Genomic DNA, 57671 nt, shown 5'->3' with positions numbered 1-57671 from the left:
ACTAATTGTTTTTCCGTCTGGGGCTGGGGTTTTTTGTGAGCTGGGTAGCTGGGCTATTTTAGAGGTAATTTGTGAGAAGATGCTTGTTATTATAGATAAAAAGCATGAAAAAGATAAAAGTTATATGAATCATGGAATTGTTAAAGCTGTTAAAGCATATAATTCATCTGTTTTATATATTGATTACAATGATTATGATAAAATAAAAAAAAGTTGTGATGAATTCTTGTCTGATAAAATTGATTTATTGGAAATGAAAAAGGCACTAAAGGATGGATGAAGAATTTATAATAAAATATCTTGCTTGTTTAAAAATTATACAGCCAGCAAGAGTGCAGGATGTGTCAAGATATTATAAAGAATTTTGGGGGAGCGATAATTTAAATGTTGAAACTTATGACTTCAAAAAAACTCATAATTATTTAAAAAATAATGGAATGTTGGTTAAGGTAAGAGTGGGAACTTATATATTATCTATGGCCGCTGTTATTTTGGTTAGCAATTTTATGGGTAATAAAGAGCTAGATAATAGAAGATTGTTCTTGCTAAAAAAACAGAGAAAATTATATTGTAAGTGACGAGGCGGTAATTTGGAGGCTGTAGCAGTCTTCCGGGTGTTTAGGCTCAATTTTGTAAGAGATCGTGATTAGTAAGAGAAGAAGGGCATCGCCTGACTCTCAGACAATCCCCTTCTTCTCTTACTAATCACGCTCTTAAAGCAATCTATGATTGGTGAAATATGCCGCCTCGTTCTTATTATCATTCCCCGCGACATAGTGATTATCTAGCTTACTTCACTGCTTATTTCCCAAATGAGTTACAAGTATGTAGAGCCTTTTTGGAGGCAACAAATTATCCATACATAGGGAATATTCATCATCTTGCAGCTTATATTGGCGTGTCATCCGCACTTTTAAAAAAAATTATAAGTAATGTTAACTATCATTATAGTGACTTTACAATCCCAAAAGGAGGTGGGAAGGAACGTGTTATATATTCTCCTAAAACATATTTAAAAGTAATCCAATGGTGGATTTGTGATAATATTTTTTCTAATTTGAAATTTAATGAGAGTGTATATGGCTTTGTTAAGGGCAGAAACTATATAGACAATGCTAAGAAACATTTTGGTAGAAAGTATATTTTAAATGTGGATGTTAAGAATTTTTTTGATAGTATATCGACTGAAGATGTAAAAAAAATTTTCTTAAAGCTTGGATATCCTATTAGTTCAAGTGAAATTTTATCTAAATTATGCACATTAGATAATAGATTACCAACTGGTGCACCGACTAGTCCAGTTATTGCTAATCTATATTTTAAAGATATTGATAATATTCTTGAATTAGAGTCTATTAAAAATGGATGGATTTATACAAGATATGCAGATGATTTAACCTTTTCAGCAAACACAAAGATTAATTTTGATTTTTTGGAAACATTAAAGAATGTGCTTGATGAATATCATCTGAAGCTGAATGATAAAAAAACTAAATTTATGGGGCCAGGAAGCAGACAAGAGATAACTGGAATTGTGGTTAATTCAGTTATTGGTATGCCAAAATATTGGAGAAATAAAACTAGAGGATTTTTACATAATGTAAGAAAAGATCCTTCTAATAATTTGGATAAAATACAAGAAGTTAAGGGGTTATATGGAGTTTTAATTTATTTGGACCCTGAAAAAAATAGATCTATTACCAAACAGGCTTATGAGGTTCTAGGAATTTTAAAAAGTCATAAAAAACCGCTCCATGAAACAAAACATAAGTGAACGGTTTCAAATTAAGACAAATAATTACTTATTTGGTATGAAATTTTGTGTATTAGAGATAATAATGAAACAGAATTGTATATTCTGTTTCAGGTGTTTTGAAGTGAATTTCTTCCTTTGAACCTATAAAAAGGATAGTTTTTAGCATCCATATTTGGGTAGGCTTCTAACAATGTTGTATGTCTTGGACTTGATTGCTGCTCTCTGGCATATTTGGATGCATAGGTTAACATGGGTTCAATCCCTCTGCTGTCATCCTGAAATTGCTTGATATCAATTTTAGAAATATTTTTATCCCTGAATTGCTGGGCTTTGGGGGAGAGAAGATGAGCTTCAAAGCTATCCTGATTTTTTGGATGGACTAATAGACAAGCATGTATATGTGGTGTTTGAAAAACTGATGCAGGTACACCATGAGCAGTACCTTCAACATCCAGAGAGGCAACAGCAAAGGGCTGATATTTGATCTGTTTGTTGGCTTTTGGCCCCATAACAGTTTTTATTGTATCTAAATACCAGAATTTGAAAGATTCAAACATCGGTCTTGAGTTGTATAATGAATAAGAATTTTTGGCTGCAAAGAGACCTGTCTTGAAATGTATGGTTACAAAATACAGGTTCTTTTCAAAATGAGACGGGCTGTATTTTAAATTTAAGTCATTGTGATCAAACCTAAATTTATCCATAAATAAGTCATGAAGCCATTGGTCATGACTAGAGTTAATAATTGATCTGCCTGTCGGCAGATATCCATGAATGGATGGGTTTAAGATGTTCATATTAATGGTACTTTCAAATTTTAAATAAGTTTATCAATTGCCCTGGGAATGGCTACCCAGGACTTAAGTTCCGATCGGCTTTATTTTATAATTCACAATCTAGGGCAAAATCACCCAAACACTATTTAGACCGCGGCTGTCTGCAGCCGCGATCAACAAAATAATTTATATTAATTTATTTACAGGAAAGCAGTCCTAATCAACCCCATTGAGGAGTCGATCGATTTTTTAAAGTTTTGATAAGAGCATCATAATGATTAAACAGGGGAATGAGTTCATTATACTCTAATTTAATTATAATTGCACCAATTTTTTTTAGTAAATTACCATAATATTCAAGTTCAGATTCAGTAAAGTCCATTCAGTTCAAACAACTTGCCAAAGGTTCCTTTAGGTTGGGCAGTTGCTGAATTCCTACATTATTTATTTCCCCCAATATACTATGATTTGCATGAAAAAGCCTATCAAATGCATTTTGGCTATTGACCAGATGCAAATGATAGGCTCAGTTTTAATTAAGTTATTGGAAAAGCTTATTATTTCCAGTCGATTTCTAAAAGCTTCATATAGTCTTGGCTGTCATTTAATGAGTATCCACTCCCATAATATGCCCCCATTGACCCATCTTTGTGCCCCATCAGGTAGTTTTGCAGCTCGGGTGGAAGCCTGTGTTTTCTCATTCTGTCTTTGAAAGTGTGTCTCAGGCTGTAGATGCCATGAGCTTCTGTTTCACTCAGGCCATGCAGCTTGAGGTATTTGTTCACATTGGCTGAAAAATTGTCTGCACCTGTTGGGTGAGTGTGAGAAGGGAAGCCTTGTGGATATTTTTTGAAGGCAATCAGGCTTTGGCCTACCAAGGGGATTTCTCGACCTCTGTGGCCCGTTTTAAGCTTCCGGAACTTGTTGGGCCTGATCTTTATATGAGGAACCTCATGGTCCAGATGGATATCTTCAGGGGCCAGCCCACAAATTTCCTTTAGGCCGCCTCCTGTATCCATAATGACATAGAGAATATGCAAAGATTCATCATTGAGGGATGAGAAGGGAGAACCTTTGAGCCATTTTTCTTTGAGAAACTCAATGGAGTAGGCTGGACGGGCTGTCTTTTCCTCAGTCAGGTGTATTTTGTGGAAAGGGTTGTCCTGCTTAAGGCCATTTTGGTCTTGATAGAAAGTGATGATCTTTCTCACATGTGTAAGCTGCTTGTTGGCTGTACCAGCCTTCATCTCCTCAGCTTCAACCCAATCGACAAGATGTGACCTATAGGCTAGGGCAAGCTGTTTTGTAATCTGTGTGTATGGTATACCTTTGCCAAAGAAGTTATTGGCTCTATTGACTGCCAGTTGCACAGGAGACTTTTTCTTTGAAATCTCTCTGGGGTTTAAGCCAATCAGTTTATCTCTGGTGTGCTCATTATAGAAGTCCAGAACATCATCCAGAGAAGGCTGGTCAGGTGCTATTCCAAATAAGGCTTGGATGGAAATCGGATCTGGATTTTGCTGCTTGCAATGATCAGTCTTTGGGCAAAGGTAGCCAAATCATTCTCTTGGATCAATTGCTCCTTGGACCTGTATTGAACACCCAGATTTGCACTGATTGATTTGAGGTTTTTCAAAGACTCGATTTCAGTGCTGTTGATGCTTTTGCCTGTCTTTAGATGCTCCATCAATCTTTCATAGTGAGCATGAAGCTGGCCATATTTTTCTATGACCTGATTGTGGTTCTTGCACTTCAATGAGGTCTTGAACTCAGAATGGCCATCCGCCAGCTCTTGATATTGAGCAGGGATTCGCCTTCTGTAGAGGTAATTGCCATCACCTCTTTCAAACAGGTACTTAGCTTCAAATCCTGGAATCACAGCTTTTTTCATAAGCACATGCGTACCGAATTGTGTACCAAAAGTACATGCTAAGTGGTTGATTTCAATGAAAACAAGGGCTTAAAAAGCAAATCTGGCGGAGAGAGCGGGATTCGAACCCGCGATACGGTTCCCCGTATACACACTTTCCAGGCGTGCGCCTTCAACCACTCGGCCACCTCTCCACTCAAGACTGATATTTATAAATGATATCAATCACAACGGCGTATCTTCAAACAGTGGTCAGCTGTTAAACGACCGTTTCGGCGCGGAATATAGCTATAAAAGACGGATGTTCAACCATTATTTCGTGTTTCACTGAATTCATTTAATTTTACAGGCAAAAAACGGTGAAATTATATAAATAATCAGATGGTTTATTTGTTTAACTTATTGAATTTATTGATTTTAATATTTTTGAGGCTCTGTGGAAAATATCATCGAATTTCGCGCCGCCAGAGCATGATTTTACCCGTTTTTGACTGATCTTGCTGAAACTCGTGACGAAACTGGTCGAATCTTATGTCCAAAAGGACAAATGTTTTTGTTCAACGGAGGGGGGGACTTACGGTCTTTTCCGTGAATTATAATTTTATATTAGAAAAATTTAATAGCCTGTCTGTCAGAAAGAGCCCTTGTGATAGAATGATATTCAGAGTTGTTTTTTGAGTTCTGAATTTCAGAAGACGGATATGGGTTATTATGCGTGTATTTTTTAATTTTCTGGCGCTCTGGTCGTTGGGTGTCAGCTTGTTATTTGCTGTTTTTGATATTGCGCGATCAATTGCGCAGCTTCGTTTGGTTGTGACGCCGTTTCTGCAGAGTTTGCAGGATTATCTGCCTGAATATTTAGCTGCTTTTGCCGGTTTTATACGGCAGGTCTTCTGGAACGGCTTTTGGAACAACTGGATGGTTCCGGTGTTGAATATGCCCGGATGGTTCTTATTTTTAGTGCTGAGTATAGTGTGTTTTGCTGCCGGAACGATCGGGCGTAAATCTTATGCACGTTAAGAGTACAGATATGTGTAAGCCCGTTCCGGTTGCTTGCCGTTAAAACTAACAAGTATACAGTATTTCCGTTGTTGCTGTTTAAACCGGAAATGCATCAGACAGGGACTATGATGATGTTCAGACAATATCCCGAACACAAGTTGCGTATGCCGACCAGTAATGAGGCGCTTGCCGGTCGTACTGAGGCGATTGCGACTTCCGAAGACCATTTTGTTTCCGGACTTCCTCTGCACGGGCCATGGCCGCATAATATGAAGAAAATTCTGTTCGGTATGGGCTGTTTTTGGGGTGTGGAGCGTTTGTTCTGGCAGGTGCCCGGTGTTTATGTCACCGCTGCCGGTTATAGCGGCGGTCTGACACCGAACCCGACCTATGAGGAAACCTGTACAGGCCTGACAGGGCATAATGAAGTAGTGCAGGTGGTCTATGATCCGGCCGAGGTGACGCTGGCGCAGCTTCTGCAGATTTTCTGGGAAGAACATGACCCGACGCAGGGTATGCGGCAGGGCAATGATATAGGCACAACATATCGCTCAGGGATTTATGTTTATTCGGATGAAGATCTGAAGACTGCTGAAGCGAGTAAAGCAGCTTACCAGCAGGCGCTGACCGCCCGTGGTCTTGGCGCAATTACGACGGAAATTCTGCCTGCTTCTGATTTTTATTATGCTGAAGGCTATCATCAGCAGTATCTGGCGAAAAACCCTCAGGGTTATTGCGGCTTGCGCGGTACAGGCGTTTCCTGCGTGATTTAAGGGCGGCGCGGTGTGTTCTAGCAATGAAATATGTGTAAGCGCATAAATTTAAGATGAAAAAAGTTCCGGACCGTGCCAGATTGCCGATTATTAAAATCTGAGCGGGCGGTAAAAAACAGAATAATTTACCGAACACGGGTGGGTATTTTCTCGCGCAGAATTACTGCGCTATCGGAGGTGAGTGGTAATGAAGCGTATCGTTATGGGCCTGTTGGCCGCGACCCTGAGTGTTTCAGCAGCCTATTCGGCAGAACTGAAGCCGGCTGTTGTTTATGACTTTGGCGGAAAATTTGACAAGTCTTTCAATGAAGCCGCTTATAATGGCGCAGCCAAATATAAGGCAGATCACGGCACCAATTATCGTGAATTTGAAATTCAGAACGATGCGCAGCGTGAGCAGGCTCTGCGTAAATTTGCGCAGGACGGTAACTCACCGGTTGTGATTGCCGGTTTCTCGGCTGTTTCCGCAATTGAGAAAGTTGCCAAGGAATTTCCGGACACAAAATTCGTAATCATTGATGCCGTTGTGGAAGCACCGAATGTGCGCTCCGTTGTCTTTAAAGAAGAAGAAGGCGGCTATCTGGTTGGTATGCTGGCAGCGATGGCTTCTAAAACCGGCACTGTAAGCTTTGTCGGTGGTATGGATGTGCCGCTGATCCGTCGTTTCTATTGCGGTTATGCCGGTGGCGCAAAAGCCGGTAAAGAAGGCACAAAAGTTCTGAATAACTGGACCGGCGATACACCTGCCGCCTGGAATGATCCGGCTAAAGGCAGCGAAATCACTAAAGCCCAGATCGATCAGGGTTCTGACGTGATTTATCATGCTGCCGGTGGTACCGGTATTGGCGTGTTGCAGGCTGCGGCTGATGCGGGCAAGCTCGGCATCGGTGTTGACTCCAACCAGAACGGCCTGCATCCGGGTCATGTTCTGACCTCGATGGTTAAGGGTGTTGATACTGCCGTTTATAAGGCTTTTGAAGATGTTGCTGCTGATAAATTCACAGCCGGTATCGTTCAGATGGGTCTGAAAGATGATGGTGTGAGCTATGCGATGGATGAAAACAACGCCAAGCTGATTACACCTGAAATGAAGGCCGCGGTTGAAGCTGCAAAGGCCGACATCATTTCCGGTAAAATCAAGGTGCATGACTACACCACAGACAATAAGTGCCCTTACTAATCCGGTAGGGCTATTCATAGAAAAGGGCAGTGGTGACACTGCCCTTTTCCATTTGAAATTTCTTTGTGTCTTACCAGTGGGGCGGTTTGGTCACGGAGACTTCCGGCGCTGTTTGCTCTTCCAGCTCAAGAAAGCGATCAGTCAGCGCGCTGAGCTTTTTGTTCAGCGCGGTAATCAGCTTCCATTGCTCGGCAATCTCACCGGACAGGTCTTCAATTGTCTTTTCCTGTTCCGCATTGCGAATTTCCAGCTCTGTAAGCCGGTCGGACAGATTTTCAGACATGGGTGGTTTCCTGACAGATCAGAGGGTGTTTTGTATTCATATAGTGCACGGAAGTGATATTTCACGCTATTATGAGGGGTGAAATGCGGCTTTGTGGTGGTTTACACACAGCTTTATGCAATAGCATATATTGTTAACTGCGTGGCGGAATCAGTTAAAGCAGAACATGTCAGATGTTTTCATTTGATGTTCGCGATATGTTATTTGATAAAAATGCTCCGGCAATGCGATGTCGATGATTAACGGATGGGATAATGGCGCAGCCTGCACTTGAACTGACAGGAATTGATAAGCGTTTCGGCGCTGTGCACGCAAACCGTGCTATTGATCTGCGGATCAAAAAGGGAACCATCCACGGGATTATCGGCGAAAACGGCGCCGGAAAATCGACTTTGATGTCGATTATCTACGGTTTCTATCAGCCGGATAAAGGCACGATCAAAGTCAATGACCGGCAGGTGCATATATCCAATCCGGATGCGGCAATCGCTGCGGGCATCGGTATGGTGCATCAGCACTTTATGCTGGTTGATAATTTTACAGTGCTTGAAAATGTGATGCTGGGTGCGGAAGGTGCGCCTTTATTATCAGCCGGCATTGCAAAAGCACGCGAGCAGCTGAAAGCGCTCGAAAAAGAATATGCGCTGGATGTTGACCCTGATGCGGTGGTCGAAGATCTGCCGGTTGGTCTGCAGCAGCGCGTGGAAATTCTGAAAGCGCTGTATCGCGGCGCGGAAATTTTGATCCTTGATGAGCCGACCGGTGTGCTGACACCATCAGAGGCTGACCATCTGTTCCGCATTTTGCGGCAGCTGAAAGATCAGGGCAAAACCATTGTTCTGATTACCCATAAGCTGCGCGAGATCATGGCAGTGACAGATAATGTCTCGGTGATGCGTCAGGGCACGATGGTTGCCACCCGCAAAACCGCTGAAGCAAGCGTGGAAGAACTGGCTGAACTGATGGTTGGCCGCCGTGTTTTGCTGCGCGTGAACAAGCAGGTTGCGACACCCGGTGAGCCTGTTTTGCAAGTGAAGAACCTTGTCGTGCGCAATGCGCAGAAAACCACAGTTGTGGATACGGTGTCCTTTGATGTGCGTGCCGGTGAGATTGTCGGCATTGCCGGTGTTGCCGGTAACGGTCAGTCAGAACTGATTGAAGTCATCGCCGGTATTCGCCGTGCCGAGAGCGGTGTGGTGATGCTGAATAGCCTGCCGGTCAATGTGACCGGTAATGCGCATCCGGCGGAATTGCGCCGTCGTGGTCTCGCCCATGTACCGGAAGACCGCCATCATATGGGGCTGGTGCTGGCCTATGAGGAATATGAAAATTCCATTCTCGGCTATCACGATGATCCGCGTTATCTCAAAGGACCGTTCCTGAATATTGAAGCGATCATGCAGGATGCTAAGGGCAAGATTGCGCAATATGATATCCGTCCTGCCGATCCGCGTTTGAAAACTGCGAATTTCTCCGGTGGTAACCAGCAGAAGATCGTGCTGGCACGTGAGATGGAACGCAATCCGGATGTGCTGATTGTAGCGCAGCCGACGCGCGGCGTGGATGTCGGTGCGATCGAATTTATTCATAAACGTATTATTGAAATGCGCGATGCCGGTAAGGCCGTGCTGTTGATTTCTGTTGAGCTGGACGAAATCCGTTCGCTGTCCGACCGTATTCTGGTGATGTTTGCCGGACGTGTTGTCGGTGAGTGCGGACCGGAAGCCGGTGAGGGGGAAATCGGCCTGCTGATGGCGGGCATTCAGGATGAAGATAATAAGAAAACCGAAAAGGGCCTGCATTGATGATTAGCTCAACACCGGCATTGCTCATCATTGATATGCAAAAGGCTATTGATGATCCGAAATGGGGTCGCCGCGGACAACCGCAGACAGAAGCGAATTTACAGCGCCTGCTGGAAGCATGGCGCGAGCGTCGTCTGCCGGTGGTGCATGTGCGCCATGATTCAACCGATCCGCAGTCGCCTTATCGCTCTGGTACGGCAGGTAATGACTTCAAAGCAGAAGTCGAGCCTCAGATCGGTGAACCGGTCGTGGATAAACGTACCAACAGCGCTTTTATCGGCACAGATCTGATGGATGTGCTGGATGAGTTGCAAATCCGCACGCTGGTTATTGGCGGTGTGCTGCTGGAAAATTCCGTTGATGCAACAGTGCGTATGGCCGCTAATCTCGGTTTTGAGGTGATTGTGCCGGAAGATGCGGTTGCCAGTACAGACCGCACAGACCTGCAGGGGCGTCTCTGGAGTGCGGAAGATGTGCATGCGCTGACACTGGCCGTGTTGCAGGGCGAATATGCGCAGGTAAAAACCACTGACGCCGTGATCGGAATGTTGCCATGAGCCAGCCTTTTGCAAAATTACCGCGCTGGGTGGATTATGGTCTGATCCCGACACTGAACCTGCTGGTTGCGTTTCTGGTTGCAGGACTTGTGGTGCTGCTGGTCGGAGAAAATCCACTGGATGCGGCACTGCTGATGGTCAAAGGCGCCTTTGGCTCCGGTGAAGGCATTGGCTATACGCTGTTTTATGCCACGAATTTTATCTTTGCCGGTCTGGCTGTGGCTGTCGCTTTTCATTGCGGGCTGTTCAATATCGGCGGTGAGGGGCAGGCTTATATCGGTGGTCTTGGCGTGGCGCTGATCTGTCTCTGGCTGGATGCATCCATGCCGTGGTGGATTACCATGATTGCGGCATTGCTTGGCGGTGCTATTTTCGGCGCGCTGTGGGCGCTGATACCGGCATGGCTTCTGGCAAAACGCGGTTCGCATATCGTGATTACCACGATTATGTTCAACTTCATTGCCGCCAGTCTGATGGTCTATCTGATTATCAATTTCATCAAACCGATTGGCGTGATGGCACCGGAAAGCCGTGGCTTTGCAGAAGGTGGGCAACTGCCGAAACTCGACTGGCTGATGAACCTGTTCGGTATGGAAATCCGTTCGGCACCGCTGAATATCAGCTTTTTGCTGGCGCTGCTGGCTTGCTATCTGGTGTGGCTGCTGATCTGGCGGACAAAAATCGGCTATGAAATCCGCACCATGGGGCACAGCCCGCGCGCCGCTGAATATGCCGGTATCAATCCGTCGAGAACGATTATTATCACCATGCTGATTTCCGGTGCGCTGGCCGGTATGATGGCACTGAATCCGGTAATGGGCGCGCAATATCGCCTGCAGCTGGACTTTGTGGCCGGTGCCGGTTTTGTGGGCATTGCTGTGGCACTGATGGGGCGCTCGCATCCGGTGGGGATCATTCCGGCGGCGATCCTGTTTGGTATGCTTTATCAGGGCGGTGCGGAAATCGCTTTTGATATGCCGAATATTTCCCGCGACATGATTGTGATTATTCAGGGTCTGGTGATCCTGTTTGCCGGTGCGATGGAGCATATGTTCCGTCCTGCTTTCCAGCGGTTTTTCATGCGTTTTGCATCGCGAAATGCTGCCGGTGCAGCCACGAAGGCAGGGGAGTAAGCGCCATGGACAGCTATGTAACTCTTATTCAGCTGCTTGATTCAACCTTGCGCCTGTCTGCGCCGTTGCTGTTTGCCTGTCTTGCGGGGCTCTATTCAGAGCGCGCAGGGATTGTTGATATCGGTCTTGAAGGTAAAATGCTGGCCGGTGCTTTTGCGGCCGGTACTGTTGCTGCCATCAGCGGGTCTGCCCTTGCCGGTCTTGGTGCGGCTTTGCTGGTTTCGATGCTGTTGTCGCTGGTGCACGGTTTTGCCTCGATCACCCATCGCGGCAATCAGATCGTTTCCGGTCTGGCAATCAACTTTATTGCTGCGGGTACAACAATTATTCTCGGTCAGGCATGGTTCGGGCAGGGTGGCCGTACACCGTCTTTGCCAAACAGCGCCCGTTTTACATCTATTAATTTTCCGGGTGCGGAAGCCGTTAAAGATGTGCCGGTTGTCGGCTATCTTTATGCGGAGCTGATTTCCGGTCATTCTATTTTGGTTTATCTGGCGTTTCTGATGGTGCCACTGACATGGTGGGTTCTGTATCGCACCCGCTTTGGTCTGCGTCTGCGTGCGGTGGGTGAAAATCCTGCGGCGGTTGATACAGCCGGTATTTCAGTGACATGGCTTCGCTACCGTGCAGTGATTATCTGCGGTCTGCTCTGCGGTATGGCCGGTGCCTATCTGGCGACAGCACAGGGCGCAGGCTTTGTGAAGGATATGACTGCCGGTAAAGGCTATATTGCTCTGGCCGCACTGATCTTCGCCAAATGGCGTCCGGTGCAGGCGATGTATGCTTGTTTGCTGTTCGGCTTTCTCGATGCGCTGGGCATTCGTCTGCAGGGTCAGTCACTGCCGCTGATCGGTGATGTACCGGTGCAGTTCATGCAGGCTCTGCCATATATTCTGACCGTTATTCTGCTGGCAGGCTTTATCGGCAAGGCCATTCCGCCGAAAGCGGGTGGGATACCATACGTGAAAGAGCGTTAAGATTAAAAATGAGGAGGGGCTGATATGGCTCAGGATCTATTTGATGCAGCTTATGCTGCAATGCAGAAATGCCATGCCCCTTACTCGAAGTTTCCTGTTGGTGCTGCTTTACGTACCAAAGACGGGCGGATTTATTCCGGCTGCAATATTGAAGTGATTTCTTTCCCTGAAGGCTGGTGCGCTGAAACCACCATGCTGTCGCATTATGTGATGGACGGTGGTGGCGAGATTGCTGAAATTCTGGTGATGGCTGAAAAACTGGAAAAATGCTCTCCTTGCGGCGGTTGCCGTCAGCGTCTGGCAGAATTTGCCGGTGCTGATGTGCCGCTGCATTTGTGTGACAGTTCCGGTGTTGTGCAGACCGTGACGATGCGCGAATTGCTGCCATTCAGCTTTCAGACTGATGTGATTGGTTAAGGCCATGACCGAAGCAGCTTTGATTTTACGCGCCCGTTTGAATGAAGCTTTTGCCGGTGAAACGCTGAAAGTTGCTATTGTGCTGGGTTCCGGCCTTGGCGGACTGGTCAGCGAACTCGATGATCCGGTGCATATCCGTTATTCCGATCTGCCGCGCTTTCCGAAAAGCGGCGTCAGCGGTCATGCGGGCGAGGTGGTTGTCGGTCGGCTAATGGGCAGGCTGGTAATGGTGCTGGCAGGGCGTGCGCATTATTACGAGCAGGGTGACGCAGCGGCGATGCGCCCTGTGCTGGAGACACTGAAAGCACTTGGCATTGAAACCCTGATCCTGACCAATGCCGCCGGTTCTGTGGTGCAGGAGATGGCACCCGGCAGCGTGATGCTGATCGACGATCATATTAATTATTCCGGTATGAACCCGCTGATCGGCGAACATACAGATGCGCGTTTTACCGGCATGACAGCGGCCTATGATGCAGACCTCAAGCAGGCTTTCCGCGATGCGGCGCGCGCTGCTGATGAGAAGCTGTATGAGGGTGTCTATATGTGGTTCTCCGGCCCGTCTTTTGAGACACCGGCAGAAATCCGCATGGCGCGGGTGCTGGGTGCTGATGCTGTGGGCATGTCCACAGTGCCGGAAGTCATTCTGGCGCGCTTTCTGGGGCTGCGGGCTGCCGCCTGTTCGGTCATCACCAATTATGGTGCAGGCATGAGCGGTGATGAATTATCGCACCATGAAACCAAGACTATGGCGCCTTTGGGCGGCCAGAAACTGCAAAAAATTATCAAGATACTGGTTGGCGAAATCGGCTGATCGTTAAAAAGGTGCCGCTATGCTGCCACAGGAAATCATTCGGGCAAAACGCGATAGACAGGTTTTGAGCGCGGAGCAAATCAAGGCATTTGTGCGCGGTATTACCGATGGCAGTGTGAGCGAAGGGCAGATTGCCGCTTTTGGCATGGCGGTCTATTTCAACGGTATGAACCGTGATGAGGCTGTGGCGCTGACAACGGCGATGCAATATTCCGGCGATGTGCTGGAATGGCGCGATCTTGACGGACCTGTGGTGGATAAACATTCGACAGGCGGTGTCGGTGATAATGTGTCTTTGATGCTGGCACCCATTGTTGCTGCCTGCGGTGCCTATGTGCCGATGATTTCCGGTCGTGGCCTTGGTCATACGGGCGGCACATTGGATAAGATGGATGCCATTCCCGGTTATCAGAGCTATCCTGATAAGGCTTTGTTCGACAAGGTGGTGCGCGGTTGCGGTTGCGCGATTATCGGTCCGACAGGTGACCTCGCTCCGGCGGATAAGCGTTTCTATGCTGTGCGTGATGTGACGGCGACGGTGGAATCCATTCCGCTGATTACCGCTTCTATTCTCTCGAAAAAACTGGCTTCCGGTATTGGCGGGCTTGTGCTGGATGTGAAAACCGGTAGCGGTGCTTTTATGCCGACATTTGAAGCATCGCAGGCTTTGGCGCAAAGTCTGGTGCAGGTGGCCAATGGTGCGGGGTTACCGACCAGTGCGCTGATTACTGATATGAATGAGCCATTAGCCGATTGCGCCGGTAATGCGGTGGAAGTGCGCAATGCTGTTGATTTCCTGACCGGTGCCAAGCGTCAGGCACGTCTCGCGGAAGTGGTGCTGAATTTTGCCGCCCATATGCTGGTCACAGCAGGGCTGGCTCAAACTGTTACTGATGGTTTGGTAAAAGCGCAAGCGGCTCTGGATAATGGCAGTGCCGCAGAAAAATTCGACCGTATGGTTGCAGGGCTTGGCGGGCCTGCGGATTTTGTTGAAAGAGCTGCGCATTATCTGCCGGTTGCGCCTCTTCAGGTGCAGGTGCGTGCTGAGCGTGATGGTTATATCAGCGCCATTGATACACGCGCAGTCGGTATGAGTGTTGTAGCATTGGGCGGCGGGCGTATGCGCCCGCAGGATCAGATTGATCCTTCTGTCGGTGTGACCAATATTCTGCCGCTGGGCAGTGCAGTCAAAGCCGGTGATGTGCTGGCATTGGTTCACGCGCAGACGCAAGACAAGGCCGAGCAGGCTGTGCAGATGGTGCAGCAGGCCATGATGCTGAGTGAACACAAACCGGCACTCAATCCGGTGATTTATGAAACGGTAACCGCATAAAAAAAACGGCGCTCAGAGCGCCGTTTTTATTTCATTTTTGGTGCCGACCATACGGTCGCTTTTTAGTTATTTGGTGCCGTACATACGGTCGCAATCTTATTATTTGGTGCCGTACATACGGTCTCCGGCATCACCAAGACCCGGAACAATATAGCCGTCTTCATTCAGCTTCTCATCAATGGCCGCTGTGTAGATCGGCACATCCGGATGCACTTCCGCAAAATGCTTGATACCTTCCGGCGCTGCCAGCAGGCAGAGGAAGCGGATATTGCTTGCGCCGCGCTCTTTCAGCTTGGTGATCGCTTCAACGGCGGAATTGCCGGTTGCCAGCATCGGATCAACCACAATAATCAGACGGTTGACGATATCTTCCGGTGCTTTGAAGTAATATTCCACCGGCTGCAAAGTCTTGTGGTCGCGATAGAGACCGATATGGGCAACGCGTGCCGCAGGCACCAGATCTAGCATGCCTTCCAGCAGACCATTACCTGCACGCAGGATGGATGCGAAAACCAGCTTCTTACCGTCCAGGATCGGCGATTCCATCGGCTGCATCGGTGTTTCGATCATGGTGGTTGTCAGATCGAGATCGCGGGTCACTTCATAGCAAAGCAGAAGGGAAATTTCTTTCAGCAACCGCCGGAAGCTGGCGGTTGAAGTTTCTTTCATGCGCATAATGGTGAGCTTGTGCTGAACAAGCGGATGACTAACTACCGTAACGCTCATAATATCCCGCTGCTTTCAAAATTTATTTTTTGCATTATTAGCCGAAGCCGATGAATTTTCCAGACCGCAATAAGCGAAAATACGGGTATGGAAAAGCAGCAGGGCTTAAATTTATCCCGTTTTATACAATTCTCTCAAAGAGAATGCAGGCTTTATGGATGAATGCGCAGAGCTACACGAAACTGTGACGGGTTTTATGCGCCAAAAGAATCATTATTACCGGCGCTTTGCGACGCAAATTTTGTTAAGTCATATCAAACTTTGCCGTATTTGCTTGTAACATCGCGCCCAGCCTTTATATGCTACTGGGCAGATGTTTCATCAGGCATAGCTTGAAATTTGCAGTTTCGGGTCTCTATGCAGTGTTTTGGTTCCGACGGGTAAGTTGGGCGGGCAGGACAGGATAAATAAATGAGCCAGCAACACGAAAATTCTACCGTGGATCAGGGTGCAGATGAGAGCCGTGTCGGTGCCCATGGTGGTATGGAGAATTCTTTCGGCTTTCAGAAAGTCGATGAAGAGTCCAAGCAGGGGCTGGTGAATGAAGTTTTTCACAGTGTAGCCAAGCGCTATGATGTGATGAATGATCTGATGTCCGCCGGTCTGCACCGTGCATGGAAAGATGCGATGGTTGCCTGGCTGGCACCGCCGAAAATCCCGTCGCATATTCAGAACTGGCGCTCGCTCGATGTGGCCGGTGGTACCGGTGATATTGCCTTCCGTATTGTTGAAGCATCAGACCGTCAGGCGCATACAACTGTGCTTGATATTAACGGCTCAATGCTGGCTGTCGGGCAGGAGCGTGCGGCCAAAAAAGGTCTGCTGAATAATGTGGATTTTGTCGAGGCCAATGCCGAGAAACTGCCTTTCGACGATAATTCCTTTGATGCCTATACGATTGCTTTTGGTATCCGCAATGTGCCGCATATTGACTGGGCGCTGGAAGAAGCGTTCCGTGTGCTGAAACCGGGCGGCCGTTTCCTCTGCCTCGAATTCTCCGAAGTGGAAATGCCGCTGCTGGATAAGATTTATGACCAGTGGTCGTTCCATGCCATTCCTGCCATTGGCAAAATGGTGACCGGTGATGCGGAATCCTATAAATATCTGGTTGAATCCATTCGCAAATTCCCGAAACAGCAGGATTTTGCCAATATGATCACAGCGGCCGGTTTCTCCCGCGTGACATGGCGCAATTTCACCGGCGGTATTGCCAGCCTGCATTCTGGCTGGAAAATCTGATTATTATTTCCCGCGCATTTTAATTCCGGAAATTACTACAGGATTTCCGGAATGCGCTCTGTAAAGTGAGTGAGTTATGGGCCGCATTGCTGCTAGTTTCCGACTGATCCATGCCGGTTGGGTGATGACCCGTGAAGGTGTAATCAGCGCATTGCCGGCAGAAGGCCTGAGCGGTTTACCTGCTTTTGCTCATCGTGTTGCAGGGGCTCTGGCGCGTAAACGCTCGCGCGATACGGCGCGTTCGGAACGCATGTCGCGGGCGATGAACCGGCTGGGGCCGTCTTATGTCAAGCTCGGTCAGTTTCTGGCGACGCGACCGGATTTCGTCGGCAAGGAAGTTGCGGATGATTTGCAGCTTTTGCAGGACCGGATGGATTTCTTCCCCGAAGAGGCTGCAAAGCGCACGGTTGAGGGTTCCCTCGGACGCACGATTGATGATCTCTATACGGAATTTGATGCGCCGATTGCTGCTGCATCTATGGCGCAGGTGCATCCGGCATTTGTTGGCGGTACGCGCAAAGTTGCCGTTAAAGTCATTCGTCCGGGTGTGCGCCAGCGTTTTGCGCAGGATCTTGAAGGTTTCTTCATGGTTGCGCGTTTGCAGGAGCGCTTTGTGCCGGTAACGCGCCGTTTGCGTCCGGTCATGGTGGCTGAAACGCTTGCGCAAACCACGCGCATCGAGATGGATTTGCGGCTGGAGGCGGCCGCACTGTCCGAAATTGCCGAAAATATCAAGGGTGACGAAGGTTTCCGTGTGCCTGCCGTGGATTGGGAGCGCACCGGTCGCGATGTGCTGACCATGGAATGGATCGACGGCATTAAAATGTCGGATGTCGAGGGCTTACGTGCTGCCGGTTTTGATCTGCAGAAACTGGCGCGTACACTGATCCAGTCCTTCCTGCGCCATACGCTGCGTGATGGTTTTTTCCATGCGGATATGCATCCGGGCAACCTGTTTGTAGATGCCAAAGGCACGATTGTTGCTGTGGATTTCGGTATCACCGGTCGTCTCAATAAGCAGCAGCGCCGTTTTCTGGCAGAAATTCTCTATGGTTTTATCACGCGCGATTATCGCCGTGTGGCCGAGGTGCATTTTGAGGCCGGCTATGTGCCGCATCATCATGATGTAGCGAGCTTCGCACAGGCCATTCGCGCGATTGGTGAGCCTATTCATGGTCAGCCTGCTGAAACCATTTCCATGGCGAAGCTGCTGACCCTGCTGTTTGAGGTAACTGAGCTGTTTGACATGGAAACCCGTGCTGAACTGATTATGCTGCAGAAGACAATGGTTGTGGTTGAAGGTGTGTCGCGCACGCTTGATCCGAATTTCAATATGTGGAAGTCGGCAGAGCCGGTTGTCGGTGGCTGGATCCGTAAAAATCTGGGGCCTGTCGGTATTGCGGCTGATGTGAAAGAAAGCGGCATGGCATTGCTGCATTTCATGCGACAGACACCGGAGCTGACCAAGCGGCTGGAGCGGCTTTCCGGAGAGCTGGACAATATGGCTGCCAATGGTCTGCGTTTTGATGATGCGACCGCTGCGGCTATCGGCAAAGCAGAAGCACGGCATACGCGCTCAGGCCGGATTGCCCAGATTGTGATAGCGGTCTGCGTGGTGATCCTGACGGTAAAATTGCTTTTTTGATTGCATTGATTGCATAAATGATTGCAAATCTGAGTTTAAAAGCGATATTCTGAAAGGAGTATCGCTTTTTTGTTGGGGTTTTAATGATGGCCAGCATCACAATCCGTAATCTTGATGAAGATGTAAAAGAGGCACTACGCCGTCAGGCGGCAGCCAATGGCCGCTCGATGGAAGAAGAAGTGCGGGTTCTTTTATCGGGCGAAACACAAGTGCCTGCTCCTTTGGCTCCGGCATCTGATCCTGTAGCGCAGAGCTTGAGCGGCAAGCGGATATTGCTGATTATCGGCGGTGGCATTGCTGCCTATAAGGTGCTTGATCTGATCCGCCGTTTGAAAGAGCGTGGTGCGCAGGTGCGGCCGGTGATGACGCAAGCAGCGCAGGCTTTTATCACGCCGCTGTCTGTCGGTGCTTTGGCTGCCGACCATGTTTATACGGATTTGTTTTCCCGTGAGGATGAGCAGGATGTCGGCCATATCAGGCTGGCGCGTGATGCCGACTTGATTGTGGTTGCACCAGCGACCGCTGATCGTATGGCGCAGATGGTGGCAGGGCTGGGCGGTGATCTGGCAGCGGCTATTCTGCTGGCGCGCAAAGTGCCGGTATTGATAGCGCCTGCAATGAATCCGGCCATGTGGAATAATCCGGCAACACAGCGCAATGTGAAGGTTCTGCATCAGGATGGTGTGCATTTTATCGGCCCTGAGCGTGGTGAAATGGCTGAGAAAGGCGAGGCAGGCACAGGGCGCATGAGTGAACCTTTGCAGATCGTGGCGAAGATCGAACAATTGCTGTTACCTGTGCAGTCTCTGTCGCTGGCAGGTAAGAAAATCATCATTACATCGGGTCCGACCCATGAGCCCATTGATCCGGTGCGTTATATCGCCAATCGCTCGTCGGGTAAGCAGGGACATGCGATTGCTGCGGCTCTGGCGCGGCTTGGTGCGGATGTGCGGCTGGTGGCGGGACCAGTGACAATTCCTGATCCGCAAGGTGTTAAAACCATCCATGTGGAGACCGCACGGCAAATGCGTGATGCTGTTGAGGCGCAATTGCCTGCTGATGCGGCGGTGATGGTTGCAGCTGTTGCAGACTGGCGCACGGCCAATGCGGCGGATCAGAAGATTAAAAAACAGGCGGGCGAGGCGGCGCCGTCTTTGCAGATGGTGGAAAACCCCGACATTCTGGCGACGATCGGCCATCACGCACAGCGTCCGCGTCTCGTTGTCGGCTTCGCTGCCGAGACGCAAAATGTAGTCGAAAATGCCCGCAAAAAGCTCGATAAAAAAGGTGCAAACTGGATTGTTGCCAACAATGTGAGCTTTGCCGAGGATGGTTCCAGCGTGATGGGCGGCGATCATAATCAGGTGTTGCTGGTCAGCCGTGATGGCGTGGACGAATGGCCGCTGCTGGATAAGGATGAAGTGGCATTGCGGCTGGCTGAAAAGATTGCTGCTGCTTTAAGCTGAATAGTTATTTTTAAACTGATTGCCTAAAAATAAGGCTTGCATATATGTGCTGCTTTATTTTTAGGCAAATCTGTTTTTAACGAGTGTCTGCTCTTTGTGCTCAACGAATATCAATAGTACTTGTCGTTAAAGAATCCATTTTTTAAGTGGAAATATTTTTAACATAAAATCAGCAGCTTATTATTTTGACTCTGTTCCTGATTAATGATTTTTCACAGTTTGGCATGAAAATTGCTCTGTCTCTGTTGAGCCACAGAAGCCTGCCTGTTGCGGGACTTCCGGCAGATACGGGAGATTTTGATGCTTATTTTGAGAGGGCCCAGATTATCAGCACGCAGTTTATTCAAAGCTGCATTCGGTGCTTTGGCTGTATTGATAGTTTTTCCATATGCGCAGGCATTTGCGCAGGATGCGACAGCTGTGGCAGACACCGGTGATACCGCGTGGATGCTGACCTCCACAGTGCTGGTTTTGCTGATGACCATACCGGGTGTGGCGCTGTTTTATGGCGGCATGGTGCGCGGTAAAAATGTGCTGGCAACCACTATGCAAAGTTTTGCAATTGCCTGTGTGGCTTCCGTTTTGTGGATGGTGGCCGGTTACTCGCTGGCTTTCAGTGACGGCGGCAGTGCCAATGCTTTTATTGGCGGATTGTCGAAAGCATTTTTTGTCGGTGTAACACCTGCCTCGCTCACCGGCACAATTCCTGAATATGTGTTTATCACTTTTCAGATGACATTTGCGATCATCACGCCCGCACTGATTGTCGGTGCATTTGCCGAGCGGATGAAATTCTCCGCGCTGCTGATCTTCACTATTCTATGGCTGCTCATTGTCTATGTGCCGGTGGCGCATTGGGTGTGGGGCGGCGGTTTTCTTGGTGGTGACGGCGTACTGGATTTTGCGGGTGGTACGGTCGTGCATATCAATTCCGGTATTGCCGGTCTGGTTGTGGCGCTGATGCTGGGCAAGCGTGACGGCTACGGACAGGTGAATATGGCGCCGCATAATCTGGTCTATTCGCTGATTGGTGCATCGCTGCTCTGGGTCGGCTGGTTTGGTTTCAATGCAGGTTCTGCCGGTGGTGCCAATGGTATTGCTGCCGTGGCCATGGTGAATACGCAGGTTGCCGCTGCTGCGGCTGCGCTGAGCTGGATGGTTGTGGAATGGCTGGTGACAAAACGACCGAGTGTGCTGGGTATTATCTCCGGCGCGGTGGCTGGTCTTGTGGGAATTACACCGGCCGCAGGCTTTGTTAATCCGGCAGGGGCGCTGATGATCGGCGTGGCTTCAGGTGCGGGCTGTTATTTCGCGGCAGTCAAGCTCAAGCACTGGCTTGGCTATGATGACAGTTTGGATGCCTTTGGTGTGCATGGTGTCGGCGGTATTATCGGCGCGCTTCTCACCGGCCTGTTTGCAGATGCGGCGATCAATCCGCTCTCAGAGGGTGCGACGGTTCTCAAGCAGCTCTATGGTGTGGTGGTGACCATGCTTTACACGGCGCTGATGACTGCCCTGATTGTTTTTGTCATCAGAATATTCATGGGGCTGCGAGTGTCCAAAGCCACGGAAATCGAAGGCCTCGATATCAATCTCCACGGCGAGACTGTGCATTCATAAAAAACAAGTTCAGCCGCAGAGGGGCTGCCGCGTAACCGGCTCTGTCAGATCATCCGCAGAAGATGACAGCAGAAACCGGTTACGTGGATTTTTTGGGTTACTTCTTAATGTCGCGAACCTGATAATCTTTGATCGCGGCAAATTTGATCGCTTTCCAGCGTTCTGCTTCATAATTCAGCGAGAATGCATTCGGCGTCAGATAGACCGGATCATTATCCAGATCATGGGCTATATCGGCGCGATGGGTGGCGATGAAACGGTTCAGCTCTGCCGGATCATCGGAAGAAATCCAGCGGCACAGGCTGAAGCGCGACATTTCAAAACCGACCGGCAGCGAGTATTCGATTTTGAGACGCTCGGTCAGCACGTCGATCTGCAGGGCGCCGACCACGCCGACAATCGCCGGAGAACCGTCATCTGGCAGGAACAGCTGTACCACGCCTTCTTCAGCCATCTGCTGGAGAGCTTCGCGCAGTTTCTTGGCCTTCATCGCATCATCAAGACGCACACGACGCAGAATTTCCGGCGCGAAGTTTGGCACACCACGGAACAGCAGGTCTTCACCCTCGGTCAGCGTGTCACCGATGCGGAGCGTTCCGTGGTTCGGAATGCCAACCACGTCACCGGCAAACGCCTCATCGGCAATCTGACGCGAGCGGGCGAAGAAGAACTGCGGAGCGGAAAGACTCATCGGCTTGCCGGTGCGCACCAGCTTGGCTTTCATGCCACGGGACAGTTTGCCGGAGCAGACGCGCAGGAAGGCAATACGGTCGCGGTGGTTCGGATCCATATTCGCCTGAATTTTAAACACAAAGCCGGTCATTTTTTCTTCGTCAGCTTCAACGCGGCGGGTATCGGCATCCTGCGCGCGCGGGCTCGGGCCGTAATCGCAGAAAGCTTCGATCAGATCGCGCACACCGAATTTCTTCAGCGCGGAGCCGAAATAGACCGGTGTCAGATGACCTTCACGGAACGATTGCAGATCAAATTCACGGCAGACGCCGCGTGCCATTTCCACGCTTTCAATGAAGTTTTCACGTTCATTTTCCGGCAGCAGACCGGCGGCCAGTGCATCGTCAGGGCCGCTGACCGGAGTCGGCTGCTCTTCGGTATCCTGACGGCGGATCGTGTTGTTATGCAGGTCATAAGTACCGGCAAAGCTTTTGCCGGAACCGATCGGCCATGTGATCGGCGCAGTATCCAGCGCCAGTTTCTCTTCGATCTCGTCGAGAATTTCAAACGGATCGCGGGCTTCGCGGTCCATCTTGTTGATGAAGGTGACAATCGGAATGTCACGCATACGACAGACTTCAAACAGTTTCAGCGTACGCGGTTCGATACCTTTTGCGGCATCGATCACCATGACGGCACTGTCAACAGCTGTAAGCGTACGATAGGTATCATCGGCAAAGTCTTCGTGACCCGGTGTATCGAGCAGGTTGAAGATGCAGTCTTTATATTCAAAGGTCATCACCGAGGTGACAACGGAAATGCCGCGGTCGCGCTCAATATTCATCCAGTCGGAACGGGTCTGGATGCGGTCTTTCTTTGCCTTAACTTCACCGGCAAGCTGAATAGCGCCACCGAATAGCAGCAGTTTTTCAGTCAGCGTGGTTTTACCGGCATCCGGATGCGCAATAATCGCGAATGTGCGACGATGCGAGGCGGGAGTAGTTTGTTCAGGCATAAAGAGCTCGGATAATACAAAATTGGACAGGTGTGCCTTCTAGCAGCATCGTGGCAGTTCGTCGACCTGAAATGCAAAAGGGCATTTTCTGCCGTTGAAAGCAGAAAACGCCCTTCTCATAAAGCGGTTTTATCAGCCGCGCATGGTCTTGAGGCCAAAGCCCAGTGCGATCATCGCCCAGCCCTGAAAGACCAGATCAATGGCAAGGAACATGCCGAGAATCCAGAGGCTGTTGACCGGCCAGCCGATTGCAATAACGATGCCGGCGAGGGCAGTGATGAGACCACCGGCGAGCATCCAGCCCCAGCCTTTAACGCTGCGGCTCTGGAATGCGACCCACATACGGAACACGCCCGAACCCAGCAGTGCTGCGGCGATGAAGATTGTGAAAATGCTGGATGCGAGCAGCGGGTTGAGGAAGGTCAGAACACCGGCTGCCGCATAAAGCGCACCGCTGATCATCCAGAAGAAGAAGCTCTTCCATGTCTGAACACTGAATGCATGGATGATTTCAACAATACCAGCAATCAGAATAGTGATACCTACGTAATAGACCGATGCCACGGTCGCAAAAACGAGATTACCGAAAGCAATACCACCGAGCATCAGCATGACAATGCCCAGAACGATAAACCAGCCCCATTTATGAGTGAGGGAGCTGATGGCCTGCGCCGGAGTTTTAATATCTGATGATAAAGACATGAGTGTCATCCTGTTGATGAAGTAACGCAACTCTTATTAAAAGATGATCATATTAAATTTATTGCAAAATTCAAATGATTATAATGTGATCCTGCTTCACTATATTAAAATCAGGATCTTTAATGCGGCTGAAAAACGGGTTGGAAACTGCAAGTTTTGCTCTGTGTTTTTAAAGCGCATCTGAATTTTTATCCGGCAAGTTGTGTATTATAAAACAGGCGCGAAATTCTTTTGCCAAAGCTCGGTGATTGCTGATAATTTGCCTGCATGTTTGACGCGTTGATTTCATATTGGCCGGTTTACTGGCCGCATATTGTGCTTGGTTTTTCGCTGATTATCGGTGCGATTGCTGCCATTCATGCGACGATGACCAAAGAGGAAGTCCGCTCCGCTCTCGGGTGGGTCGGCGTTATCATGCTGTCGCCGATTATCGGTGCCGTGGTCTATGCCATTGCCGGTGTAAATCGTATCAGACGCACCTCGCTGAGTATGCAGCGTGCGGGTATGACCGATATCGAGCTTTATCACTTGTCGCATTATGATGCCTCGCCGGATGAAGTGCGTGATGCCAGCGGCAATAATTTTATTGCGATGAAACGGCTGGGCGATGTTGTCAGTCGCTGTAATCTGACGTCGGGCAATAATATTGAAGTTTTGCAAAGCGGTGACATCGCTTATGCAGCCATGCTGGAAGCGATTAGCAGAGCAAAACGCAGCATTCTGCTGGAAACCTATATTTTTGATAATGATGAAATCGGCAAGCAATTTGCCGAGGCGCTTGGCAAGGCCGTTATCCGCGGTGTGGAAGTCCGCGTGCTGGTGGATGCTGTCGGCGCCCGTTATTCCACGCCGAGTATCGTTGGTTTGCTGCGCTCCAAGACCGTGCAGGCAGAGGTGTTTAACGGCAAGCTGATTATGGGGTTGCGTCTGCCTTATGCCAATCTGCGTACGCACCGTAAAATTCTGATTATTGACGGGGAAATTGCTTTTACCGGCGGTATGAATATCCGTGCGGGCTTCACCACGGAGTTTGCCCGCGATCACGCGGCGCAGGATACGCATTTTCGCCTGACAGGGCCGGTCGTGACAGATTTGTTCAATACGGCATCCGAGGACTGGCGCTTTACTACCGATGAGCATCTGAGTGGTGCTGCATGGTCTGTGACGCCACCGGCTTTTTCACCCGGTGAGGGGTTGCTGGTACGGGCTGTGCCTTCAGGGCCGGATAAGAGTCTTGAAACCAATCATAAAATCATGATGGGCGCTTTTTCCGTCGCTGAAAAACATATCCGTATCATGACACCTTATTTGCTGCCGGATCGTGAATTGGTCAGTGCGCTGGTAACGGCTGCGCGGCGTGGCGTTACTGTTGATATTGTTGTGCCTGCGCAGAATAATCTGGTGCTCGTAGATATGGCGATGACGGCGCAGTTCGATCAGTTGCTGAAAGATGGTTGCCGGATCTGGCGAGCTAAAGGTGCGTTCAATCACTCGAAGCTGATGAGCGTCGATGATGTCTGGGCTTATGTCGGCTCGAGCAATCTTGACCCGCGTTCTCTGCGTCTGAATTTTGAGATCGATCTTGAAGTCTATGATGCCGGAACGGCAAAATCCATTTCCAGACGCATTGATCAGCATGTCGCGCTGGGTACAGGTGTCAAGCTGGCCGATCTGAAGGCGCGGCCGTTCTCCCGCCGTTTGCTGGAGCGTATTGTCTGGCTGGGTTCGCCGTATCTTTAAGCAGAAAAGCGCGCCTGTATCGGATTAGGTAAATCCAGCGCTCTGAGGTCGAGATGGGCTTTGATCGGTAGATGATCCGATGCGATACGGGCAAGCGGCGTGTTATGCACTTCTACCGAGGTGACAAGTTTCTGCGGGCTGCTGAGGATACGATCCAGCGCCAATACCGGAAATCTTGAAGGAAAGCTCGGAACGGCACCCGCTGTGAGGTTGAACACCGGTTGCAAAGTTGCCAGCGAGGAGCCTTTGCCGACGCGCCATTCATTGAGATCGCCGATCAGAATAGTCGGACGCTCATTATCCTCACGGATCATCGAGAGCAGGGTTTCTGCCTGACGGGAACGGGAATGTTTCAGCAGGCCGAAATGCGCGGCAATAATCCGCAGCGGGCCTTCTTCCAGATCAATATCTGCAACCACGGCACCGCGCGGCTCCACACCCGGTAATTTCAGCTGGTGAATATCTCTGATAAGCCCCTGCCGGAACAGCAGCAGATTGCCATGCCAGCCATGGCCGTTGGGCGACATAGTCTGGATCGGCACCGGCACTAAGCCGCTGTCTCTCTCCAGATGTTGCAGATTGAGCAGGCCGTGGCGTTCACCAAAACGCTTATCGGCTTCCTGAATAGCGATGATATCGGCATTCAGTTCGGAGATGACCTGAGCCGTGCGTTCGGGGTCGAATTTTTTGTCAATGCCGATACATTTATGGACATTGTAAGAGGCGACGATTGTATCGCCGCTCGGATTATTATCTGCCAGCGGCCGGTAGCCGCGCCGGTTGCGTATTGCTCTCAGAACCGTCTGGGGTAATTTCCTGTCATGCAATTTCTTACGCAAGCGCAGTTTCCTCATTGCAGATCACTAGAGTCTATCCGGATGTTGTTATGGCGCCGGAATAGTGCAGTCAGAGATCGTGTATATAGGGTGCTGAGCACCCCCGAGCAATATCATGCGTGATTTTTGCCAAACCCGCAGATGATACTTTCGTATATTTATAGACCAGGAATACGGTTTAAACAGGTCTAAAGCATCGACTTGTCAAAACGGACAGCGCAATTGCGGCCACGGGCTTTGGCTGTGTAAAGTGCTTTATCCGCATGGCGGGACATTTGCTCGCTGGTGCGGCCGTCCTCGGGTACCAGCAATGTGCCGATACTGACGGCTGAATGAATATCATGCCCGTTGATTTTGAATGGGATGCGGAATGCATCAACCAGACAGTCGGCAATCGTTTTCAGCGTATCATCGCTTTGTGTTTCCGGCAGAATGATACAAAATTCATCGCCGCCGATACGGACGGGAATATCATCAGACCCCAGAACGGAACGGATTCTTTCTGCCGCCTGCCGCAACAATCTGTCACCGGCCGGATGTCCGTGCGTGTCATTGATGGTTTTGAAATTATCCATATCCAGCAGCAGGATGCCGGCAGAGCGTTTTTCATCAAAATGCTGACGGAGAAACGGCGAGACATATTCCTTCAATGCGCGGCGGTTGTAGAGCTGCGTCAGCGGATCAGTCAGAGAGTTTTTCCATAAATTGGTTTTGTCATTTTGCAAAACAACATTCTTGCGCTGCAGCCGGAGCAGGGCGCTGGCGAGAAGGGCAAAGCGGCGCATCTCCTCGCAATCATCATCACTCAGTGTACGTGGCTTTGTATCAATGATGCACAAGGCACCCAATGTCAGCCCTGCATCAATCTCCAGCGGAAACCCTGCATAAAAGCGGAAGGACGGATCACCGGTAACATAGTTTTTGCTGTTGAAAGCGGGATCGCGCGTCATATCCTGCACAATAAACTGTCGGCCGGATTGAACGACATAGGTACATGCAGATTGCTCGCGCGGACAATCTTCCGCCTTGATACCTGCCGTTGAGGCGATGCGTTGCCAGTCTTCATCAATAATCGTCACGGCGCAGGATGCCGCGTGGAAAATATTTTTGACAAGCGTTGTGAGAATGTTCAGCTCATCTGTAATTGTGAACTGAGAAGGAAGCAGGCTGCGAACAGATACAAGACGTTCAGCTTCATTCGCAGGGATTTCAAATGGCCGGGTAGCATTCTGACTGATCAAGATATGTTCCAGATTTCTGTTTTATAAGAAAGGTGGCATGCGAAGACGGGTAGTATAAACGACAGTGCTGCTGGTCGTGTTTGGTGTTTTTTCGTTTCGCCAGCAGATGTTACCTCAATATTAGTGCGCTCTTACAAAAAAGGAAACGGGATAATCTGATAAAAAATATCCGAATTATTCCTGAACCATTAATCCGTCGAAAACATCAATCAAGGCATCGGAAATTGCTGAGCCGAGGTCGGCTGCAGTTCTGGCCAGTTCTTCTTCATTCATATCGCGTGCTGCCATCGCCAGTGCGGCGCCTTGCTGCGTAACGATTTCCTGCGCACGCTGAATAGCCCAGAGAGCAAATTCGCTGCGATTGTCAATTGCGACAGTTTCCATAGTGTTTCCTGCTGAGGAGAGGGGGAGCTATATCGTTCGATGAAATACAGATACAAAAAAACCCGCTTGCGCGGGTGTTTTTGTTAAAGACCTTGGTAGTAGTCTTTATATGGTGCCCAGAAGAGGACTCGAACCTCCACGCCCTTGCGAGCGCCAGCACCTGAAGCTGGTGCGTCTACCAATTCCGCCATCTGGGCGTTGAGTGACCGTTTAAAGGCCAGAGTGATTCATGTCAACGGCATTTCATCGAAAATTGCAGAAAATTTGTATTTTTTTGAAGTTTTTTTGTTTTTTCGTCTCAGGATGGAAAATAAAATCATTTCAACACCTTAGACGTGTGTTGTTTTCCACATTATGCAAAGAAAAAAGCCGGACACATGGATGTATCCGGCTTTGAATCACTCTGGGCGAATGGCTCTGATTATGCGCTCAGCACTTTCTTGGAAGCGATTGTGCTGTCTGCATTCAGTTCATAAATGATCGGTACGCCGGTATTCAACTCCTGCGCAATGATCTCATCGCTGGTCAGGCCTTCCAGAGCCATAATCAGAGCGCGCAGGGAATTGCCGTGAGCGGCAACCAGTACTTTTTCACCGCGCAATACATGCGGCTGAATTGTGTGGAGATAATAAGGCCAGACACGTGCGCCGGTATCGCGCAGGCTTTCACCGCCCGGAGGCGGCACATCATAGGAACGGCGCCAGACGTGAACCTGTTCTTCGCCCCATTTGGCGCGGGCATCATCCTTGTTGAGGCCGGAAAGATCGCCATAGTCGCGCTCATTCAGCGCAACATTGCGGATGGTCTGCAGATCAGACTGACCAAGCTGGTCAAGAATATGCTGGCAGGTGATCTGTGCACGGGACAGATCGGATGTGTACGCAATATCAAATTTCAGACCGGCATCTTTCAGGCGCTGGCCTGCGGCTTTGGCCTCTGCATGGCCCTGTTCGGTCAGGGACGGATCACGCCAGCCGGTAAACAGGTTTTTCAGATTCCATTCGCTTTGGCCGTGGCGGACAAGAACAAGGGTGCGGGACATAAGTTTATCTCCGATTGAATAGACGAATAAAAACGGGGTCAGAGGCCGAGAACGTCACGCATTGAATAAAGACCCGGTTTTTTGCCGTGTCCCCATAATGCCGCTGCTACCGCGCCTTGTGCGAAAACGGAGCGATCCTGTGCCTGATGGGATAGAGTGATGCGCTCTGAAAGACCGGCAAAAATCACAGAATGATCCCCGACAACAGAACCGCCGCGCAAAGAAGCGAAACCGATTGTGCCGTCCTCGCGTGCGCCGGTATGGCCGTCACGCACACGGACACTGTGATCTTTCAGTGTAATGCCGCGGCCATCTGCTGCTGCTTCTCCAAGGAGCAGGGCAGTGCCGGAAGGGGCATCGACTTTATGCTTGTGATGCATTTCGAAGATTTCAATATCGAAAGCGGAAGGGCTGAGCGCACGTGCCGCCTGTTCCACCAAAGCAGACAGGAGATTGACGCCGAGGCTCATATTGCCGGACTTGATAATTGTCGCATGACGGGCGGCGGCGCGGATCTTTTCCTCATCATCTTCCGAGCAGCCTGTAGTGCCGATCACATGGACAATGCGTGCCTGCGCGGCAAGCGCTGCATAGGTCAGCGTCGAAGCGGGTGTGGTGAAATCCAGCACACCTTGAGCCTCGGCAAAAACCGGCAGCGGATCGGCAGAGATGGGGACACCGTTTTTACCGCAGCCTGCTATTTCACCGGCATCCTGTCCGATCAGCGGTGAACCTTCACGCACAATCGCGCCGGAAAGAACTGTCTCCGGATTTTCCGCAATGGCACGAATGAGTGCTTTTCCCATACGTCCGCCTGCGCCGGTGACAACAAGGCGCATCGGGGACGAAGAAGTCTGCATGGCTGAAACAGTTGAGGTCATGACTTATCCGATCAGGGTTTCATTCTCAGGTGCTGATTGCAGCTGGTAGAAGCGGGCGTAAATCCCGTTCTCAATGGAGATGAGATCGGCATGGCGGCCTTCTTCAACAATATTACCCGCTTCCATAACGATGATTTTATCCGCATTGACCACAGTGGAAAGCCGATGGGCAATCACAATCGTGGTGCGGTCCTTCATGATGGTTTCCAGAGCCTGCTGCACCCGTTTTTCAGAATCATTATCGAGTGCGGATGTGGCTTCATCGAGCAGCAGGATCGGCGCATTGCGCACGATTGCACGGGCAATGGAAAGGCGCTGGCGCTGACCGCCGGAAAGTGTCACACCGTTCTCGCCGACAGGACTGTCATAGCCCTGCGGCTGACGGATAATGAATTCATGAGCATTGGCGAGTTTCGCGGCCTCAATGATTTCTTCTTCTGTCGCATCGGGGCGGCCATAACGGATATTATCGGCAATGGTGCCTTCAAACAGGTAAGGCTGTTGCGAAACATAGGCGATGGAATGGCGCAGTGAATTGACAGTCACACCGGCAATATCCTGATCGTCAATGAGAATACGCCCGTCATTGACATCATAGAAACGCTGGATCAGCGCAATCAATGTGGACTTACCCGCTCCGGACGCACCGACAATCGCCGTTGTTTCTCCGGCTTTTGCGATAAAGCTGACGCCTTTGAGAACCTGCTGATGCTCAGGTGTGCCCTGCGCATGATAGGCAAACTGGACATCTTCAAAACGGACAGTTCCGTTCTGCACCTTCAGTTCAACAGCATCGGGACGATCGCTTTGTGCCGGTTGCAGATCAAGAATTTCATAGATCATACGGGCATTGACGAGCGCACGTTCCAGACTGACCTGCAGACGCGCAAGGCGGCGCGCAGGGTCATAGGCCAGCATCATTGAAGTGATGAAGGCGAACATTGTGCCGGGCGGCTGCTGCTCAGCGATGGCGCGGTAACCGGCATAAGCAATGACGGAAGCGATAGCGATACCGGCGAGAATCTCGGAAATCGGGGTTACACGCTCGGAAACGCTGGCGATTTTGTTGGAACGGGTTTCTGCCAGTTCGATCAGCCCGTTGATTTTACCGCGCAACTGATCTTCCATCGTGAAAGCTTTCACAATGGCGATACCCTGCGTGGTTTCCTGCATGGCGCCGAGCAGATGGGAATTCAGATGCACAACCTCGCGTGTGACTGTGCGGATACGGCGTGACACATAGGTCACGGTCAGAATCAGCGGCGGCGCGATCAGCAGTGAATAAAGCGATAAATACGGTTCCTGATAGACCATGATACAGATCAGGCCGACCAGCATCACCGCATCACGCGCCAGCGATGTGATCGTCATATTCATCAGATCGCGCATACCGCCGATATTCTGATTGATCTGTGCTGCCAGATGACCGGAGCGGTGATCATTATAGAAATTCAACCCCAGCTTCAGCAGATGGGCGAAGACGCGTTTCTGATAGATCGCGGCCAGATTGTTACCGATCTTGGCCAGTTGTACCGCCTGAATATAGCTGCCCAACCCGCGCAAAACAAAAGCGAGCAGGATAGAACCGGCAATATAGGCGATCAGATCGGCGCGCTGCTTGTAGAAAATGTCATTAATGACATCGCGCATAATATAGCCGACAAAAACGGTAGCGCCGGAAATCATCAGAGAGCCGGCAATGGCTTTGGCATAGGATAATTTGTGATCGGAAAAATTTTCAGAAAGCACACGACGGATCATCTGTGTGGTTTCTGCGGGATCAATCTTTTTTTTCTTTTTAAATAAAGTCACGGTCAGGGAAAATCCTGCTGCTGGTTATCTGTAAGCATCGGCAGGGTTTGTTGCGCCTGTCGTCATTCCTTTTCTATAAAGCTGTATAAAGCATTTGACCATGCTCTTTGCGCGAAAGCATGGTCAATAAGGTTTATGACTTATTATTGTTCAGAGCATTTCACCGCCAAATTGGATCAATTTGGCGGCTGTGATAATGCGGCCACTAAAGAACCCAGAGCGAGCACCGTGATTTAATCTGAATGCAAACCGCTCTGGAAATTAGCGCCAGCGGCGGCCATCTGTGTGAATGTCAAAACGGGCAGGGGTGCGTGCATAGGCAGAAAGCCCTGCAATAGCTGCCAGCGGATGGGTAATGACATAGACAGGGATGGATTTGAGGATCAGCTGATGCGGTGCTTTGTCCTCAAAAGCTGCACGGAAACTGCCCGTACGCAAGGCGGAAATAATGCGCTGCGGAATGCCCCCTGACAGATAAACGCCGCCATGTGCCATGAAAATCAGAGCAAGATCACCGGCGAGACGGCCGAGATAGATCACGAAAAGCTCTAAAGTCTCAACAGCCTGTGCATTGCTTTTGTCCAGCGCCGCATCGGTAATTTCAGCCGGTGTAACGAGGGACGGCTTTACACCATCAGCCTGACAGATTGCCTTGTAAATATGCTGCAGACCACGTCCGCAAAGCAGCTGCTCTGCAGAAACACGGCCGTCAATCTTTTCAATAAACGGAAAAATCTGCAGATCGCGCTCAGAGCGCGGGCCAAAATCCACATGTCCGCCTTCCCCCGGTACCGGAACCCATGTCTGGCGCGAGCGGATCAGACCTGCAACACCTAGCCCTGTGCCGGGGCCCAGAACCACACGCTTTCCGTTCGGATGAGCGGCTGCACCGCCGATATTTTCCAGATGGTGATCGTCGAGGGAGACAACAGCCAGTGCCTGTGCTTCAAAATCATTGAGGACGGTGATGTCCTGCAGGTTGAAGCGCTCCATCATCTGGCGTGGCTTCACAACCCACTGGCAATTGGTGAGCGGAATTTCATCGCCCTCGACAGGGCCGGCTATAGCAATCACTGCCGAGCGCGGCTGGATAGATGTGTGATCCAGGACAACAGTCTGGATTGCATCTTCCAGCGTTGCGAAATCTTTGGTCAGCAGAACCGGAAATTCTTTCGGCTCGGCGTAGGAATCAACCAGAATAGCAAAGCGGGCATTGGTGCCGCCGATATCACCGATAAGGACAGGAAAAACAAAGTTCGGATCGATATTAGGCATTGTTAATACTGCTTCTCACTCTGAATGTTTGTTTTATTGTTGCAGAGAAAGAGCGAAGCGATGATTGCTGTCTGCTCCGGCTCTAAATCGTTTTAATTCTATATCGGATGCGCTGGTTGAAGAAAAGCGCAATAGTGTGACAGATTTGGCGATTACGGTTTCTGCGCGGGCAATGGCACAGATGCCGGTGCTTGCTCCGGTGCAAAGGCACTGGCATTATCGCCCTTCTTCAGACCAAAAGTCACGTCTTGTACAGAAGCCGGAGCCGGTGCATTCAACAAAGATGCGCAGGCCTGCGGCAGTTGCGAGACCATCATAATCTTTGGCGGCTTTGGTTTTTCACCGGGTTTGGCAGGTTTTGCCGGTTTCCACGGCTCATCGGTAAACCACCAGTCAAGGGATTTGCCGCAACCGTCATCTTTGCCGGTTGGCTCCTGCGGTTTGCAGTCCGGTGATCCGGCCTGACAGCGCAGGCGCACATGGAAATGATAATGGTGCCCCCAATAAGGACGCACTTTTGCCAGCCAGCTGCGGTCACCGGTTACAGTTTCACAGAGTTGTTTTTTAATGCCGGGATGTACAAAAAGCCGCTCTACTTCCGGATAGCCGGCCGCATGTTTGAGCAGTGCCGTGCGTGACGGCGTCCATTTGTTCTGATCCACATAAAGTGAATTTGCTTTGAGCATGGAAACCGCGCTCACATCCTCACGCTCCTGATTGGTGAAGCGGCGGTTTGGCATCGGCGTCAGCCAGATATCAGCATCCAGGCCGACCTGATGGGAAGCGTGGCCGGTGAGCATAGGGCCGCCGCGTGGCTGGGAAATGTCACCGACCAGCAAGCCGTTCCAGCCGGTTTTTGCACTGTCGCGGGAGAGTTTCTCCAGAAGCGCAATCAGGTTCGGGTGTCCCCAATTGCGATTACGGGACAGGCGCATAACCTGCCAGCTTGGCCCGTCAACCGGCAATGCAACCGCACCGCTGATGCAGCCTTTGGAATAAAAACCGTAGGATTCCGGTGCAGTGACTGACGGTAGTTTGACCGAGCCAAAAGCCTGTTTGGCCGGTGCATCAGCCTGTGCGGAAAATAATGCACTGCCTGAAATGGCAACAGCCAGTCCAACTCTTAAAAACAATGCGGATAATATACGGGGGCGAAACGTCATCAGAACAGGTTCCGGTCATTTATAAATTCGCGGACAGCATCGACTGAGTTGCCTTGGCTGACAAGCGTAAAAATATCACAGTCGCGGCGGGTTCAGAGCCCTTCGCCGCTTTGCAGAAGTTTTTTCAGCCCTGTCCGATAATCTGGATAAAGCAACTGATAGCCGGTTGCTTTCAATGCGGCATTGGAAGCTCGCTTGCATTCCTGATAAAACGAGCGCGCCATCGGAGAAAGCTCAGCCGTTTCATAATCAATGACCGGCGGCGGAGTAACACCCAGCAATTCTGCGGCATAGGAGATGATTTCATGTGCCGGTGCCGGTTCATCATCGGCAAGATTATAAATGCCGCCCTGATTGTTCAGTGCCAGATGTGCCAATGCACCGCCAATATCTTCCACATGAATACGGTTGAAAACATGGTCCTTTTTAATCAGGCGATGTGCACGGCCTTGTGTGATATTGGCCAGAGCATTGCGTGCCTGCCCCTGAAAAGACGGGCCGTAAATTCCGGCAATCCGTAAAATGGCACAGGCAATATCTGTGCCTTCTACCTGCGCCAGCCATTCCTTCTCGGCGGTCACACGGGCGGCAGAGCGGGCAGAAAGCGGTTTCAGCTCTGATGTTTCATCCACCCATGCGCCCTGATAATCGCCGTAAACACCGATGGTGGACAGATAGCTGATGAAACGCGCATTCGGCGCGTGATAGGGCAGACCTTCCGGCATGAGGCGCAGGATCGGGTCTGTTTCATCTGCGCTGCCGGTTAATGGCGCGACAGACGATACGATATGGGTTGCTTGTTGCAATTCATCGCGCAATGCTGCGCTGAGGCCTTGTTCCGCATCAAAGAAAACAGGTGTGATACCGTTTTTGCGTAGAAACTCTGCCTGTTCCGGACGGCGGACAGTTCCGGTGATTGAGCTGATTTTTGCTGCCGGATTTTGCTTGAGTGCTTTGATAAAATAATGAGCGGAATAGCCGGAGCCGAACAGAAAAATATGCATTATTTGTTTCTCTCAATTTGCACTGCGGCAGTCAGCCATTCTTCGATCACTTCCGCGTCTTGTTCAAGGGGAAGATGCAGGTTTTTCTGATGCAAAAATTGCTGCACATCAGCCAGTTGAGACAATGCCCAGACAGCTGCCCCGCGTGTTACCGGTGCGGGATCACTCAGTAATTGCTCAACAATTGGGAGATAGGCTGGATTATCTGAATTCCCGACTGCAATCAGCACATTACGGATAAAGCGGTCACGCCCGATCCGCTTGACCGGTGAGCCGCTGAACAGCGTGCGGAAAGCGGGATCATCGAGTTGTAGCAGAGTATCAAGAGCCGGTTCTTTCAGCTCTTCCCGTGCCTGCAACTTGGCTTCGCGAGATACTTGAGCAAATTTGTTCCACGGACAGGCCGACAGACAGTCATCACAACCATAGATACGGTTGCCCATCATAGTGCGAAATTCGTGCGGGATAGGGCCTTTGTTCTCGATGGTGAGATAGGAAATGCAGCGCCGCGCATCAATCTGATAGGGGGCAGGAAATGCATCTGTCGGGCAGGCATCAAGACAGGCGCGGCATTTGCCGCAACTGTCTTTGCCCGCACGATCGGGTTCCAGATCCGCGGTGGTGAAAATCGAGCCGAGAAACAGCCATGAGCCATATTCGCGGCTCACCATATTGGTGTGTTTTCCCTGCCAGCCCATGCCTGCTGACACCGCCAGCGGCTTTTCCATCACCGGAGCCGTATCGACAAAGACTTTCACCTCATGGCCGGTTCGTGCCGCAAAGCGGCTGGCCATATGTTTGAGCTTGCCTTTGATAATATCGTGATAATCGCGGTTCTGCGCATAGACCGAGATCGCCCCGCAGTCTTTTTTGCTTTGCAGAGTGCGCGGGTCATGGTCTGGGCCGTAATTCATCGCCAGCATGACGATGGAGCGCACTTCATGCCAAAGCTCAGACGGGTTCGAGCGCCGGTCAGCTGTTTCTTCCAGCCATTCCATAGAGCCATGGCGGCCGTGGTCGAGAAAATAGCGCAACCGCTGCGGTGCCTGCGGAATGGCGTCCGGCGTCGTAATCGCCACAACGTCAAAACCCACCGCTGCGGCCTCTTCCATTAAGAAGCGCTTCAGACGGACGGCAGGAGGCTCATCGCTTTTCGGCAGAGGTTTCTTTGGTGCGCGATCAGAAGTCGAGGTCGCCATAATGGGATGCCGGAAAAATGCCGCGCACACGATCAGCGAGAAGCGGACGGAAAGAAGGACGGGATTTCATGCGCGCATACCATTCGCGGGTAGCGCGGTGTTCTGCCCACTCAATCTCCCCCAGATAATCGAGAATGGAAATACCGGCAGCCGCTGCCATATCGGCATAGCTTGGTGTATCACCGGCCAGCCAGTTGCGGGTCGCGGCCAGCCAGTCTGTATAGCGCAGATGCTGGCGGATATTGGCACGGGCGGCGCGGATTGCTGTGGAATCCGGCGCGGATGAGCCCATTTCCTGCGACATCTGCAATTTGAACACGCGTTCACGGGCAAGATGACGGGTGACTTCATTTTCAAATTTAATCAGAAACCAGTCGACGAGACGGCGCACTTCGGCGCGCTCCATCGGGGTTTCCGGCAGCAGGCGGCGATTGCGCTTCAGCGCACCGCGGGTTTCATCCATATATTCGGCAATCACTGTGGCGCCGACAACCGGCCAGTCATTTTCGGCCAGCAAGACCGGCAAAGTTCCGGCAGGATTGAGTGCCAGAAACTCTTTTCTGCGTGACCATGGACGTTCCTCAATCATTTCCGCTTCCACGCCATATTCATTGAGAATCAGACGGACATAACGGGAGGTTGTAGACATCGGATGGTGAAACAGCGTGAGCATGTGGTTCGATAGTACTTTCAGGTGTGGCTTGGAAGCGGCATGGTCTGGGACATTGCCACCGGTGAGCCGGTAATCGGACTGAATAATCTGCCAGCTTGTAGCCGATCTGCAAAAGAGTCAGACCTTACAGAAGGTTCCGGTCCGGCAGAGGGTTAAGCCTGAGCGGCAGATGAGGGGTTAGATTAAAACATCAGACGCAATAAAAATGCGGTTGTAGAGCATTTTGCGTAATTATACAGGCTTCCTATAAATAATTGGTTAGGACGGGTGAGTTACATAAAGATGCATTGCATTTTGAGTAAAAACATTTCAACAGGCTGAATTTAAGGCAGGGCGATTGTTTTTCTGCTCATGTTCAGCTTGCTGACAGGATGTCTGCATAAATCAGATGTTTAAAGCCTGTCAGAACCGGCAGCAATTTTTATATAACGCAGACAAAGGTATTCAGCATTATGGACGCATGGGCAATATTCGAGGCTGCGATTCTCGGTCTTCTGGAAGGTCTGACCGAGTTTCTGCCGGTTTCGTCTACAGGCCATCTTTTGCTGGCAGGACATTTTCTTGGCTTTGAATCAACCGGCCGCACTTTTGAGGTGCTGATTCAACTTGGAGCTATTCTCGCAATCTTAAGTGTTTATTTCGGACGTTTGTGGAAGCTGCTGACTGATCTGCCTCGGGATGCGGGTGCAAGGCGCTTTGCAACCGGAATCATATTGGCCTTCTTGCCGGCGGCCGTGATCGGCGCAATGGCACATAGCTATATCAAGCAGGTTTTGTTTGAAACGCCGGTGCTGGTCTGTTCGATGCTGATTGTCGGCGGGTTTGTTCTTCTGTGGGTGGATCGTCTGCCGCTGCGTCCGCGCTATAATGATGTGACGCAATATCCGCTGAAAATGTGCTTCATGATAGGTCTTGTACAGTGCTTGGCAATGATTCCGGGTGTGTCCCGCTCCGGTTCGACCATTGTCGGGGCACTGCTGATGGGCTCGGATAAGCGTTCCGCTGCAGAATTTTCGTTTTTTCTGGCAATGCCGACAATGGCCGGTGCTTTTGCCTATGATCTTTATAAAAATCATGCGCTGCTTTCGACCAATGATATGGCGCAGATTGGTATCGGCTTTGTTGCGGCTTTCATCTCCGGTGTGATTGTTGTGCGTTATTTGCTGGATTATGTTTCCCGCCACGGTTTTGCATTATTTGCCTGGTGGCGACTGATCGTCGGTTCCGCCGGCTTGGCCGCATTGATGGTCTGGGGTTAAGCTTCAAATATAAGAAACAGAAAAGGCCCCGCGAGGGGCCTTTATTTTATTCAATTTATGGCCGTTTAGCGGGCAAGGCTTGCCTTGTCATACTGACCCAGCACACGGTAGCGCCAGAGATAGGATGGCAGGATTGCATCAATTGCCTGTGGTTTGATGCCAAGACCTTCCAGTGTCAAATCTGCATCTGCAGCTTCCTGTGAAACCACATTATTGCTCTTCAGCAATTTAACATGGTCGCTGGTCAGCGGCGGGTTTGGCAGCAGGCCGAGAATTTTGCCCTGCAGGCTGGCAACCCACCAAGGCAGGTTGATGAAGGCGCGCTTACGGCCGATCACTTCCAGCGAAATTTCCATGCAACGACGCAGGGTCAGCACTTCAGCGCCACCCAGCTCATAGGCTTTGCCTGCCTGCAATTTGCCTTCAACTGCGCGGGCAATGACTTCTGCCACATCACCGACATAAACCGGCTGGAACTGGGTCTTGCCGCCGCCGATCAGAGGCATGAACGGGGAGAAACGGGACATGCTGGCGAATTTGTTGAAGAACTGGTCTTCAGGGCCGAAAATCACGCTCGGGCGCAGAATGACCGCATCCGGCTTTACGCTCAGTACCTGACGTTCTGCTTCTGCTTTGGTGCGGGCATATTCGGATGCGCTTTTCAGATCTGCACCGAGTGCTGACATGTGCAGCAGTGGCAGACCGGCAGCGGCAGCAACTTCAGCCACATGTTTTGCACCGATGGCATGAACAGTGTTGAAACGCTGTTTGCCGCCTTCAGCTAAAATGCCAACCAGATTAACGACATAATCCGCGCCTTTGACGGCACGTTCAACTGACCAGCGATGGCGGATATTGGCCTGAACCAGCTGGATCTGACCGATATTGCCAAGCGGCTGCATATAATAGGCAATTTCCGGTTTACGCACAGCAACACGCACACGGTAACCGCGCCGTGCCAGTGCATCAACAACATGACGCCCTACAAAACCTGAACCACCGAAAACTGTAACCAGCTTTGGTGTTGTGCGGTGATTAAGCGTTTGCGTGTCCATGACCTGTCTCCTGCGCCGGTCCTATTGCGGCATGATAACTGCTAGCGATGTGTCCATCTCTATGCAGTGAACTTTCCAGTGCTGCCCCGCGATGTCTTGCGCGTTCTGCCAGCTTTGGGGTCACGCTTTACTGGTTTTTTGCCGTTTCGCAAAGGGGACATAATGCACCATACCCCGAAAGATTACACTTTAAGCTTTGTTTTGCCCCGATTTGCATGAATCCCCTTTGCCTTTGCGCAAATCTGCTGCTAAATCGCGCGCATGAGCACACCACTTGACCATATCCGGAATTTTTCCATCGTCGCCCATATTGATCATGGGAAGTCGACACTTGCCGACCGTTTGATTCAAGCAACCGGCGGCCTTGATAATCGTGAAATGAAAGAGCAGGTGCTCGACTCGATGGATATCGAGCGCGAGCGCGGCATCACGATCAAGGCGCAGACCGTTCGCCTGAATTATCGTGCGAAAAACGGTGAGGACTATGTTCTCAACCTGATCGACACGCCGGGCCACGTTGACTTTGCCTATGAAGTTTCCCGCTCGCTGGCGGCCTGTGAAGGTTCGCTGCTGGTGGTGGACGCTTCTCAGGGCGTGGAAGCGCAGACGCTGGCCAATGTTTATCAGGCGATCGACAATAATCACGATCTGGTTGTTGTGCTGAACAAGATTGATCTGCCTGCGGCTGATCCTGAGCGCGTGAAAGAACAGGTTGAAGATGTGATCGGTATCGATGCATCGGATGCTGTAGAAATCTCCGCGAAAAGCGGTCTGGGTATTCCGGATGTGCTGGAAGCGATTGTTGAGCGCCTGCCGCCGCCAAAAGAAGGCGACCGTGATGCACCGCTCAAAGCCATGCTGGTGGATAGCTGGTATGACACTTATCTCGGCGTGATCGTGCTGGTTCGCATCATCGACGGTGTGCTGAAAAAAGGCCAGACCATCCGTATGATGGGCACAGGTGCCAAATATCCGGTGGAGCGCGTTGGCGTATTCACACCGAAAATGGTGGCTGTTGAAGATCTGGGGCCGGGTGAGCTTGGCTTTATCACTGCTTCGATCAAGGAAGTGGCAGATACCCGCGTCGGTGATACGATCACCGAGGATAAGCGTCCGACAACAACCATGCTGCCGGGTTTCAAACCTGCGCAGCCGGTGGTTTTCTGCGGTCTGTTCCCTGTGGATGCGGCTGATTTTGAAGATTTGCGTGCTGCCATGGGCAAGCTGCGTCTCAATGATGCGAGCTTCTCCTTTGAAATGGAAACATCGGCCGCTTTGGGCTTTGGTTTCCGTTGCGGTTTCCTCGGGCTGTTGCATCTTGAAATCATTCAGGAACGCCTTTCCCGCGAATTTGATCTTGATCTGATCGCTACCGCACCTTCCGTTGTCTATCGCATGAATATGCTCGATGGTTCGGTGAAGGAACTGCACAATCCGGCGGATATGCCGGATGTGGTGAAAATCACGTCCATTGAAGAGCCGTGGATTAAAGCGACGATTCTGACGCCTGATGATTATCTCGGTTCGATCCTGAAACTCTGTCAGGAGCGTCGTGGTATTCAGGTCGATCTGTCTTATGTCGGCCCGCGTGCGATGGTGACCTATGAATTGCCGCTCAACGAAGTGGTGTTCGATTTCTACGATCGCCTGAAGTCGATTTCCAAAGGTTATGCATCTTTCGATTATAATCTGTCGGAATATAAGGAAGGCGATCTGGTGAAGATGTCGATCCTCGTCAATGACGAGCCGGTTGATGCGCTCTCCATGCTGGTACACCGTTCTGCTGCTGAAAAACGTGGCCGCGTGCTGTGTGAAAAGCTGAAAGACCTGATCCCGCAGCATATGTTCAAAATTCCGATTCAGGCGGCAATTGGCGGACGTATTGTTGCGCGTGAGACGATCTCGGCTCTGCGTAAGGACGTGACGGCGAAATGTTACGGTGGTGACGTTTCGCGTAAGCGCAAACTTCTGGAAAAACAGAAGGAAGGTAAGAAGCGCATGCGTCAGTTCGGTAAGGTGGAAATTCCGCAGGAAGCCTTCATTCAGGCGCTTAAAATGGGTGATGAATAATCACTTCAGAGATTTCGAGCAGACCCGCCTTCCGGCGGGTTTGTTTTAATTAAATATAGGATATTGCGATATGACTGCTAAACCACGTATTACCATTGAATATTGTATCCAGTGTAACTGGATGCTCCGTGCTGCATGGGCGGCTCAGGAATTGTTGCAGGCATTTGGTGATGAAGTCGGTGAGATCGCGCTTATTCCGGGCGGCGATGGCAATTACATCATTCGTCTGAATGAGCAGGTGGTATGGGATCGTAAAGCTGAAAACGGCTTTCCGGAAAGTGATGCACTGGTTGCCCGTATTCGTGAGACAATGAAGGGCTGATCAGGCTCTGGTCTTTATATGATATATAAAGACGTAACTAGATGATTTTTATTGTAGAATTAAAGCCGGATGCAATGTGCGTCCGGCTTTTTTATTTATCGTGCAAAGTGTTGCGGGCATCATTTGAGGCGGAGATTCCGCTGCGGCTGTCCGGTTTTTGTGCGGATATATATGAGCTGCATAGACGCGGATTGCCGGTTTCGTCTTTATTTATTGTGGCGCGGATAGCTTAAATGGTTAATTTTATTGCATAAAATAAGGTTTTGATGCGCCTTGAACGGGATTTTTTCCTCATTCTGCAAAGGCTTATAATCCCGTTTTCAGAGATAGATTCCGCGAGATTGCTCCCTATAAAAAGCGTGGTGCAGAAGGGGCACCGTTCTGTGGTAAAGACTGTTGCTGCGGCGCTTTTTTCTGTTCGTGATTATCCGGATTGTCGCCCAGTTCCAATGCTTCAATCTTGGCACCGCGACGGGTGACTTTGGAGGATGAGATCAGAATATCGTCAATGTCACGGCTGGCCTGTGAGAAATGGGTTTGTAATTTGCGCACCCGTTCATCAAGCCGCGATACATCATCCATCAGCCGCACAACTTCTCCCTGAATGAGATGGGCCTGTTCCCGCATCCGCGCATCTTTAAGCACGGACTGGATGACCTGAATGGAGAGCATCAGCAGAGAAGGCGAGACAATGACCACGCGGGAGCGATGTGCCCGCTGAATAATCACCTCAAAATTCTCGTGAATTTCCGCAAAAATCGATTCTGATGGTACAAACAGAAAGGCCGTATCCTGTGTCTCACCGCTGATGAAATATTTGGCGGCAATGTCACGGATATGTACCTCCATATCGCGGCGGAACAGCTGTTCGTAATGACGTTTGGCTTCCGGTGTTTCCGAGGCTTTTAATGCATTCCAGCTTTCCAGCGGGAATTTGGCATCGACCACCAGTGAGGCTGTGCCATTAGGCATCCGCACCAGACAATCAGGCCGCATACCATTAGAGAGTGTAGCCTGAAACTCATAGGCACCCATTGGCAGACCGTCGGCAATAATTGCTTCCATCCGCGATTGGCCGAAAGCGCCGCGTGTCTGTTTATTGGCGAGGATGGCCTGCAATTGCACAACCTGACCGGCGAGCGACTGGATATTGTTCTGGGCGGTGTCGATCACCGCCAGCCGTTCCTGCAACTTGCTTAAGTTTTCATGGGTTGAGCGGGTCTGTTCATTGATGCTGCGGCCAAGATGACTGGTCATGCCGTCGAGCCGGTCGCGGATAGATTTATTGAGCTCTGCCTGTCTGGCGCCGAAAAGCTCTGCCATCGTCTGCATGCGCCCCTGCATCTCTGCCTGACTTTTCAGGATCGACTGCATTTGCATTTCTGCCTCGCGCGCCCGCTCTTCCGACTGAAACTGCGCATGGATCATCGCCCTGCTGTTACGGCCGGAGAGCCAGAACAGCAGGAGGATAATGAACAGTACAAAACCGCCCGTCACCAGCAAAAACTGGGCGGGGCTGAGACCGAGTGCACTCGCAAAGGATGCCGGTATTTCTGAAGCAGATAATGTTTCCATAGATAAAGATTACACGATTCGCGGTAAATATAAGAATAAAACGTGAACAAATTTTTGTTCATCTCATGTAATTTATTGACGGCGGAGTGCTGAGAGATTAGATCGGACATCATTCCGATTGTGCCTGCCTGCGCGGGTGTCAGATATTTTCAATCATTTGCAACACCGGATCACTGTGATGACCATTAAGCCGATTATTTTTATTCCTGATCCGGTATTGCGTCAGGTTTCCAAACCCGTTGAGCGTTTCGACGCGGATTTGCGTAAATTCTCCGATGATATGCTCGCCACGATGTATGATGCGCCGGGGATTGGTCTGGCTGCAATTCAGGTGGCTGAGCCGATCCGTATGGTGGTGATTGATCTGGCGAAAGAGGGCGATGCCCCCGCGCCGCATGTCTTTATCAATCCGGTGATTGTCGAGCGTTCGGATGAGCCGAGCAGCTACGAAGAAGGTTGCCTCTCGATCCCTGATTATTATGCGGAAGTGGAACGCCCTGCGACTGTGCGCGTGACCTATCAGGATCTGGACGGCAAACCGCAGGAAATCAAAGCTGAAGGCCTGATGGCTACCTGTCTGCAGCATGAGATTGACCATCTGGATGGCGTGCTTTTTATCGATCATATTTCCAAGCTTAAGCGGGATATGGTGATTAAGAAATTCAAAAAATTGGCCAAGACCCATGTGCCGGCTTCAGGTAAAAAAATCTGAAATACAGGCTGAATTACGGTCAGGTCAGAGAGTGTAGGTAGGATAGTCTATGTCGTTACGTATTGTGTTTATGGGCACGCCGGAATTTTCTGTTCCGGTGATGACAGCGCTGATCGGACAGGGCTATGAGATTGTTGCTGTTTACAGCCAGCCGCCGCGTCCGGCCGGTCGTCGTGGTTTGGAACTGACAAAATCGCCTGTGCATGAAAAGGCTGAAGAATTCGGTATTCCTGTTTTCACGCCGAAAAGCCTGAAAAGCGAAGAAGAACAGCAGATTTTCCATGATCTGAATGCGGATGTCGCTGTGGTTGTCGCCTATGGCATGTTGCTGCCAAAGGCTATTCTCGAAGCGCCCGCACTTGGCTGCTATAATGGTCACGCTTCGCTGCTGCCACGCTGGCGTGGTGCGGCGCCGATCCAGCGGGCGATTATGGCTGGTGATGCCGAGAGCGGTATGATGATTATGAAAATGGATGAGGGGCTGGATACCGGTCCTGTGGCCATGGTCGAGAAAATTACCATCACTCCGAATATGACCTGCGGTGAATTGCATGATCGTTTGAGCATTACCGGTGCCGATCTGATGGTGCGTGCTATGGCTGCACTGGAGCGTGACAGTCTGAAGCTCAATCCGCAGTCAGAAGATGGCGTGACCTATGCCTCCAAGATTGAGAAGTCTGAAGCGCGTATTGACTGGTCGCAACCGGCGCAGGCCGTGCATAACCGTATCCGCGGTTTGAGCCCGTTTCCGGGGGCATGGTGCGAGATGGAAATCAATGGTCAGCTTGAGCGCGTAAAAGTGCTGCGCTCGGTGATCGCTGATGGTGCAGGCAAAGCCGGTGAAGTGCTGGACGGCCAGCTGGTAATTGCCTGTGGTGAGGGTGCGGTTGCGCTGACGCTGGTGCAGAAAGCCGGTGGCAAGGCTGTCAGCGCTGCAGAATTCTGCAATGGCGTTAAGCTCGCAACCGGTACAATTCTGCCATGAGTCATTCTCCCGTCAAGCAGCCGGATATACGCCCCGTCAGAGAGCAAGATCGCTCAACGATTGATGGTGTGATTGCCGCTGCTTTTGACGGGGCTGATGAGGTTGCATTGGTGCGCAAGCTGGCCGCTGATGGTGACATTGTGCTGGAACTGGTTGCGGAAATTGCCGGTCAAATTGCCGGACATATTCTGTTTTCCAGATTATGGGTCGAACAGTCCGGCAATCGTCTTGCTGCTGTTGCTTTGGCACCGCTTGCTGTGTCATCGGAAATGCAGCGGACGGGGCTGGGCAGTGCGCTGGTTGAGGTTGCGCATAAGCTGCTGGTTCAGCAAGGTGAGGTTCTGAGCATTGTCTTAGGCGATCCTGCCTATTACGGACGCTTCGGTTACAGCGTTGCCGATGCTGCCGGACTTGAGAGTGTTTATCCGGCTCAATATTTGCAGGCAAAGCACCTCACGGACACAGCCACTCTTGCGCCTTTGCAAGGTAAACTGATTTATGCTTCTGCATTCGGAGAAAATTGAGTGCCGCGTTATCGCCTGACAGTTGAATATGATGGTTCACCCTATGCCGGATGGCAGCGGCAGGATAATGCGCCGACGGTGCAGGGGGCTATTGAAGCTGCGATTTTTAAATTTTGCGGTGACAGCAATTCAATCGGGGCTGCAGGGCGTACCGATGCCGGCGTTCATGCTTTTCAACAGACAGCCCATGTTGATCTGACCAAGGATTGGGGCGCATCCAAAGTACGCGATGCCGTCAATGCCTATCTGGCACTGGATAAAGAGAGCGTCTTTCTGATTAATGTCGAGAAAGTGCCGGATCATTTTGATGCGCGTTTCAGCGCGCTGGGACGGCATTATATTTACCGCATTATCAATCGTCGCACACCTTTGGCGCTGGAAGCCAGCCGTGCCTGGTGGGTGGCGAAAAAGCTGGATACGGATGCCATGCAGGAGGCCGCACAATTGCTTGTCGGCCTGCATGATTTTACGACATTCCGCTCTACACAATGCCAGTCCAAAAGCCCTGTTAAAACGCTTGATCTCTTGAGTGTTCAGCGTCATGGCGAGTTGATTGAGGTACGGGCATCTGCGCGGTCTTTCCTGCATAATCAGGTGCGTTCACTGGTTGGCAGCATCAGCGAAGTGGGGACAGGCCGCTGGACCAATGACGATCTGGTGGCGGCACTGGAAGCACGTGACCGTAAAGCCTGCGGTGTCGTGGCACCTGCCCATGGCCTCTATATGATTGGTGCGGATTATCCACTGATTTTATAGAGCAGGTATAAAACCTGCCAGATTTTGCAGTATGATTGTCAGCATAATACTGCCCAGCACCACAGAAATGAAAAATGGCGCGGCGAAACTATGTGGCCGTTGCAATGCTGCACGGGTGAGCCTGTAGCTCAGCACTAATGTCGCCAGAAACAGCCCGAAACCGATGCCTGCGAAGACCGGAGACAAGTCCGGCAGCAGCAGATTGAGGAATGAGAGCGGGGCATAGATCCACGCAAATAACGCGGTTGTCCAGTTTGTAGCGACTACATAGGTAGAAAAACGGCGTTCAAGGCCAAGGCTGCGGCTGAGAAAGCCGATAATGAGCAGCGGTAATAGCCAGACAATCATATCAATAGCGCCGAGCTTGACCGTATTGATAAGGCGCAATGCTGTTGCATCGCCGCCTTCTGTTCCTTCGGTAAGGCGGGCTGCGATTTCGACCCAGCCGATCAGCATTGGCGGCAGGGAAATCAGGATTGCATAAAAAGACCGCCAGAAACCGTCTGCATCCGTATTCAGATCATTCAATGCTTCCGGATGGCCGGTCATGGTGCGCCAGACTGCGGAGAAATAATACTGAATCTCTTCAAAACTGGGCATGGGCAACCTGTATAAGTGACGACGAAAGAGGTGCCTGTGTTTTCAGGGCAGGCACCCGAAGTAAAATGACTCAGGCAAAAAAGCCCTCAAGGAATTTTTCGTAAATTGCGGTGAGATTTTCAAGGTCTTGCAGTGATGTCCGCTCATTGGCCATATGCATGGTCTGGCCGACAAGACCGAATTCCACCACAGGGCAATAATCCTTGATGAAACGGGCATCGGATGTGCCGCCGGATGTGGAAAGTGTGGCCTGTTTGCCGGTCACCGCTTTGATCGCATCGTTCAGAGAGTCAATCAGCTTGTCATTGCGGGTCAGAAATACATGGCTCGGACGTTCGCTCCACTGTAACTCATAGTGAAGTGGCACCGATTTATCCTGCCGGAACGGATTGTCCTGTGCAGCATCGCTCAGACGACGTGTAACTTCGTCTTGCAGAGTATCGGCTGTCCATGTGTCATTGAAGCGGATGTTGAATGAGGCGATTGCTTTTGCCGGAATGACATTGGTTGCCGGATTGCCGACATCAATCGAAGTGATTTCGAGATTGGTTGCCTGAAAATTCTCTGTACCCTTATCATAGGCCGGTATCAGCAGGCTGTTCAGCAGAGCCATAATACCGCGCACCGGATTGTCCGCATTATGCGGATAGGCCACATGCCCCTGCGTACCATGCACTGTTACCGTGCCGGTGACAGAGCCACGGCGGCCGATTTTAATTGTTTCACCCAAGCGGTCAGGATTGGTTGGCTCCCCAACCAGTGAAGCATCCCAGCTTTCGCCTTTGGCTTTTGCCCAATGCAGTAATTTATCGGTGCCGTTGATTGCAGGGCCTTCTTCGTCGCCGGTAATCAGGAAAGAAATATTCGGCTTGCGATCCGGAAATTTTTTCAAATAGCGGGCGGTTGCGGCAACAAAACAGGCTATTCCGCCCTTCATGTCTACTGCACCACGGCCATAGAGTTCACTATTCTCAATAACGGCTGCAAAAGGCGGGTGCTTCCAGAGCGAGAGATCACCGGTCGGCACAACATCGGTATGGCCGGCAAACATCAGATGCGGGCCTGTGCCTTTGAGGCGTGCATAGAGATTTTCTATGTCCGGCGTGCCGTCTTCAGTGAAGACAGGACGCTCGATTTTGAAGCCGAGCGGTTCCAGCATTGCCTGCAGCGTTGTGAGAGCTCCGCCTTCTGCCGGTGTAACTGACGGGCAGCGGATAAGAGCAGCGAGATTTTCAGCGGGATCAAATGTGGTCATCATGCACAAGGCTTAGCAGATGCCGCAAGCTGGCGCATCTGGAATCTATCTTTGATGAGTCACACTGTGATTTGCCGGTATCTAATTCCAAAAACAGCACTGTAACAGCCGGTAATAATATTGTGATAAAACTGTTATTGTTCATCAATTGGGAACGATACAACGAACGGAATGTCTCTATTTAGAGAACGATACAGCGAATATTGAAATATCTGCCAAATTTTTAAACTGTTAAGTTCTTGATTTTATTGAGTTGATATGTGTTAGTTGTTTTTTCAAGGAAAGATTGTGTCAGAATTTTTATTTAGTCGTAAAATTTATGTGAGTTGAAATCATAAACAATGGCTCCTATCTCAGGGTCATCGGAACGGCGCTTCTCCCAAGCACGTTCACATAAATTGAACAAGGAATATGAAAATGAAAAAGATTGCTTTGACTGTTGCTGCACTTGCTCTTTCTGCCGGAGCAGCTTTTGCTGAAAACCCAAATGCGGGTATTCCTGATGATCTGTACAGCAATGACAAGACACCTGTGATCACCACTTCAACTGTGAAAAGCACACAGGCTGAAACCTTTACAGACGGTTCCGCACACGGCTTCGGTGATAATGCACCATCCAGCTATAACGGCTAATTTAGCCGGTACATCCTCCGCATAATATCAACACTATGAATGACAGCCGGATTTCAACGTCTGATGAACAGACCTCCCAACTGATCCCGTTGAGAATAACCGGCCTATAAGAGGAATATGAAAATGAAAAAGATTGCTTTGACTGTTGCCGCCCTTGCTCTGACCGCCGGTGCTGCTTTTGCTGAAAACCCAAATGCGGGTATTCCTGATGACCTGTACAGCAATGACAAGACACCTGTGATCACCACTTCAACTGTGAAAAGCACACAGGCTGAAACCTTTACAGACGGTTCGGCTCACGGTTTCGGTGACAATTCACCAGCCAGCTATAACGGCTAATTTAGCCGGTACATCCTCCGCATAACATTAACACTATGAATGACAGCCGCATTTCAACGTCTGATGAACAGACCCTCCCAACTGATCCGTTGAAAATGACCGGCCTATAAAAGGAATATGAAAATGAAAAAGATTGCTTTGACTGTTGCCGCTCTTGCTCTTTCTGCCGGTGCCGCATTTGCTGAAAATCCAAATGCCGGCATTCCAGACAATCTGTATGGTGCTGACCAGACATTTGTAACTGCGAATGCGACTGTAACCAGCACACAGACCGAAACCTATAGTGACGGTTCCGCTAACGGCTTTGACGATCATTCGCCTGCAAGCACCCGTCGTTAATTGACGGTATAACAAACAAAAAGCGGCGGGCTTGAGGCCCGCCGCTTTTTGTTGTTTTTGATAGGCTGTTTTTAGTCGCGCAGCAGATCATTGATTGAAGTTTTCGAGCGGGTTTTCTCATCAACACGCTTAACGATAACCGCGCAATAAAGGCTCGGGCCAGCTTCACCATTTGGCAAAGGTTTGCCCGGCATAGTACCGGCAACAACAACCGAGTAAGGCGGTACTTCGCCATAGAAGACTTCGCCGGTGGCGCGGTCGACGATTTTGGTGGATTTGCCGATATAGACACCCATACCAAGCACCGAACCTTCGCGGATGATGCAGCCTTCCACAACTTCCGAACGGGCGCCGATAAAGCAATTGTCTTCGATGATGGTTGGTTCGGCCTGCAGCGGCTCAAGCACGCCGCCGATGCCGACGCCGCCGGACAGATGCACATTCTTGCCGATCTGAGCGCAGGAGCCGACAGTTGCCCATGTATCAACCATCGTGCCTTCCCCGACATAAGCGCCGAGATTAACAAAAGACGGCATCAGAATGGCATTTGGTGCAATATAAGCGGAGTGACGCACGACGCAGTTTGGCACGGCGCGGAAACCGGCCTGCGTAAACTCATCTGCACCCCAGCCGTCAAACTTGGAGGCGACTTTATCCCACCAGACGGATTCACCCGGGCCGCCTTTGATGATTTCCATCGGGTTAAGACGGAAGGAAAGCAGAACTGCTTTTTTCAGCCACTGATTGACTGTCCAGTTACCGTCTGCCTGTTTTTCGGCAACACGTACTTTACCCTGATCGAGCAGCAAGAGGGATTGTGCGACGGCATCACGGATTTCTCCGGTGGTTGATACCGAGACTGTGTCACGCTCATCAAAAGCTTTTGTGATAATTTTTTCGAGAGCTGACAGATCAGGCTGGGACATATTACTGCTCCTGAGGTGTTGAAACGGAATTAAATCGCATTTATTTCGTCATTCAGACGAAATGCCTGACGAAATATACAGATTACGGAATATTTTCGGCAAATGATTAGGCTATGCTCAAAGCATGGTCAATCTTGGCATTGCCGCTTTTGCACTATATGCCTCAGTATCTGATCTAAAAGTCGCCATGCCGGCCTGCAAAGGGCAATTTCTGGGCTTACCTAGATGAACGTACAATAGGTACGCTCCGTTCCGGTTCTCGAAATCACCCTTTTCGTCTCGGCCTGACGATTTTTGATTCAGACACTCAATATGGAAACACGAACAGTGGCTTGCTTTTTTATAATTGATGTCGCTGCCACAACAGGATGATATTGCATGAATCCGCTTGAGAAAGATGGCTGGACACCTTTCAGCAATTCCGGTGAAACTGTTAAGCGCGTCGCTGCGGTGCCGGATACACCGCAAACCCGTGCGCCGGCCTATAAGCTGGCATTCAGTGATGCGGAATTTATGACCAAGCGGGAACTGCGCCCGATCCGCCTGCAGCTTGAGCTGCTGAAGCCGGAAATGATTATGGAAGAGCGCGGCATCAAGTCGACTGTCGTACTGTTCGGTGGCGCGCGTATCCCTGAGCCGGGCGGCGAGGCATGGGCTGCGAAAAACGAAGTTCAGAAAAAGAATCTCGAAGCCAATTCGGTTTATTATGAAGAAGCGCGTGAATTTGCCCGCCGTTGTTCGGAATACTCGGCTTCAACCTATTACCGTGAATTCGTCGTCGTCACCGGTGGCGGGCCGGGTGTGATGGAAGCGGGCAACCGTGGTGCCGCTGATATTGGTGCGCCGTCTATCGGTTTGAACATTGTGCTCCCGCATGAGCAGGCGCCGAACGCCTATGTCACGCCGGAATTGTGCTTCAACTTCCACTATTTCGCGCTGCGCAAGATGCATTTTCTGTTCCGTGCCAAGGCTTTTGCCGTTTTCCCAGGTGGTTTCGGTACCATGGACGAGTTGTTTGAAACACTTACATTGATGCAGACTGGCCGTATGGAACGTGTGCCGCTGGTGCTGTTCGGCAAGGAGTTCTGGACGAAGGCGATCAATATTCCGTATCTCTCCGAACAGGGCACAATTTCGCCGGAAGATCTGGAGCTGTTCCATTATGTGGATACGGCTGATGAAGCATGGAATGTCGTGAAAGATCACTACGATCTGTAAGCGCTGATAATGAGAAATTGAAACGCCGGTGTGCAAACGCATCGGCGTTTTTTATTATCTGTCGTCCGGCTGTTTCGGCGGATGAATAACGGTCACCAGCACCACGGAAATTATCATCAGCAGATACCATGCGCCGAGTTTCGACAGTGAGACCGGCACCCATTGGTCATGTTGCCCCGGATAGAGCCAGACGCGTGACCATGTGCCGATATTTTCGGCAATCCAGATAAACAGGGAAGTCAGGAAGAACGCCAGCAGTAACGGCATACGGTGACGAAAACGGAACACGCGGTAATGCATGCTGGTGCGCCAGAACATCAATGCGGTGACGGCAAAGAGCAGCCAGCGCATATCCGGCAGATAATGGTGGCTGAAGAAATTGATATAAATGCCGGTGGCGAGTGCAAAAGTCAGCGGTAATGGCGGGTAGTATGCCAGTCTGATATCAAAAATACGGTTGATCCGCGCCATATAGGAACCGACTGCCGCATACATAAAGCCGGAGAATAGCGGTACGCCACCGATGCGGAACAGATTTTCCTCTGGATAAATCCACGACCCCATATGGGTTTTGAAGATTTCCATTGCTGTTCCGACAATATGGAAAATCAGGATGACCTTGGCTTCACGTAAGGTTTCCAAGCGGCTCAGCAGCATCAGCAACTGAATGGTAACTGCTGACAGAAACAGGAAATCATAGCGTGTGATCAGTTGCGGCAGGGCAGAGCCGTCTGCCCATAGATATTTGCTGAGAATAATCAGCCCGAGCATGACGCCGCCGAACAGGCATGCCCATGCCTGTTTCAGCCCGAAAACCAGAAACTCAACCAATGCACCGGAGAGACCATGTTGTGGCAACCGGTCAAGCAGCCGGTGTGCGGCTGCATCGATTACAGCTTCCAGTGAAGTGAAATGGCGTTTGCTGTGCACGGGTTGATGCATTTACGGGTGCAGCGCAGTCAGAAACTCTGTCAGATTATCCGTGACAAAATCCACGCTGTCAGTAAAGGCGGGATCGCTTTCCCAAATCTCACTGAAATCCGGTTCAAAATTATTCGGCACAATCAGAACTGTGCGCATGCCGGTGGATTTTGGCACTGTGAGATTGCGCGCCAGATCTTCAAACATCGCTGCTTTTTGCGGATTGATACCGCATTGTTTGTAAAACAGCTCATAAGGTGCACGCTCCGGTTTTGGCACCAGTTGTGCGGCAACAATGTCGAAAATATCGTCGAAACGGTCGAGAATACCAAGCTGTGCTGCCGCATTTTCCGCATGTTTGCGGTCGCCATTGGTATAGATGAATTTGCGGCCGGGCAGGCGGGCAATGGCTTCACCCAGAAGCGGGTCGGGTTTCAACCATGTATAGTCAATGTCATGCACTTTGGCGAGAAAGTCGTCGGGATCAATCTTGTGACATTCCATCAGACCCTTCAGCGTGGTGCCATATTCCTGATAAAACCGCTTCTGAACCTTGCGTGCCTCATCGCGTGGCAGCTGCAGCAGTTCCGAGACATAAGATGTCATCCGCACATCAATCTGCGAGAACAGATTAGTGTCGTGCGGGTAGAGTGTATTATCCATATCAAACACCCAGTCAGTGACATGGGCGAAGTGGCGCGGTTCAGGTAAATTGGTCATGCAGGTGTTATGCCACGAAGTTTTGTAAAGATCAGCCTTTATTTATCGTGACACTTAAGCGCTAATACCAAAACCCCATGAGTATCACTCATGGGATTTGGGTTAAGCCCGAGTGGCGATTGAACTTTTTCAAGGCGTGATGCGTCAGCATCTTATCGCCTTGGTATAAAGCGGGTGGCTTGTAATTAGCGGCAGGGCAGGGCAAACAGAGCCTGATATATTTCTATAAAACAGAAAAGCACTGCATAATCATGGAACTCTGGATACCTATTACGATTGCCGCTGCCTTTATGCAGAATGTGCGCACGACGCTGCAAAAAAAGTTGCAAGGCAAGCTCGGCACCAGAGGCGCAAGCTTTGTGCGTTTTGGTTATGGTTTTCCTGTCGCCATTCTTTATGTGCTGGGTCTGCATTTCTTTGCGGGCTTTGCTTTGCCGCAGCTTAACGGTGCATTCCTGTTCTGGAGTGTTGTCGGCGGGCTGGCACAGATCTTCGCCACTATCATGCTGGTTTATTTGTTTACCCTGCGCAATTTTGCAGTGGGTACAGCCTATTCCAAGACTGAACCGGTGCAGGCGGCTATCTTTGGCCTGATCTTACTTGGAGAACGTCTGACAACCGGTGCCGTGCTGGCAATTATTGTTGGTGTACTGGGTGTAATGCTGATTTCAGTCGCGCGTATGCCGTTAAGCTGGGGCAATTTGTTTAAAGCTCTGGTCAGCCGTACAGCTTTGATCGGTATCGCTTCGGGTGGTGTATTCGGTATTTCTGCCGTGGCTTATCGCTCCGCAGCGCTTTCGCTGGACGGTCCAAATCCGATCATGCAGGCCGCTGTGACACTTGCTTGTGTGACGACATTCCAGACGGTTTTCATGCTGGTATGGATGCTGATCAAGGACAAGAATGAAATTGTTCTGGTGCTGAAATCATGGCGCTCATCATCGCTGGTTGGCCTGTCCAGCGTACTGGGATCAATGGGCTGGTTTACAGCTATGGCCTTGCAGCAGGTGGCCTATGTGCGTGCGCTCGGGCAGATCGAACTGATTTTTACTTTCATCTCGGCAGTGTTCATTTTTAAAGAGCGGATCAACCGCATGGAAGTCGCCGGATGTATCTTGATTGTCACCGGCATTCTGTTTTTGTTGTTATGGCAGTAAGAAAAAATCCCGCAATTGCGGGATTTTTTTATAAGGTCTTTTAGTTTACGGCACGATCAACGTGCATTGTTAGTTATGGCACAATAAGTGTGCCGGCACCGTGTTCCGTAAACAATTCCAGCAATACGGAATGCGGGGTTTTACCATTGAGAATAACCACGCCTTCCACACCGCGGCGGATTGCATCAATACAGGTTTCAACTTTCGGGATCATGCCGCCGGAAATTGTACCGTCTTCAATCAGTGCCAGCGCATCTGCAACCGACAATTCCTTGATCAGGTTTTTGTTCTTATCCAGAACACCCGGTACATCGGTGAGGAACAGCAGACGTGTTGCGCTCAGCGCACCCGCAATCGCACCGGCAAAAGTATCCGCATTGATATTATAGGTATTGCCATCACGGCCCGGTGCAACCGGTGCAATCACCGGAATTACAGCCGAACGTGCAAGCAGATCAAGCAATGTGCGATCCACTTCTACCGGCTCGCCGACAAAGCCCAGATCAAGCACGCGCTCAATATTGGAATCCGGATCGCGATAGGTCTTATGCGCTTTTTCAGCAAAAACCATATTGCCGTCTTTGCCGCACAGGCCGATTGCCCATTCGCCTTCGGCATTAATCATCGCCACGATTTCTTTGTTGATTGAACCGGCGAGAACCATTTCAACCACTTCAACCGTCTTTTCATCGGTAACGCGCAAGCCGCCTTCGAAACGGGATTCAATGCCAAGCTTGCCAAGCATTGCAGCAATCTGCGGACCGCCGCCATGAACAACAATCGGGTTGATGCCGGATTGTTTGAGCAGCGCGATATCGCGGGCAAAGGCCTTGCCCAGTGCCGCATCGCCCATGGCATGACCGCCATATTTGACGACGACTGTTTTATTCTCATAACGCTGCATGAAGGGCAGGGCGGCTGAGAGGAGTTGTGCTTGGATTTCAGGGCTTGTCGCGGTCATGGAGCACTCCACGGCATGAAGGGTTATGTGAGTGATAAAGAAACCACCTTGCGTGGTTCCTATTCCTTGGTCAGCAGAGCAATCGCAGCGCGCACTGCATCAAAGCCGATGGCTTTTTCGGAGGATGTGGCGAGAATCTGCGGGAAAGCGGCCGGACGACGTGCAATCGCTTTCTGTGTTTCTGCCATCAGGCGCGGGACGCCTGCTTCCTTGATCTTGTCGATCTTGGTGAGAATGATCTGGTAGGAGACGGCGGCTTTATCCAAAAGATCCAGCACATCCGCATCATTCTTTTTAATGCCGTGACGAGAGTCAATCAGCACATAAACACGCTTCAGCGTGGTGCGGCCGCGCAGATAATCGAAGACCAGACGTGTCCATGCATCGACCATGGATTTCGGCGCTTCAGCAAAGCCGTAGCCCGGCATATCAACGAGTGCCAATGGCGGCAGGTCACCATTCTCGCCGGAATAACCATCCGGCACAAAATAGTTGAGCTCCTGCGTACGACCCGGTGTGTTGGATGTGCGTGCCAAGCCGTTCTGGCCGACAATCGCATTAATCAGCGAGGATTTGCCGACATTGGAGCGACCGGCGAAAGCGATTTCAACAGGGCCTTCCGGCGGGAGAAATTTCATGGACGGCACGCCGCGGATAAAAATCCATCGCTTGTTGAAGAGAGCCTTACCCTCGGCAACAAGTGCTGCATATTTCTCTGCTTCTTTTGCGACGGCCAGTTCTGCTTCGGTCACTCAATTCTTCCTGTGGCTTATATCCGTGTCATTGCAACATAACACTGTTCTTTATGGCATTGAGCTTTCAGTGGCTTTTGTCAACCGTCAATGCGCTTCAGATATAAAAAAGCCCCCGTAAAGGGGGCTTTTCTGTTTGTTTTATTTCTTGGCAGGCTTGTCGGTTTTCGCCGGTGCCGCAGGTTCTTTCTTTTTGAACATGCCTTTGAGGTTGTCAAAAAGTTCGATCTTGGCACCCTGACGTTTCATGATCATGCCCTGCTGGAGAATGGACAATGTGTTGTTCCATGCCCAGTAGATAACCAGACCTGCAGGGAATGCAGCCAGCATGAATGTGAAGATAATCGGCATCCATGTGAAGATTGCAGCCTGTGTCGGATCCGGCGGGGTCGGGTTCATGCGCATCTGCAGGAACATGGTGACACCCATAATCAGCGGCCATACACCGATCATCAGGAATGCAGGAACATCCCAAGGCAGCAGGCCAAACAGGTTGAACAGCGATGTCGGATCCGGCGCAGCAAGGTCATGAATCCAGCCAAAGAACGGCGCATGACGCATTTCGATGGTGACATAGAGAACCTTATAGAGCGCAAAGAATACAGGAATCTGCACCAGCACCGGCCAGCAACCGGCCAGCGGGTTGATCTTCTCGCGCTTGTAAAGCTGCATCATTTCCTGCTGCTGCTTAACTTTGTCATCCGCATATTTCTCACGGATTTCCAGCATCGCAGGCTGCATCATCTTCATGCGGGCCATCGACTTGTAGGACTTGTTGGCCAGCGGGAAGAACAGGGCTTTCAGCAGAACGGTAACCACCAGAATAGCGACACCGAAATTGCCGGAGAATTTATAGATCCAGTCGATGAGGTAGAACATCGGCTTGGTGATGAAGTAGAACCAGCCCCAGTCGATCAGCAGTTCGAACTGTTTGATGCCCAGTTTTTCTTCATATTCTTTGATCTTGGCAACTTCTTTGGCGCCGGCAAAAACATGGTTTTTGATGACAGCGTTCTGACCGGCAGCAATGGTAACAGGGCTGCTCAGGAAATCTGCCTGATAGCGCGGTGTGCCGTCAGTGAAGTAAGAGAAGCGTGCTTCAAAGCTTTCGTTCTGCGGCGGAATCAGTGTCGCAGCCCAATATTTGTCGGTAATGCCAAGCCAGCCGCCTGTTGCTTTGGCGAGTGGCATGTTCTTGTTGTCTTCGATCTTGGAATAGGAAATTTCCTGCAGACCCTGATCGCCGACAACGCCGATCAGACCTTCATGCAGCACATAGGTGCCGCTGGCATGTTCAGGCTTTTCAAAACGGGTTACGCGACCATAGGAGCTGAGCGAAACGGCAGCATCAGTCGGGTTGGTGATCGTATCCTCAACGGCGAACATATAGTTCTCGTCCACGGAGATCACGCGCTTGAACTGGATGCCTTTTTCATTGGCATAGGTCAGGGTTACCGGTGTTGAAGGGGTGAGCTTGTCATTGCCTTCAATATTCCACTCGGTTGCAGGACCCGGAACAGTGCCGATTGCATCATTGCCGGAGAAGCCGAGTTCAGCGAAATAGCCCTTTTTCACGCCTGA

At 50.5% G+C, this 57671-nt stretch carries 58 protein-coding genes and 2 tRNA genes (2 of these 60 only partly in view); 30 read left to right on the top strand and 30 right to left on the bottom strand.

Annotated features, from left to right (window positions below; translation table 11 throughout):
- From K1X45_RS07100 to K1X45_RS07090, 3 genes are all read left to right on the top strand, one after another.
- On the top strand, positions 1-280 hold the end of the coding sequence (locus K1X45_RS07100; protein WP_220160223.1) for a hypothetical protein. It extends 314 nt beyond the left edge of the window; only the last 280 of its 594 coding nucleotides appear in the window; the start codon falls outside the window, past its left edge; it ends in the stop codon at positions 278-280.
- Positions 273-578, top strand: a complete 306-nt coding sequence (locus K1X45_RS07095) for a hypothetical protein (RefSeq protein ID WP_220160222.1) — start codon at positions 273-275, stop codon at positions 576-578. The genes K1X45_RS07100 and K1X45_RS07095 overlap by 8 nt, the downstream gene beginning before the upstream one ends.
- Before the next feature lie 161 nt (positions 579-739).
- Positions 740-1774 (top strand): reverse transcriptase family protein, encoded by a 1035-nt coding sequence (locus tag K1X45_RS07090; protein WP_220160221.1) that lies wholly within the window; start codon positions 740-742, stop codon positions 1772-1774.
- 89 nt (positions 1775-1863) lie between these two features.
- On the opposite strand, the gene K1X45_RS07085 is transcribed toward K1X45_RS07090, so the two are convergent.
- The 4 genes from K1X45_RS07085 to K1X45_RS07070 all read right to left on the bottom strand — a co-directional run bounded on the left by K1X45_RS07085 (position 1864) and on the right by K1X45_RS07070 (position 4596).
- Positions 1864-2553: a hypothetical protein gene (locus K1X45_RS07085; RefSeq protein WP_220160220.1), complete on the bottom strand. Its 690-nt coding sequence runs from the start codon at positions 2551-2553 to the stop codon at positions 1864-1866.
- A gap of 536 nt (positions 2554-3089) precedes the next feature.
- Positions 3090-3902, bottom strand: a complete 813-nt coding sequence (locus K1X45_RS07080) for a tyrosine-type recombinase/integrase (protein WP_220160219.1) — start codon at positions 3900-3902, stop codon at positions 3090-3092.
- Positions 3903-4009: 107 nt separating this feature from the next.
- Positions 4010-4423 (bottom strand): hypothetical protein, encoded by a 414-nt coding sequence (locus K1X45_RS07075; RefSeq protein ID WP_220160218.1) that lies wholly within the window; start codon positions 4421-4423, stop codon positions 4010-4012.
- Between the two features lie 83 nt (positions 4424-4506).
- A tRNA-Ser gene (locus tag K1X45_RS07070) sits at positions 4507-4596 on the bottom strand.
- Positions 4597-5149: 553 nt separating this feature from the next.
- Between K1X45_RS07070 and K1X45_RS07065 the strand changes: the two genes are divergently transcribed.
- The 3 genes from K1X45_RS07065 to K1X45_RS07055 all read left to right on the top strand — a co-directional run bounded on the left by K1X45_RS07065 (position 5150) and on the right by K1X45_RS07055 (position 7357).
- On the top strand, positions 5150-5422 hold the full coding sequence (locus tag K1X45_RS07065) for a hypothetical protein (RefSeq protein WP_220160217.1): 273 nt from the start codon (positions 5150-5152) through the stop codon (positions 5420-5422).
- Positions 5423-5532: 110 nt separating this feature from the next.
- A complete protein-coding gene (gene msrA / locus K1X45_RS07060) occupies positions 5533-6177 on the top strand; it encodes a peptide-methionine (S)-S-oxide reductase MsrA (RefSeq protein ID WP_210246333.1) in 645 nt (214 codons plus the stop codon).
- Between the two features lie 187 nt (positions 6178-6364).
- A complete protein-coding gene (locus tag K1X45_RS07055; protein ID WP_075657078.1) occupies positions 6365-7357 on the top strand; it encodes a BMP family protein in 993 nt (330 codons plus the stop codon).
- A gap of 70 nt (positions 7358-7427) precedes the next feature.
- Here the strand turns inward: K1X45_RS07055 and K1X45_RS07050 are convergent, their stop codons facing one another.
- Positions 7428-7640: a SlyX family protein gene (locus K1X45_RS07050; protein WP_022712433.1), complete on the bottom strand. Its 213-nt coding sequence runs from the start codon at positions 7638-7640 to the stop codon at positions 7428-7430.
- A 254-nt stretch (positions 7641-7894) separates the two neighbouring features.
- Between K1X45_RS07050 and K1X45_RS07045 the strand changes: the two genes are divergently transcribed.
- Genes K1X45_RS07045 through deoA form a run of 7 tightly spaced genes read left to right on the top strand, consistent with a single transcriptional unit; the run spans position 7895 to position 14676 of the window.
- Positions 7895-9445 (top strand): ABC transporter ATP-binding protein, encoded by a 1551-nt coding sequence (locus K1X45_RS07045; RefSeq protein WP_220160216.1) that lies wholly within the window; start codon positions 7895-7897, stop codon positions 9443-9445.
- Positions 9445-10002, top strand: coding sequence for a cysteine hydrolase family protein (locus tag K1X45_RS07040; RefSeq protein ID WP_220160215.1), 558 nt, complete (start codon positions 9445-9447; stop codon positions 10000-10002). The genes K1X45_RS07045 and K1X45_RS07040 overlap by 1 nt, the downstream gene beginning before the upstream one ends.
- On the top strand, positions 9999-11135 hold the full coding sequence (locus K1X45_RS07035; RefSeq protein ID WP_022712436.1) for an ABC transporter permease: 1137 nt from the start codon (positions 9999-10001) through the stop codon (positions 11133-11135). The genes K1X45_RS07040 and K1X45_RS07035 overlap by 4 nt, the downstream gene beginning before the upstream one ends.
- A gap of 5 nt (positions 11136-11140) precedes the next feature.
- Positions 11141-12112 carry an ABC transporter permease gene (locus tag K1X45_RS07030; protein WP_220160214.1) on the top strand — a complete coding sequence of 324 codons (972 nt, stop codon included), beginning with the start codon at positions 11141-11143 and terminating at the stop codon, positions 12110-12112.
- Positions 12113-12136: 24 nt separating this feature from the next.
- Entirely contained in the window at positions 12137-12529 is a 393-nt protein-coding gene (locus K1X45_RS07025; protein WP_022712438.1) for a cytidine deaminase, read from the top strand.
- A 4-nt stretch (positions 12530-12533) separates the two neighbouring features.
- Positions 12534-13343, top strand: a complete 810-nt coding sequence (locus K1X45_RS07020) for a purine-nucleoside phosphorylase (RefSeq protein WP_220160213.1) — start codon at positions 12534-12536, stop codon at positions 13341-13343.
- A gap of 19 nt (positions 13344-13362) precedes the next feature.
- Positions 13363-14676, top strand: coding sequence for a thymidine phosphorylase (deoA, locus tag K1X45_RS07015; RefSeq protein ID WP_220160212.1), 1314 nt, complete (start codon positions 13363-13365; stop codon positions 14674-14676).
- A gap of 99 nt (positions 14677-14775) precedes the next feature.
- Here the strand turns inward: deoA and upp are convergent, their stop codons facing one another.
- Positions 14776-15402: a uracil phosphoribosyltransferase gene (gene upp, locus K1X45_RS07010; protein ID WP_183956655.1), complete on the bottom strand. Its 627-nt coding sequence runs from the start codon at positions 15400-15402 to the stop codon at positions 14776-14778.
- A gap of 411 nt (positions 15403-15813) precedes the next feature.
- On the opposite strand from upp, the gene ubiE reads away from it, so the two are divergent.
- The 4 genes from ubiE (at position 15814) to K1X45_RS06990 (ending at position 21372) form a co-directional block, all read left to right on the top strand.
- Complete coding sequence (ubiE, locus tag K1X45_RS07005) at positions 15814-16641, top strand: bifunctional demethylmenaquinone methyltransferase/2-methoxy-6-polyprenyl-1,4-benzoquinol methylase UbiE (RefSeq protein WP_022712442.1); 828 nt, start codon at positions 15814-15816, stop codon at positions 16639-16641.
- A 76-nt stretch (positions 16642-16717) separates the two neighbouring features.
- The gene (gene ubiB / locus K1X45_RS07000) at positions 16718-18286 is read left to right on the top strand and encodes a 2-polyprenylphenol 6-hydroxylase (protein WP_220160211.1); all 1569 of its coding nucleotides are present in this window, start codon (positions 16718-16720) and stop codon (positions 18284-18286) included.
- 86 nt (positions 18287-18372) lie between these two features.
- On the top strand, positions 18373-19752 hold the full coding sequence (gene coaBC, locus K1X45_RS06995; RefSeq protein WP_220160418.1) for a bifunctional phosphopantothenoylcysteine decarboxylase/phosphopantothenate--cysteine ligase CoaBC: 1380 nt from the start codon (positions 18373-18375) through the stop codon (positions 19750-19752).
- Positions 19753-20199: 447 nt separating this feature from the next.
- Positions 20200-21372, top strand: coding sequence for an ammonium transporter (locus K1X45_RS06990; RefSeq protein ID WP_255560937.1), 1173 nt, complete (start codon positions 20200-20202; stop codon positions 21370-21372).
- 97 nt (positions 21373-21469) lie between these two features.
- Here K1X45_RS06990 and K1X45_RS06985 read toward each other — a convergent pair whose 3' ends face one another.
- Together K1X45_RS06985 and K1X45_RS06980 are read right to left on the bottom strand one after the other, a co-directional pair.
- Positions 21470-23059 (bottom strand): peptide chain release factor 3, encoded by a 1590-nt coding sequence (locus tag K1X45_RS06985; protein WP_022712446.1) that lies wholly within the window; start codon positions 23057-23059, stop codon positions 21470-21472.
- 132 nt (positions 23060-23191) lie between these two features.
- Positions 23192-23761, bottom strand: coding sequence for an HdeD family acid-resistance protein (locus K1X45_RS06980; RefSeq protein WP_022712447.1), 570 nt, complete (start codon positions 23759-23761; stop codon positions 23192-23194).
- Between the two features lie 267 nt (positions 23762-24028).
- On the opposite strand from K1X45_RS06980, the gene cls reads away from it, so the two are divergent.
- Entirely contained in the window at positions 24029-25501 is a 1473-nt protein-coding gene (cls, locus tag K1X45_RS06975; RefSeq protein WP_022712449.1) for a cardiolipin synthase, read from the top strand.
- Here the strand turns inward: cls and K1X45_RS06970 are convergent.
- The 12 genes from K1X45_RS06970 to K1X45_RS06915 all read right to left on the bottom strand — a co-directional run bounded on the left by K1X45_RS06970 (position 25498) and on the right by K1X45_RS06915 (position 37011).
- Positions 25498-26340, bottom strand: a complete 843-nt coding sequence (locus tag K1X45_RS06970) for an endonuclease/exonuclease/phosphatase family protein (RefSeq protein ID WP_028233996.1) — start codon at positions 26338-26340, stop codon at positions 25498-25500. The two genes, cls and K1X45_RS06970, sit on opposite strands and share 4 nt — an antisense overlap.
- A 185-nt stretch (positions 26341-26525) precedes the next feature.
- A complete protein-coding gene (locus K1X45_RS06965; RefSeq protein ID WP_255560835.1) occupies positions 26526-27578 on the bottom strand; it encodes a sensor domain-containing diguanylate cyclase in 1053 nt (350 codons plus the stop codon).
- A 174-nt stretch (positions 27579-27752) separates the two neighbouring features.
- Positions 27753-27962, bottom strand: coding sequence for a hypothetical protein (locus K1X45_RS06960; RefSeq protein ID WP_116088899.1), 210 nt, complete (start codon positions 27960-27962; stop codon positions 27753-27755).
- Between the two features lie 110 nt (positions 27963-28072).
- Positions 28073-28159: transfer RNA gene (locus K1X45_RS06955), tRNA-Leu, on the bottom strand.
- A gap of 224 nt (positions 28160-28383) precedes the next feature.
- On the bottom strand, positions 28384-29004 hold the full coding sequence (locus K1X45_RS06950; protein WP_022712454.1) for a 2,3-bisphosphoglycerate-dependent phosphoglycerate mutase: 621 nt from the start codon (positions 29002-29004) through the stop codon (positions 28384-28386).
- Positions 29005-29042: 38 nt separating this feature from the next.
- Positions 29043-29864 carry a 4-hydroxy-tetrahydrodipicolinate reductase gene (dapB, locus tag K1X45_RS06945; protein WP_370627103.1) on the bottom strand — a complete coding sequence of 274 codons (822 nt, stop codon included), beginning with the start codon at positions 29862-29864 and terminating at the stop codon, positions 29043-29045.
- A 24-nt stretch (positions 29865-29888) separates the two neighbouring features.
- Complete coding sequence (locus K1X45_RS06940; protein WP_220160209.1) at positions 29889-31697, bottom strand: ABC transporter ATP-binding protein; 1809 nt, start codon at positions 31695-31697, stop codon at positions 29889-29891.
- Between the two features lie 261 nt (positions 31698-31958).
- On the bottom strand, positions 31959-32972 hold the full coding sequence (locus K1X45_RS06935) for a glucokinase (protein WP_022712457.1): 1014 nt from the start codon (positions 32970-32972) through the stop codon (positions 31959-31961).
- Positions 32973-33124: 152 nt separating this feature from the next.
- A complete protein-coding gene (gene mepA / locus K1X45_RS06930) occupies positions 33125-34135 on the bottom strand; it encodes a penicillin-insensitive murein endopeptidase (protein ID WP_220160208.1) in 1011 nt (336 codons plus the stop codon).
- 92 nt (positions 34136-34227) lie between these two features.
- Positions 34228-35139, bottom strand: a complete 912-nt coding sequence (locus K1X45_RS06925) for an NAD-dependent epimerase/dehydratase family protein (protein WP_220160207.1) — start codon at positions 35137-35139, stop codon at positions 34228-34230.
- On the bottom strand, positions 35139-36338 hold the full coding sequence (gene queG / locus K1X45_RS06920; RefSeq protein WP_220160206.1) for a tRNA epoxyqueuosine(34) reductase QueG: 1200 nt from the start codon (positions 36336-36338) through the stop codon (positions 35139-35141). Before queG ends, K1X45_RS06925 begins: the two co-directional genes overlap by 1 nt.
- The gene (locus K1X45_RS06915) at positions 36319-37011 is read right to left on the bottom strand and encodes a glutathione S-transferase family protein (protein ID WP_075657062.1); all 693 of its coding nucleotides are present in this window, start codon (positions 37009-37011) and stop codon (positions 36319-36321) included. Before K1X45_RS06915 ends, queG begins: the two co-directional genes overlap by 20 nt.
- A gap of 452 nt (positions 37012-37463) precedes the next feature.
- On the opposite strand from K1X45_RS06915, the gene K1X45_RS06910 reads away from it, so the two are divergent.
- On the top strand, positions 37464-38270 hold the full coding sequence (locus K1X45_RS06910; RefSeq protein ID WP_022712464.1) for an undecaprenyl-diphosphate phosphatase: 807 nt from the start codon (positions 37464-37466) through the stop codon (positions 38268-38270).
- A gap of 65 nt (positions 38271-38335) precedes the next feature.
- On the opposite strand, the gene K1X45_RS06905 is transcribed toward K1X45_RS06910, so the two are convergent.
- A complete protein-coding gene (locus K1X45_RS06905; RefSeq protein WP_022712465.1) occupies positions 38336-39325 on the bottom strand; it encodes a complex I NDUFA9 subunit family protein in 990 nt (329 codons plus the stop codon).
- Between the two features lie 261 nt (positions 39326-39586).
- On the opposite strand from K1X45_RS06905, the gene lepA reads away from it, so the two are divergent.
- Together lepA and K1X45_RS06895 are read left to right on the top strand one after the other, a co-directional pair.
- Positions 39587-41395 (top strand): translation elongation factor 4, encoded by a 1809-nt coding sequence (gene lepA / locus K1X45_RS06900; protein WP_022712466.1) that lies wholly within the window; start codon positions 39587-39589, stop codon positions 41393-41395.
- A gap of 70 nt (positions 41396-41465) precedes the next feature.
- Positions 41466-41717 carry a SelT/SelW/SelH family protein gene (locus tag K1X45_RS06895; RefSeq protein ID WP_116088892.1) on the top strand — a complete coding sequence of 84 codons (252 nt, stop codon included), beginning with the start codon at positions 41466-41468 and terminating at the stop codon, positions 41715-41717.
- A 348-nt stretch (positions 41718-42065) separates the two neighbouring features.
- On the opposite strand, the gene K1X45_RS06890 is transcribed toward K1X45_RS06895, so the two are convergent.
- On the bottom strand, positions 42066-43292 hold the full coding sequence (locus tag K1X45_RS06890; protein WP_220160205.1) for a DNA recombination protein RmuC: 1227 nt from the start codon (positions 43290-43292) through the stop codon (positions 42066-42068).
- Between the two features lie 178 nt (positions 43293-43470).
- On the opposite strand from K1X45_RS06890, the gene def reads away from it, so the two are divergent.
- The 4 genes from def to truA are packed head-to-tail and all read left to right on the top strand — an operon-like array spanning position 43471 to position 46269.
- Entirely contained in the window at positions 43471-44004 is a 534-nt protein-coding gene (gene def / locus K1X45_RS06885) for a peptide deformylase (protein WP_220160204.1), read from the top strand.
- Between the two features lie 49 nt (positions 44005-44053).
- The gene (fmt, locus tag K1X45_RS06880; RefSeq protein ID WP_220160203.1) at positions 44054-44989 is read left to right on the top strand and encodes a methionyl-tRNA formyltransferase; all 936 of its coding nucleotides are present in this window, start codon (positions 44054-44056) and stop codon (positions 44987-44989) included.
- Entirely contained in the window at positions 44986-45513 is a 528-nt protein-coding gene (locus K1X45_RS06875; protein ID WP_220160202.1) for a GNAT family N-acetyltransferase, read from the top strand. The genes fmt and K1X45_RS06875 overlap by 4 nt, the downstream gene beginning before the upstream one ends.
- The gene (truA, locus tag K1X45_RS06870) at positions 45514-46269 is read left to right on the top strand and encodes a tRNA pseudouridine(38-40) synthase TruA (RefSeq protein ID WP_220160201.1); all 756 of its coding nucleotides are present in this window, start codon (positions 45514-45516) and stop codon (positions 46267-46269) included.
- Here the strand turns inward: truA and K1X45_RS06865 are convergent.
- A complete protein-coding gene (locus K1X45_RS06865; RefSeq protein WP_220160200.1) occupies positions 46264-46869 on the bottom strand; it encodes a hypothetical protein in 606 nt (201 codons plus the stop codon). The genes truA and K1X45_RS06865 overlap by 6 nt on opposite strands.
- A 70-nt stretch (positions 46870-46939) precedes the next feature.
- The gene (gene dapE, locus K1X45_RS06860) at positions 46940-48127 is read right to left on the bottom strand and encodes a succinyl-diaminopimelate desuccinylase (protein ID WP_370627088.1); all 1188 of its coding nucleotides are present in this window, start codon (positions 48125-48127) and stop codon (positions 46940-46942) included.
- A gap of 414 nt (positions 48128-48541) precedes the next feature.
- Between dapE and K1X45_RS06855 the strand changes: the two genes are divergently transcribed.
- The 3 genes from K1X45_RS06855 (at position 48542) to K1X45_RS06845 (ending at position 49435) form a co-directional block, all read left to right on the top strand.
- Positions 48542-48757, top strand: a complete 216-nt coding sequence (locus K1X45_RS06855) for a hypothetical protein (protein WP_022712475.1) — start codon at positions 48542-48544, stop codon at positions 48755-48757.
- A 123-nt stretch (positions 48758-48880) separates the two neighbouring features.
- On the top strand, positions 48881-49096 hold the full coding sequence (locus K1X45_RS06850) for a hypothetical protein (RefSeq protein WP_220160199.1): 216 nt from the start codon (positions 48881-48883) through the stop codon (positions 49094-49096).
- Positions 49097-49219: 123 nt separating this feature from the next.
- Positions 49220-49435: a hypothetical protein gene (locus K1X45_RS06845; RefSeq protein WP_220160198.1), complete on the top strand. Its 216-nt coding sequence runs from the start codon at positions 49220-49222 to the stop codon at positions 49433-49435.
- A 71-nt stretch (positions 49436-49506) separates the two neighbouring features.
- Here the strand turns inward: K1X45_RS06845 and dapD are convergent, their stop codons facing one another.
- On the bottom strand, positions 49507-50361 hold the full coding sequence (gene dapD, locus K1X45_RS06840; protein WP_220160197.1) for a 2,3,4,5-tetrahydropyridine-2,6-dicarboxylate N-succinyltransferase: 855 nt from the start codon (positions 50359-50361) through the stop codon (positions 49507-49509).
- 378 nt (positions 50362-50739) lie between these two features.
- Here dapD and K1X45_RS06835 point away from each other — a divergent pair, with 378 nt between their 5' ends.
- A complete protein-coding gene (locus tag K1X45_RS06835; RefSeq protein WP_022712479.1) occupies positions 50740-51579 on the top strand; it encodes an LOG family protein in 840 nt (279 codons plus the stop codon).
- 54 nt (positions 51580-51633) lie between these two features.
- Here the strand turns inward: K1X45_RS06835 and K1X45_RS06830 are convergent, their stop codons facing one another.
- Positions 51634-52509: a DUF817 domain-containing protein gene (locus K1X45_RS06830; RefSeq protein ID WP_220160196.1), complete on the bottom strand. Its 876-nt coding sequence runs from the start codon at positions 52507-52509 to the stop codon at positions 51634-51636.
- Positions 52510-52521: 12 nt separating this feature from the next.
- A complete protein-coding gene (locus K1X45_RS06825; protein ID WP_022712481.1) occupies positions 52522-53220 on the bottom strand; it encodes a pyrimidine 5'-nucleotidase in 699 nt (232 codons plus the stop codon).
- Between the two features lie 251 nt (positions 53221-53471).
- On the opposite strand from K1X45_RS06825, the gene K1X45_RS06820 reads away from it, so the two are divergent.
- Entirely contained in the window at positions 53472-54377 is a 906-nt protein-coding gene (locus K1X45_RS06820; protein WP_220160195.1) for a DMT family transporter, read from the top strand.
- A gap of 73 nt (positions 54378-54450) precedes the next feature.
- On the opposite strand, the gene argB is transcribed toward K1X45_RS06820, so the two are convergent.
- The 3 genes from argB to yidC all read right to left on the bottom strand — a co-directional run.
- Positions 54451-55338, bottom strand: a complete 888-nt coding sequence (argB, locus tag K1X45_RS06815) for an acetylglutamate kinase (protein ID WP_022712483.1) — start codon at positions 55336-55338, stop codon at positions 54451-54453.
- A 59-nt stretch (positions 55339-55397) separates the two neighbouring features.
- Positions 55398-56090, bottom strand: a complete 693-nt coding sequence (gene yihA / locus K1X45_RS06810; RefSeq protein WP_220160194.1) for a ribosome biogenesis GTP-binding protein YihA/YsxC — start codon at positions 56088-56090, stop codon at positions 55398-55400.
- Between the two features lie 141 nt (positions 56091-56231).
- Positions 56232-57671, bottom strand: partial view of a membrane protein insertase YidC gene (yidC, locus tag K1X45_RS06805; RefSeq protein WP_220160193.1) — the 3' portion only. 393 nt of this gene lie beyond the right edge of the window; only the last 1440 of its 1833 coding nucleotides appear in the window; its start codon lies off the right edge, out of view; the stop codon is at positions 56232-56234.

It is taken from the genome of Pseudochrobactrum sp. Wa41.01b-1 (genome assembly GCF_019464455.1).
In the GTDB taxonomy this organism is placed as follows: Bacteria; Pseudomonadota; Alphaproteobacteria; order Rhizobiales; family Rhizobiaceae; genus Pseudochrobactrum; species Pseudochrobactrum saccharolyticum.
This window is presented reverse-complemented; position numbering and strand designations above follow the sequence as displayed.

Coding starts and splice junctions, on each gene's coding strand:
- lepA (WP_022712466.1), top strand. CDS start 39,587: ATGAGCACACCACTTGACCATATCCGGAATTTTTCCATCGTCGCCCAT.
- K1X45_RS07030 (WP_220160214.1), top strand. CDS start 11,141: ATGGACAGCTATGTAACTCTTATTCAGCTGCTTGATTCAACCTTGCGC.
- K1X45_RS07085 (WP_220160220.1), bottom strand. CDS start 2,553: ATGAACATCTTAAACCCATCCATTCATGGATATCTGCCGACAGGCAGA.
- K1X45_RS06910 (WP_022712464.1), top strand. CDS start 37,464: ATGGACGCATGGGCAATATTCGAGGCTGCGATTCTCGGTCTTCTGGAA.
- K1X45_RS06845 (WP_220160198.1), top strand. CDS start 49,220: ATGAAAAAGATTGCTTTGACTGTTGCCGCTCTTGCTCTTTCTGCCGGT.
- K1X45_RS07020 (WP_220160213.1), top strand. CDS start 12,534: ATGACCGAAGCAGCTTTGATTTTACGCGCCCGTTTGAATGAAGCTTTT.
- K1X45_RS06825 (WP_022712481.1), bottom strand. CDS start 53,220: ATGACCAATTTACCTGAACCGCGCCACTTCGCCCATGTCACTGACTGG.
- K1X45_RS06835 (WP_022712479.1), top strand. CDS start 50,740: ATGAATCCGCTTGAGAAAGATGGCTGGACACCTTTCAGCAATTCCGGT.
- def (WP_220160204.1), top strand. CDS start 43,471: ATGACCATTAAGCCGATTATTTTTATTCCTGATCCGGTATTGCGTCAG.
- K1X45_RS06990 (WP_255560937.1), top strand. CDS start 20,200: ATGCTGACCTCCACAGTGCTGGTTTTGCTGATGACCATACCGGGTGTG.
- K1X45_RS06890 (WP_220160205.1), bottom strand. CDS start 43,292: ATGGAAACATTATCTGCTTCAGAAATACCGGCATCCTTTGCGAGTGCA.
- K1X45_RS06850 (WP_220160199.1), top strand. CDS start 48,881: ATGAAAAAGATTGCTTTGACTGTTGCCGCCCTTGCTCTGACCGCCGGT.
- K1X45_RS06915 (WP_075657062.1), bottom strand. CDS start 37,011: ATGCTCACGCTGTTTCACCATCCGATGTCTACAACCTCCCGTTATGTC.
- dapD (WP_220160197.1), bottom strand. CDS start 50,361: ATGTCCCAGCCTGATCTGTCAGCTCTCGAAAAAATTATCACAAAAGCT.
- K1X45_RS06950 (WP_022712454.1), bottom strand. CDS start 29,004: ATGTCCCGCACCCTTGTTCTTGTCCGCCACGGCCAAAGCGAATGGAAT.
- K1X45_RS06925 (WP_220160207.1), bottom strand. CDS start 35,139: ATGCATATTTTTCTGTTCGGCTCCGGCTATTCCGCTCATTATTTTATC.
- dapB (WP_370627103.1), bottom strand. CDS start 29,864: ATGCAGACTTCTTCGTCCCCGATGCGCCTTGTTGTCACCGGCGCAGGC.
- dapE (WP_370627088.1), bottom strand. CDS start 48,127: ATGATGACCACATTTGATCCCGCTGAAAATCTCGCTGCTCTTATCCGC.
- ubiE (WP_022712442.1), top strand. CDS start 15,814: ATGAGCCAGCAACACGAAAATTCTACCGTGGATCAGGGTGCAGATGAG.
- K1X45_RS07050 (WP_022712433.1), bottom strand. CDS start 7,640: ATGTCTGAAAATCTGTCCGACCGGCTTACAGAGCTGGAAATTCGCAAT.
- K1X45_RS06985 (WP_022712446.1), bottom strand. CDS start 23,059: ATGCCTGAACAAACTACTCCCGCCTCGCATCGTCGCACATTCGCGATT.
- K1X45_RS07095 (WP_220160222.1), top strand. CDS start 273: ATGGATGAAGAATTTATAATAAAATATCTTGCTTGTTTAAAAATTATA.
- coaBC (WP_220160418.1), top strand. CDS start 18,373: ATGGCCAGCATCACAATCCGTAATCTTGATGAAGATGTAAAAGAGGCA.
- K1X45_RS07055 (WP_075657078.1), top strand. CDS start 6,365: ATGAAGCGTATCGTTATGGGCCTGTTGGCCGCGACCCTGAGTGTTTCA.
- queG (WP_220160206.1), bottom strand. CDS start 36,338: ATGGCGACCTCGACTTCTGATCGCGCACCAAAGAAACCTCTGCCGAAA.
- mepA (WP_220160208.1), bottom strand. CDS start 34,135: ATGACGTTTCGCCCCCGTATATTATCCGCATTGTTTTTAAGAGTTGGA.
- K1X45_RS06875 (WP_220160202.1), top strand. CDS start 44,986: ATGAGTCATTCTCCCGTCAAGCAGCCGGATATACGCCCCGTCAGAGAG.
- K1X45_RS06905 (WP_022712465.1), bottom strand. CDS start 39,325: ATGGACACGCAAACGCTTAATCACCGCACAACACCAAAGCTGGTTACA.
- upp (WP_183956655.1), bottom strand. CDS start 15,402: ATGAGCGTTACGGTAGTTAGTCATCCGCTTGTTCAGCACAAGCTCACC.
- K1X45_RS06935 (WP_022712457.1), bottom strand. CDS start 32,972: ATGCCTAATATCGATCCGAACTTTGTTTTTCCTGTCCTTATCGGTGAT.
- cls (WP_022712449.1), top strand. CDS start 24,029: ATGTTTGACGCGTTGATTTCATATTGGCCGGTTTACTGGCCGCATATT.
- K1X45_RS06865 (WP_220160200.1), bottom strand. CDS start 46,869: ATGCCCAGTTTTGAAGAGATTCAGTATTATTTCTCCGCAGTCTGGCGC.
- deoA (WP_220160212.1), top strand. CDS start 13,363: ATGCTGCCACAGGAAATCATTCGGGCAAAACGCGATAGACAGGTTTTG.
- K1X45_RS07035 (WP_022712436.1), top strand. CDS start 9,999: ATGAGCCAGCCTTTTGCAAAATTACCGCGCTGGGTGGATTATGGTCTG.
- K1X45_RS06895 (WP_116088892.1), top strand. CDS start 41,466: ATGACTGCTAAACCACGTATTACCATTGAATATTGTATCCAGTGTAAC.
- K1X45_RS06855 (WP_022712475.1), top strand. CDS start 48,542: ATGAAAAAGATTGCTTTGACTGTTGCTGCACTTGCTCTTTCTGCCGGA.
- ubiB (WP_220160211.1), top strand. CDS start 16,718: ATGGGCCGCATTGCTGCTAGTTTCCGACTGATCCATGCCGGTTGGGTG.
- K1X45_RS06820 (WP_220160195.1), top strand. CDS start 53,472: ATGGAACTCTGGATACCTATTACGATTGCCGCTGCCTTTATGCAGAAT.
- argB (WP_022712483.1), bottom strand. CDS start 55,338: ATGACCGCGACAAGCCCTGAAATCCAAGCACAACTCCTCTCAGCCGCC.
- fmt (WP_220160203.1), top strand. CDS start 44,054: ATGTCGTTACGTATTGTGTTTATGGGCACGCCGGAATTTTCTGTTCCG.
- K1X45_RS06960 (WP_116088899.1), bottom strand. CDS start 27,962: ATGGAAACTGTCGCAATTGACAATCGCAGCGAATTTGCTCTCTGGGCT.
- K1X45_RS07075 (WP_220160218.1), bottom strand. CDS start 4,423: ATGAAAAAAGCTGTGATTCCAGGATTTGAAGCTAAGTACCTGTTTGAA.
- K1X45_RS07090 (WP_220160221.1), top strand. CDS start 740: ATGCCGCCTCGTTCTTATTATCATTCCCCGCGACATAGTGATTATCTA.
- msrA (WP_210246333.1), top strand. CDS start 5,533: ATGATGTTCAGACAATATCCCGAACACAAGTTGCGTATGCCGACCAGT.
- K1X45_RS07040 (WP_220160215.1), top strand. CDS start 9,445: ATGATTAGCTCAACACCGGCATTGCTCATCATTGATATGCAAAAGGCT.
- K1X45_RS07025 (WP_022712438.1), top strand. CDS start 12,137: ATGGCTCAGGATCTATTTGATGCAGCTTATGCTGCAATGCAGAAATGC.
- K1X45_RS06980 (WP_022712447.1), bottom strand. CDS start 23,761: ATGTCTTTATCATCAGATATTAAAACTCCGGCGCAGGCCATCAGCTCC.
- K1X45_RS07045 (WP_220160216.1), top strand. CDS start 7,895: ATGGCGCAGCCTGCACTTGAACTGACAGGAATTGATAAGCGTTTCGGC.